At 62.8% G+C, this 57671-nt stretch carries 49 protein-coding genes, 1 tRNA gene and 1 pseudogene (1 of these 51 running past the window's edge); 33 read left to right on the top strand and 18 right to left on the bottom strand.

Going from position 1 to position 57671, the window contains the following annotated elements; translation table 11 throughout:
• The 8 genes from rsmA to J4P02_RS05565 all read left to right on the top strand — a co-directional run.
• A protein-coding gene (gene rsmA / locus J4P02_RS05600; protein ID WP_426188579.1) for a 16S rRNA (adenine(1518)-N(6)/adenine(1519)-N(6))-dimethyltransferase RsmA crosses the window boundary here: on the top strand, nucleotides 1-33 show its 3' portion. Its footprint begins 780 nt before the window's first position; 33 of the gene's 813 nt are visible here — the last part of the coding sequence; its start codon lies off the left edge, out of view; it ends in the stop codon at nucleotides 31-33.
• 123 nt (nucleotides 34-156) lie between these two features.
• Nucleotides 157-537, top strand: a complete 381-nt coding sequence (gene apaG / locus J4P02_RS05595) for a Co2+/Mg2+ efflux protein ApaG (RefSeq protein WP_426188578.1) — start codon at nucleotides 157-159, stop codon at nucleotides 535-537.
• Nucleotides 537-1403 (top strand): symmetrical bis(5'-nucleosyl)-tetraphosphatase, encoded by an 867-nt coding sequence (locus tag J4P02_RS05590; RefSeq protein WP_426188577.1) that lies wholly within the window; start codon nucleotides 537-539, stop codon nucleotides 1401-1403. Before apaG ends, J4P02_RS05590 begins: the two co-directional genes overlap by 1 nt.
• A gap of 23 nt (nucleotides 1404-1426) precedes the next feature.
• The gene (gene glpE, locus J4P02_RS05585; protein ID WP_426188576.1) at nucleotides 1427-1756 is read left to right on the top strand and encodes a thiosulfate sulfurtransferase GlpE; all 330 of its coding nucleotides are present in this window, start codon (nucleotides 1427-1429) and stop codon (nucleotides 1754-1756) included.
• Nucleotides 1757-2056: 300 nt separating this feature from the next.
• On the top strand, nucleotides 2057-3979 hold the full coding sequence (locus J4P02_RS05580; RefSeq protein ID WP_426188575.1) for a PrkA family serine protein kinase: 1923 nt from the start codon (nucleotides 2057-2059) through the stop codon (nucleotides 3977-3979).
• A 121-nt stretch (nucleotides 3980-4100) separates the two neighbouring features.
• The gene (locus J4P02_RS05575) at nucleotides 4101-5375 is read left to right on the top strand and encodes a YeaH/YhbH family protein (RefSeq protein ID WP_426188573.1); all 1275 of its coding nucleotides are present in this window, start codon (nucleotides 4101-4103) and stop codon (nucleotides 5373-5375) included.
• On the top strand, nucleotides 5372-6934 hold the full coding sequence (locus J4P02_RS05570; protein WP_426188571.1) for a SpoVR family protein: 1563 nt from the start codon (nucleotides 5372-5374) through the stop codon (nucleotides 6932-6934). The genes J4P02_RS05575 and J4P02_RS05570 overlap by 4 nt, the downstream gene beginning before the upstream one ends.
• Nucleotides 6935-6999: 65 nt before the next feature.
• Nucleotides 7000-8229, top strand: a complete 1230-nt coding sequence (locus J4P02_RS05565) for a multifunctional CCA addition/repair protein (RefSeq protein WP_426188569.1) — start codon at nucleotides 7000-7002, stop codon at nucleotides 8227-8229.
• Nucleotides 8230-8281: 52 nt separating this feature from the next.
• Here the strand turns inward: J4P02_RS05565 and folK are convergent, their stop codons facing one another.
• Together folK and folB are read right to left on the bottom strand one after the other, a co-directional pair.
• Complete coding sequence (gene folK, locus J4P02_RS05560; RefSeq protein ID WP_426188567.1) at nucleotides 8282-8797, bottom strand: 2-amino-4-hydroxy-6-hydroxymethyldihydropteridine diphosphokinase; 516 nt, start codon at nucleotides 8795-8797, stop codon at nucleotides 8282-8284.
• Nucleotides 8788-9144 (bottom strand): dihydroneopterin aldolase, encoded by a 357-nt coding sequence (gene folB, locus J4P02_RS05555; protein WP_426188565.1) that lies wholly within the window; start codon nucleotides 9142-9144, stop codon nucleotides 8788-8790. The genes folK and folB overlap by 10 nt, the downstream gene beginning before the upstream one ends.
• A 74-nt stretch (nucleotides 9145-9218) precedes the next feature.
• Between folB and plsY the strand changes: the two genes are divergently transcribed.
• Complete coding sequence (gene plsY, locus J4P02_RS05550; RefSeq protein WP_426188563.1) at nucleotides 9219-9788, top strand: glycerol-3-phosphate 1-O-acyltransferase PlsY; 570 nt, start codon at nucleotides 9219-9221, stop codon at nucleotides 9786-9788.
• A 47-nt stretch (nucleotides 9789-9835) separates the two neighbouring features.
• Here the strand turns inward: plsY and tsaD are convergent, their stop codons facing one another.
• Nucleotides 9836-10861 (bottom strand): tRNA (adenosine(37)-N6)-threonylcarbamoyltransferase complex transferase subunit TsaD, encoded by a 1026-nt coding sequence (gene tsaD, locus J4P02_RS05545; protein WP_426188561.1) that lies wholly within the window; start codon nucleotides 10859-10861, stop codon nucleotides 9836-9838.
• Between the two features lie 201 nt (nucleotides 10862-11062).
• Here tsaD and rpsU point away from each other — a divergent pair, with 201 nt between their 5' ends.
• The 15 genes from rpsU (at nucleotide 11063) to J4P02_RS05470 (ending at nucleotide 30724) form a co-directional block, all read left to right on the top strand.
• Nucleotides 11063-11278, top strand: coding sequence for a 30S ribosomal protein S21 (rpsU, locus tag J4P02_RS05540; RefSeq protein ID WP_002551877.1), 216 nt, complete (start codon nucleotides 11063-11065; stop codon nucleotides 11276-11278).
• Nucleotides 11279-11752: 474 nt separating this feature from the next.
• Nucleotides 11753-13723: a DNA primase gene (dnaG, locus tag J4P02_RS05535; RefSeq protein ID WP_426188560.1), complete on the top strand. Its 1971-nt coding sequence runs from the start codon at nucleotides 11753-11755 to the stop codon at nucleotides 13721-13723.
• Between the two features lie 67 nt (nucleotides 13724-13790).
• Nucleotides 13791-15635, top strand: coding sequence for an RNA polymerase sigma factor RpoD (gene rpoD / locus J4P02_RS05530; RefSeq protein WP_426188558.1), 1845 nt, complete (start codon nucleotides 13791-13793; stop codon nucleotides 15633-15635).
• Nucleotides 15636-15745: 110 nt separating this feature from the next.
• A complete protein-coding gene (locus J4P02_RS05525) occupies nucleotides 15746-19489 on the top strand; it encodes an EAL domain-containing protein (protein WP_426188556.1) in 3744 nt (1247 codons plus the stop codon).
• Nucleotides 19490-19504: 15 nt separating this feature from the next.
• Nucleotides 19505-19581 (top strand) — tRNA-Ile (locus tag J4P02_RS05520).
• A gap of 117 nt (nucleotides 19582-19698) precedes the next feature.
• Nucleotides 19699-20160 (top strand): Lrp/AsnC family transcriptional regulator, encoded by a 462-nt coding sequence (locus J4P02_RS05515; RefSeq protein ID WP_426188554.1) that lies wholly within the window; start codon nucleotides 19699-19701, stop codon nucleotides 20158-20160.
• 176 nt (nucleotides 20161-20336) lie between these two features.
• Nucleotides 20337-22019 carry a flavin monoamine oxidase family protein gene (locus J4P02_RS05510; protein WP_426188552.1) on the top strand — a complete coding sequence of 561 codons (1683 nt, stop codon included), beginning with the start codon at nucleotides 20337-20339 and terminating at the stop codon, nucleotides 22017-22019.
• Nucleotides 22020-22117: 98 nt separating this feature from the next.
• Nucleotides 22118-22912, top strand: coding sequence for a carbon-nitrogen hydrolase family protein (locus tag J4P02_RS05505; protein WP_426188550.1), 795 nt, complete (start codon nucleotides 22118-22120; stop codon nucleotides 22910-22912).
• A 48-nt stretch (nucleotides 22913-22960) separates the two neighbouring features.
• Entirely contained in the window at nucleotides 22961-25420 is a 2460-nt protein-coding gene (gene pqqF, locus J4P02_RS05500) for a pyrroloquinoline quinone biosynthesis protein PqqF (RefSeq protein ID WP_426188548.1), read from the top strand.
• Nucleotides 25421-25575: 155 nt separating this feature from the next.
• Nucleotides 25576-25650 carry a pyrroloquinoline quinone precursor peptide PqqA gene (gene pqqA, locus J4P02_RS05495; RefSeq protein WP_003194766.1) on the top strand — a complete coding sequence of 25 codons (75 nt, stop codon included), beginning with the start codon at nucleotides 25576-25578 and terminating at the stop codon, nucleotides 25648-25650.
• A gap of 103 nt (nucleotides 25651-25753) precedes the next feature.
• Nucleotides 25754-26665, top strand: a complete 912-nt coding sequence (gene pqqB / locus J4P02_RS05490) for a pyrroloquinoline quinone biosynthesis protein PqqB (RefSeq protein WP_426188546.1) — start codon at nucleotides 25754-25756, stop codon at nucleotides 26663-26665.
• A gap of 95 nt (nucleotides 26666-26760) precedes the next feature.
• Complete coding sequence (gene pqqC / locus J4P02_RS05485; protein WP_426188544.1) at nucleotides 26761-27513, top strand: pyrroloquinoline-quinone synthase PqqC; 753 nt, start codon at nucleotides 26761-26763, stop codon at nucleotides 27511-27513.
• Entirely contained in the window at nucleotides 27510-27785 is a 276-nt protein-coding gene (gene pqqD, locus J4P02_RS05480; protein WP_022641451.1) for a pyrroloquinoline quinone biosynthesis peptide chaperone PqqD, read from the top strand. The genes pqqC and pqqD overlap by 4 nt, the downstream gene beginning before the upstream one ends.
• Nucleotides 27757-28926: a pyrroloquinoline quinone biosynthesis protein PqqE gene (pqqE, locus tag J4P02_RS05475; RefSeq protein ID WP_426188542.1), complete on the top strand. Its 1170-nt coding sequence runs from the start codon at nucleotides 27757-27759 to the stop codon at nucleotides 28924-28926. The genes pqqD and pqqE overlap by 29 nt, the downstream gene beginning before the upstream one ends.
• Complete coding sequence (locus tag J4P02_RS05470) at nucleotides 28892-30724, top strand: S9 family peptidase (protein ID WP_426188540.1); 1833 nt, start codon at nucleotides 28892-28894, stop codon at nucleotides 30722-30724. Before pqqE ends, J4P02_RS05470 begins: the two co-directional genes overlap by 35 nt.
• 41 nt (nucleotides 30725-30765) lie before the next feature.
• Here the strand turns inward: J4P02_RS05470 and J4P02_RS05465 are convergent, their stop codons facing one another.
• From J4P02_RS05465 to J4P02_RS05455, 3 genes are all read right to left on the bottom strand, one after another.
• Entirely contained in the window at nucleotides 30766-30924 is a 159-nt protein-coding gene (locus tag J4P02_RS05465) for a YqaE/Pmp3 family membrane protein (protein WP_426188538.1), read from the bottom strand.
• Between the two features lie 216 nt (nucleotides 30925-31140).
• A complete protein-coding gene (locus J4P02_RS05460; protein ID WP_426188536.1) occupies nucleotides 31141-32424 on the bottom strand; it encodes an aspartate aminotransferase family protein in 1284 nt (427 codons plus the stop codon).
• Nucleotides 32421-32645, bottom strand: coding sequence for a hypothetical protein (locus tag J4P02_RS05455; protein ID WP_426188534.1), 225 nt, complete (start codon nucleotides 32643-32645; stop codon nucleotides 32421-32423). Before J4P02_RS05455 ends, J4P02_RS05460 begins: the two co-directional genes overlap by 4 nt.
• Before the next feature lie 102 nt (nucleotides 32646-32747).
• Between J4P02_RS05455 and J4P02_RS05450 the strand changes: the two genes are divergently transcribed.
• The gene (locus J4P02_RS05450) at nucleotides 32748-33677 is read left to right on the top strand and encodes a LysR family transcriptional regulator (protein WP_426188532.1); all 930 of its coding nucleotides are present in this window, start codon (nucleotides 32748-32750) and stop codon (nucleotides 33675-33677) included.
• 237 nt (nucleotides 33678-33914) lie between these two features.
• Here the strand turns inward: J4P02_RS05450 and J4P02_RS05445 are convergent, their stop codons facing one another.
• The 10 genes and pseudogenes from J4P02_RS05445 to bioB form a co-directional block, all read right to left on the bottom strand.
• A complete protein-coding gene (locus tag J4P02_RS05445; RefSeq protein WP_426188530.1) occupies nucleotides 33915-35693 on the bottom strand; it encodes an acyl-CoA dehydrogenase C-terminal domain-containing protein in 1779 nt (592 codons plus the stop codon).
• A 179-nt stretch (nucleotides 35694-35872) separates the two neighbouring features.
• Nucleotides 35873-36152 (bottom strand): annotated as a pseudogene (locus tag J4P02_RS05440) (acyl-CoA dehydrogenase); the annotation flags it as partial.
• Between the two features lie 9 nt (nucleotides 36153-36161).
• Complete coding sequence (locus tag J4P02_RS05435; protein WP_426188528.1) at nucleotides 36162-37454, bottom strand: diguanylate cyclase; 1293 nt, start codon at nucleotides 37452-37454, stop codon at nucleotides 36162-36164.
• A gap of 220 nt (nucleotides 37455-37674) precedes the next feature.
• Nucleotides 37675-39480 (bottom strand): phenylacyl-CoA dehydrogenase, encoded by a 1806-nt coding sequence (locus tag J4P02_RS05430; RefSeq protein ID WP_123726522.1) that lies wholly within the window; start codon nucleotides 39478-39480, stop codon nucleotides 37675-37677.
• A 285-nt stretch (nucleotides 39481-39765) separates the two neighbouring features.
• Nucleotides 39766-40062 carry a pyrroloquinoline quinone biosynthesis protein PqqE gene (locus J4P02_RS05425; protein ID WP_426188526.1) on the bottom strand — a complete coding sequence of 99 codons (297 nt, stop codon included), beginning with the start codon at nucleotides 40060-40062 and terminating at the stop codon, nucleotides 39766-39768.
• A 107-nt stretch (nucleotides 40063-40169) separates the two neighbouring features.
• On the bottom strand, nucleotides 40170-40850 hold the full coding sequence (gene bioD / locus J4P02_RS05420) for a dethiobiotin synthase (protein WP_426188524.1): 681 nt from the start codon (nucleotides 40848-40850) through the stop codon (nucleotides 40170-40172).
• Nucleotides 40847-41659, bottom strand: coding sequence for a malonyl-ACP O-methyltransferase BioC (gene bioC / locus J4P02_RS05415; protein ID WP_426188522.1), 813 nt, complete (start codon nucleotides 41657-41659; stop codon nucleotides 40847-40849). Before bioC ends, bioD begins: the two co-directional genes overlap by 4 nt.
• Entirely contained in the window at nucleotides 41652-42383 is a 732-nt protein-coding gene (locus J4P02_RS05410; protein WP_426188520.1) for an alpha/beta fold hydrolase, read from the bottom strand. The genes bioC and J4P02_RS05410 overlap by 8 nt, the downstream gene beginning before the upstream one ends.
• Nucleotides 42376-43554 (bottom strand): 8-amino-7-oxononanoate synthase, encoded by a 1179-nt coding sequence (gene bioF / locus J4P02_RS05405; RefSeq protein WP_426188518.1) that lies wholly within the window; start codon nucleotides 43552-43554, stop codon nucleotides 42376-42378. Before bioF ends, J4P02_RS05410 begins: the two co-directional genes overlap by 8 nt.
• A gap of 123 nt (nucleotides 43555-43677) precedes the next feature.
• A complete protein-coding gene (gene bioB / locus J4P02_RS05400; protein ID WP_426188516.1) occupies nucleotides 43678-44733 on the bottom strand; it encodes a biotin synthase BioB in 1056 nt (351 codons plus the stop codon).
• Between the two features lie 91 nt (nucleotides 44734-44824).
• On the opposite strand from bioB, the gene J4P02_RS05395 reads away from it, so the two are divergent.
• The 5 genes from J4P02_RS05395 to rarD all read left to right on the top strand — a co-directional run bounded on the left by J4P02_RS05395 (nucleotide 44825) and on the right by rarD (nucleotide 50568).
• Complete coding sequence (locus J4P02_RS05395; RefSeq protein ID WP_426188514.1) at nucleotides 44825-45571, top strand: double zinc ribbon domain-containing protein; 747 nt, start codon at nucleotides 44825-44827, stop codon at nucleotides 45569-45571.
• Between the two features lie 64 nt (nucleotides 45572-45635).
• Nucleotides 45636-46400 (top strand): TOBE domain-containing protein, encoded by a 765-nt coding sequence (locus J4P02_RS05390; protein WP_426188512.1) that lies wholly within the window; start codon nucleotides 45636-45638, stop codon nucleotides 46398-46400.
• Between the two features lie 83 nt (nucleotides 46401-46483).
• Nucleotides 46484-48388 (top strand): PhoX family protein, encoded by a 1905-nt coding sequence (locus tag J4P02_RS05385; protein ID WP_426188510.1) that lies wholly within the window; start codon nucleotides 46484-46486, stop codon nucleotides 48386-48388.
• 159 nt (nucleotides 48389-48547) lie between these two features.
• Nucleotides 48548-49522: a serine/threonine protein kinase gene (locus J4P02_RS05380; protein WP_426188508.1), complete on the top strand. Its 975-nt coding sequence runs from the start codon at nucleotides 48548-48550 to the stop codon at nucleotides 49520-49522.
• Nucleotides 49523-49680: 158 nt separating this feature from the next.
• Entirely contained in the window at nucleotides 49681-50568 is an 888-nt protein-coding gene (gene rarD / locus J4P02_RS05375; RefSeq protein ID WP_426188506.1) for an EamA family transporter RarD, read from the top strand.
• 225 nt (nucleotides 50569-50793) lie between these two features.
• Here rarD and J4P02_RS05370 read toward each other — a convergent pair whose 3' ends face one another.
• Nucleotides 50794-51312 (bottom strand): glycine cleavage system protein R, encoded by a 519-nt coding sequence (locus tag J4P02_RS05370; protein ID WP_426188504.1) that lies wholly within the window; start codon nucleotides 51310-51312, stop codon nucleotides 50794-50796.
• A 559-nt stretch (nucleotides 51313-51871) separates the two neighbouring features.
• On the opposite strand from J4P02_RS05370, the gene J4P02_RS05365 reads away from it, so the two are divergent.
• Nucleotides 51872-54049: a malate synthase G gene (locus tag J4P02_RS05365; protein ID WP_426188502.1), complete on the top strand. Its 2178-nt coding sequence runs from the start codon at nucleotides 51872-51874 to the stop codon at nucleotides 54047-54049.
• An 84-nt stretch (nucleotides 54050-54133) separates the two neighbouring features.
• Here the strand turns inward: J4P02_RS05365 and J4P02_RS05360 are convergent, their stop codons facing one another.
• On the bottom strand, nucleotides 54134-54580 hold the full coding sequence (locus J4P02_RS05360) for a response regulator (RefSeq protein ID WP_426188500.1): 447 nt from the start codon (nucleotides 54578-54580) through the stop codon (nucleotides 54134-54136).
• 261 nt (nucleotides 54581-54841) lie between these two features.
• On the opposite strand from J4P02_RS05360, the gene J4P02_RS05355 reads away from it, so the two are divergent.
• The gene (locus J4P02_RS05355; protein ID WP_426188498.1) at nucleotides 54842-56776 is read left to right on the top strand and encodes a putative nucleotidyltransferase substrate binding domain-containing protein; all 1935 of its coding nucleotides are present in this window, start codon (nucleotides 54842-54844) and stop codon (nucleotides 56774-56776) included.
• Nucleotides 56773-57480: a 3'-5' exonuclease gene (locus J4P02_RS05350; protein WP_426188496.1), complete on the top strand. Its 708-nt coding sequence runs from the start codon at nucleotides 56773-56775 to the stop codon at nucleotides 57478-57480. The genes J4P02_RS05355 and J4P02_RS05350 overlap by 4 nt, the downstream gene beginning before the upstream one ends.
• The last annotated feature ends 191 nt before the right edge of the window (nucleotides 57481-57671 follow it).

The raw sequence follows: 57671 nt of genomic DNA, 5'->3' as shown, positions 1-57671 counted from the left end.
CTGGCCGACCAGCCCGCGCCCGCCGCCGACTGAGCCTCGAGCGATTGCCGGGTAGGACGCCAGAACGGATGTCTGGTTTACTACCCGGTACTTGACCTAGACTGACCTGCGTCAACTTAAGTCCCGCGCTCCGCTTCGCTTTAAAGGCCCCCTTGCATGTCCGATCCTCGTTATCAGGTCGACGTCAGCGTCGTTACCCGCTTTCTGGCAGACCAATCGCAACCCGAACACAACCGCTTCGCTTTTGCCTACACCATCACGGTGCAGAACAACGGTTCGCTGCCGGCCAAGCTGCTGTCCCGGCACTGGGTGATCACCGATGGCGACGGTCATGTAGAAGAAGTGCGCGGTGCCGGCGTGGTCGGCCAGCAGCCGCTGATCGCCGCCGGCAAGAGCCACACCTACAGCAGCGGCACGGTGATGACCACCCAGGTCGGCAATATGCAGGGCAGCTACCGGATGCAGGCCGAGGACGGCAAAGAGTTCGACGCCATCATCGCGCCCTTCCGCCTGGCGGTCCCCGGAGCCCTGCACTGATGGCAACCTATGCCGTTGGCGACCTGCAAGGCTGCCTGGAACCCCTGCAGTGCCTACTCGAACGAGTGGCCTTCGACCCTGCCCGGGACCGCCTGTGGCTGGTGGGCGACCTGGTCAACCGTGGCCCGCAGTCGCTGGAAACCCTGCGCTACCTCTATTCGATCCGCGACTCGCTGGTGTGCGTGCTGGGCAATCACGACCTGCACCTGCTGGCGGCCTGGCGCAATATCGAGCGCCTGAAGAAGTCCGACACCCTGCGCGAGATTCTCGCTGCGCCGGATTGCGAGGAACTGCTGCAATGGCTGCGCCAGCAGAAGCTCATGCACTACGACGAAGCCCGCAATATCGCCATGGTGCACGCAGGCATCGCCCCGCAGTGGTCGCTGAAGAAGGCCTTGAAGTGTGCGGCAGAAGTCGAGGACGCATTGCGCGATGACAATCGCTTCGAGCCCTTCCTCGACGGCATGTACGGCAACGACCCGGCGAAATGGGACAGCGAGCTCAAGGGCGTGACCCGGCTGCGGGTCATCACCAACTACTTCACCCGCATGCGGTTCTGCACCAGCGAGGGCAAGCTCGACCTCAAGAGCAAGGAAGGCCTGGAAACCGCACCACCCGGCTACGCGCCCTGGTTCACTCACAAGGAGCGCAAGACCCGGGACCTGAAGATCATCTTCGGCCACTGGGCGGCCCTGGAAGGCCAGTGCAACGAACCCGGCATCTTTGCCCTGGACAGCGGTTGCGTCTGGGGCGGGGCCATGACCCTGCTGAACATCGACAGCAGTGTGCGCCTGACCTGTGACTGCGACGCCCAGGGTCACAGCACACACCCTACTCACAACCCCGTGCCCGACAGTCGGCGCTGACCCTCAAGCTCCAGGAGCCCGCCATGAGCGAATTCAAACGCATCCCCCCAGAACAGGCCCAGGCACTGCGCGAGCAAGGCGCCGTGGTGGTGGATATCCGTGACCCGCAAACCTATGCGCTGAGCCATATCAGCGGCTCGCAGCATCTGGATAACCACTCGATTTCCGACTTCATTCGCGCTGCCGATCTCGACGCACCGCTGGTGGTGGTCTGCTACCACGGCAACTCCAGCCAGAGCGCGGCGGCCTACCTGGTGAGCCAGGGTTTCTCCGACGTCTACAGCCTCGACGGCGGCTTCGAACTGTGGCGTGCCACCTACCCTGGCGAAACAGCCCAGGGCAACGCCGAATAATTTTTTTCTAAAGCTCTAGCCCGCGAGTTACGCGGGCTGACATGGCGCCTGACGAACGGTCAGGTGCAACTTCTTCCGCATCTCGCCTTGACCTCTCCGATTACCAACTATCCTTAGCCACAGGCCATCCAAATCAGGGGAGAGCCGGTACACCGGCGAGCGGGTCATCGGTACTAGCTTTCAAGGTCGATAGCTTTGAAAGTGTTCTGGGGGGTAAACAGCAGCTGGAGTTTTCAGTTGCATGCCAGCACTTGACTGACTGATCCGCCGCCGGCTCCACGTATCGAGCGAGGTGACGTCATGAGTATTTTTAGCCACTTCCAACAGCGTTTCGAATCCACGCGTCAGGAAGAGTTTTCGCTGCAGGAATACCTGGAGCTGTGCAAGAAGGACCGCAGTGCCTATGCCTCGTCCGCCGAGCGCCTGCTACTGGCCATCGGCGAACCCGAGCTGCTGGACACCTCGACCAACTCGAGGCTGTCGCGCATCTTTTCCAACAAGGTGATCCGCCGCTATCCGGCCTTTGAAGACTTCCACGGAATGGAAGAATGCATCGACCAGATCGTCTCCTATTTCCGCCATGCCGCTCAGGGCCTGGAAGAGAAGAAACAGATCCTCTATCTGCTGGGCCCGGTAGGCGGCGGCAAATCGTCCCTGGCCGAAAAGCTCAAGCAACTGATCGAGAAGGTGCCCTTCTACGCCATCAAGGGTTCCCCGGTCTTCGAGTCGCCACTGGGCCTGTTCAACGCCACCGAAGATGGCGCGATCCTCGAAGAGGACTTCGGCATCCCGCGGCGCTACCTCAACACCATCATGTCGCCCTGGGCCACCAAGCGCCTGGCGGAGTTCGGCGGTGATATCAGCCAGTTCCGGGTGGTGAAACTCTACCCCTCGATCCTCAACCAGATCGCCGTGGCCAAGACCGAGCCCGGGGACGAGAACAACCAGGACATCTCGGCCCTGGTGGGCAAGGTGGATATCCGCAAGCTGGAAGAATTCCCGCAGAACGACGCCGACGCCTACAGCTACTCCGGGGCGCTGTGCCGGGCCAACCAGGGCCTGATGGAATTCGTCGAGATGTTCAAGGCACCGATCAAGGTGCTGCACCCATTGCTGACCGCGACCCAGGAAGGCAACTACAACAGCACCGAGGGCCTGGGAGCCATCCCGTTCACCGGCATCCTGCTGGCTCACTCCAACGAATCGGAGTGGCACACCTTCCGCAACAACAAGAACAACGAAGCCTTCATCGACCGTATCTATATCGTCAAGGTGCCGTACTGCCTGCGGGTTACCGACGAGGTGAAGATCTACGACAAGCTGCTGTTCAACAGCTCCCTGGCCAAGGCCCATTGCGCCCCCGACACCCTGAAGATGCTGGCCCAGTTCACCGTGCTCTCGCGCCTCAAGGAGCCGGAAAACTCCAACATCTACTCGAAGATGCGGGTCTATGACGGCGAGAACCTCAAGGACACCGACCCCAAGGCCAAGTCGATCCAGGAATACCGCGACAGCGCCGGCGTCGATGAGGGCATGAACGGCCTGTCGACCCGCTTCGCCTTCAAGATCCTGTCCAAGGTGTTCAACTTCGATCCCCATGAAGTGGCGGCCAACCCCGTGCACCTGCTGTATGTGCTGGAACAGCAGATCGAGCAGGAACAGTTCCAGGCAGAAACCCGCGAGCGCTACCTGCGCTTCCTCAAGGAGTACCTGGCACCGCGCTACATCGAGTTCATCGGCAAGGAAATCCAGACCGCTTACCTGGAATCCTACAGCGAGTACGGCCAGAACATCTTCGATCGCTACGTGCTCTACGCCGACTTCTGGATCCAGGATCAGGAATACCGCGACCCGGAAACCGGCGAAATCCTCAACCGCGTGGCGCTCAACGAGGAACTGGAGAAGATCGAAAAGCCGGCGGGCATCAGCAACCCGAAAGATTTCCGCAACGAGATCGTCAACTTCGTCCTGCGCGCGCGGGCCAACAACAATGGCAAGAACCCCACCTGGCTCAGCTACGAGAAGCTGCGGGTGGTCATCGAGAAGAAAATGTTCTCCAACACCGAGGACCTGTTGCCGGTCATCAGCTTCAATGCCAAGGCCAGCAAGGAGGATCAGCAGAAGCACAACGATTTCGTCACACGCATGGTCGAGCGAGGCTACACCGACAAACAGGTACGGCTGCTGTCCGAATGGTATCTGCGGGTCAGAAAGTCGCAGTAAAGCAGCTGCAAGCTTCTAGCTACAAGTTGCAAGAGAAAGTCGCTGAACCCTGGCTCAGGGAACTGACGGCGCCTTCCCTTGCAGCTTGCAGCTTACGACTTGAAGCTCCCCGGAGGGGCCTATGAGCTATGTGATCGACCGACGTCTCAACGGCAAGAACAAGAGCACGGTGAACCGCCAGCGCTTTCTGCGGCGCTACCGTGATCACATCAAGAAGGCCGTCGAAGAGGCCGTCAGCCGACGCTCCATCACCGATATGGAGCACGGCGAGCAAATCAGCATTCCCGGTCGCGATATCGACGAGCCGGTGCTTCACCATGGCCGCGGCGGCAAGCAGACCGTGGTCCACCCCGGCAACAAGGAATTCACCGCCGGCGAGCATATCGCCAGGCCACAGGGCGGTGGCGGCGGCGGCAGTGGCCGCGGCAAGGCCGGCAACTCCGGCGAGGGCATGGACGAGTTCGTGTTCCAGATCACCCAGGAAGAATTCCTCGAGTTCATGTTCGAGGACCTGGAACTGCCCAACCTGGTCAAGCGCAACCTGACCGGCACCGACACCTTCAAGACCGTGCGCGCCGGCATCAGCAACGAAGGCAACCCGTCGCGGATCAACATCATCCGCACCCTGCGCTCGGCCCATGCCCGGCGCATTGCCCTGTCTGGCAGCAGCCGGGCCAAGCTGCGCGAGGCCAAGGAAGAACTGGAGCGGCTGAAACGAGAAGAACCGGACAACTTCGGTGATATTCAGGAACTTGAAACAGAGATCGAACGCCTGAGCGCGCGCATCCACCGCGTGCCCTTCCTCGACACCTTCGACCTCAAGTACAACCTGCTGATCAAGCAGCCCAACCCCAGTTCCAAGGCGGTGATGTTCTGCCTGATGGACGTTTCCGGCTCCATGACCCAGGCCACCAAGGACATCGCCAAGCGCTTCTTCATTCTGCTGTACCTGTTCCTCAAGCGGAACTACGACAAGATCGAGGTGGTGTTCATCCGCCACCACACCAGCGCCAGGGAAGTGGACGAGGAAGAATTCTTCTACTCCCGGGAAACCGGCGGAACCATTGTGTCCAGCGCCCTGAAGCTGATGCAGGAAATCATGGCCGAACGCTACCCGAGCAATGAGTGGAACATCTATGCCGCACAAGCCTCGGACGGCGACAACTGGAATGACGACTCGCCCATCTGCCGCGATATCCTGATCAACCAGATCATGCCCTTCGTGCAGTACTACACCTATGTGGAAATCACGCCACGAGAGCATCAGGCCCTGTGGTTCGAATACGAACGTATCGCCGAAGCCTTTTCCGACACCTTTGCCCAGCAACAGCTGGTTTCGGCCGGAGACATCTATCCGGTCTTCCGTGAACTCTTCCAGCGCAGGTTAGTGACATGACCGCCAGAGAGCAGAAGCGCCAACCCATCTCCACCGGCTCGGAATGGACCTTCGAGCTGATCCAGGCCTACGACCGCGAGATCAGCCGTATAGCGGCTCGCTATGCCCTGGACACCTATCCCAACCAGATCGAGGTGATCACCGCCGAGCAAATGATGGACGCCTACGCCTCGGTGGGAATGCCCCTGGGCTATCACCATTGGTCCTACGGCAAGCACTTCCTCAGCACCGAAAAGTCCTACAGCCGCGGCCAAATGGGGCTGGCCTACGAGATCGTGATCAACTCCGATCCTTGCATCGCCTACCTGATGGAGGAAAACACCATCTGCATGCAGGCGCTGGTGGTGGCCCACGCCTGCTACGGCCACAACAGTTTCTTCAAGGGCAATTACCTGTTCCGCACCTGGACCGACGCCAGTTCGATCATCGACTACCTGGTCTTCGCCAAGCAGTACATCATGCAATGCGAAGAGCGCCACGGCATCGATGCGGTGGAAGACCTGCTGGACTCCTGCCACGCCCTGATGAACTACGGTGTCGATCGTTACAAACGGCCCTATCCGATCTCCGCGGAAGAAGAGCGGCGGCGGCAGAAGGACCGGGAGGAGCACCTGCAGAAGCAGATCAACGACCTGTGGCGCACCATTCCCAAGGGCGCCGACAAGTACAGCGACAAGGACAACGCACGGTTCCCCGCCGAGCCGCAGGAAAACATCCTGTACTTCATTGAAAAACACGCGCCGCTGCTCGAACCCTGGCAGCGGGAAATCGTGCGCATCGTGCGCAAGATCGCTCAGTACTTCTACCCGCAGCGCCAGACCCAGGTGATGAACGAAGGCTGGGCGACTTTCTGGCACTACACCCTGATGAACGACCTGTACGACGAGGGCCTGGTCACCGACGGCTTCATGATGGAGTTTCTCGCCTCCCATACCAGCGTGGTGTTCCAGCCGGGCTTCGACAGCCCCTACTACAACGGCATCAACCCCTACGCCCTGGGTTTCGCCATGTATCGCGACATCCGCCGCATGTGCGAGGAACCCACCGAGGAGGACCGCCGCTGGTTTCCGGAACTGGCCGGCACCGACTGGCTGTCGAGCATCAAGTTCGCCATGAGCAGCTTCAAGGACGAGAGCTTCATCCTGCAGTACCTGTCACCCAAGGTGATCCGCGACCTCAAGCTGTTCAGCATCATGGATGACGATCAGAAGGACGACCTGCTGGTACCGGCAATCCACGATGAAAGCGGCTACCGGATCATTCGCGAAACCCTGGCCGCGCAGTACAACCTGGGCAACCGCGAACCCAACGTGCAGATCTGGAGCATCGACCGTCGTGGCGACCGCTCGCTGACCCTGCGCCACCAGCAACATGATCGCAAACCCCTGGGAGAATCCACCGACGAGGTGCTCAAGCACCTGCACCGTCTCTGGGGCTTCGATATTCACCTGGAAACCCTGCAGGGCGATCAGGTGATGAAGACCCATCACGTGCCCCCCAGAAGCGATCACAACGACAACGACTACGGCCGACTGGACCTGGCGGTTATCCACCTCTAAAGCCCACGACAAGCCTCCGTTGGCGCGACACAAGGGTTATCCTGTCGCGCTAACGGAGGTTTTCTATGCAGATTTACAAAGTCGGCGGCGCAGTACGCGATCGCCTGCTGGGCCAGCCAGTCACCGATATCGATTGGGTGGTGGTGGGCGCCACCGCGGACGAGATGATCGCCAAGGGGTTTCGACCTGTGGGCGCCGACTTCCCGGTGTTCCTGCATCCCAAGAGCGGCGAGGAATATGCCCTGGCCCGGACCGAGCGCAAGAGCGGGCGGGGTTATGGCGGCTTCACCTTTCACGCCAGCCCGGAAGTCACCCTGGAAGAAGACCTGATCCGCCGCGACCTGACAATCAATGCCATGGCCGAGGACGATCAGGGGCTGATCACTGATCCCTATCACGGTCGAAAGGATCTTGAAGAGCGCCTGTTGCGCCATGTTTCCCCGGCGTTCGCCGAAGATCCCCTACGCGTACTAAGAGTGGCGCGCTTCGCCGCGCGTTACGCCGGACTGGGCTTTCATGTGGCACCGGAAACCCTGGAACTGATGCGTCAACTGAGCGCATCAGGCGAACTCCAGGCCCTGACCGCCGAACGCAGCTGGAAGGAGATTTCCCGGGCCCTGATGGAAGATCAGCCCCAGGTCTTTATTCAGGTCCTGCGCGACTGCGCTGCCCTGGCCGTGCTGATGCCCGAGCTCGACGCGCTGTTCGGTGTACCGCAGCCTGCGGCCCATCATCCGGAAATCGATACCGGCCTGCACACCCTGAGCGTGTTGCAACAAACGGCGCTGCACCAGCAGCCACTCACGGTGCGCTGGGCCTGCCTGTTGCACGACCTGGGCAAGGGCCTGACCCCCGAAGAAGAATGGCCACGGCATATCGGCCACGAATGCGCGGGCCTGGAACTGATCAAGGCGGTCGGCGAGCGCTTCAAGGTACCGCGGGAGTGCCAGGAGCTGGCGCTGCTGGTGGGCCAGTATCACACCCATGGGCACAAGGCCCTGGAATTGAAAGCCTCGACCCTGCTGGAGTTGCTGCAAAGCTTCGATGTATTCCGCCGTCCGCAGCGTTTCGAGGAGTTTATTGCCGCCTGTGAAATGGATGCCCGCGGACGCCTGGGACTGGAGGCGCGGCCCTATCCACAGGCCAACTATCTGCGCGGCGCGGCCAGTGCGACGCGGGCGGTGGCGGTTCAACCCTTGCTGGAGCAGGGTTTCAAAGGACCGCAACTGGGCGAGGCCCTGAGACTGGAACGACTCAAGGCGCTCAAGGCCTACAAGGAACAGCACGCCGCTTGAACACATCGCGGCCAAGGCCCAAGCCTTGTCCGCGATGGCTGCAAGCTCAAGCCTACAAGCCGGGCGGGGTCAGTTGCCTGCCGCGCCATTCGAACGCCACGGGTGCCAGCACCTGCTCGATCTGCGCCTCCTCCCAGAGCTCGGCGTAGCTTTTGCCCGCCAGCGGGTGCAGCCGTTCCGGAGCCATCAGCGATAGCGGCCAGAGCACGAAGGCATTCTTCAGGATTTCGGCACGGGGCAAGATCAGGCCGTCGAAATTGCCGGTCAGGTCACCGTAGAGCAGCACGTCGATATCCAGCGGCAGGCCTTTGCGCTCTGGAGCGTAACGGCCGTTGTCCGCCTCGATAAACTTCAAGCGCCGGTCCAGTTCGGTCAGCGGCAGATCGGTAAAGGCCGCCACTACCAGATTGAAGAACGGGCCGCTCTTGATACCCACCGGCTGGCTTTCGAACACCGCCGAGCAGCGCATGTCCACCAGGAAACCGGCCAGGGCATCGAGCCCGGCCAGCAGATGAACTTCACGCTCGATATTGCTACCGAGCCCCAGAAACACCTGAGTCAGCGACATCCGCGCTCAATCTCCACACCCACGCCGCCCTTCGCGGCAGGAACGGCACCAGGCTTGGTCAGCTTCAAGCGCAACCACGGGATGTGGAACTCACTCATCAGCACCTCGGCAAGGCGCTCGGCAAAGGTTTCCACCAGCTGGAACTGGGACTGCTCGGCGAACGCCTGGATGCGCGCCGAAACGCTGGCGTAATCCAATGCCAGCGTCAGATCGTCACCTGCAGCGGCTGGGCGGTTGTCCCAGGCGAAGCTCAGATCTAGACGCAGGCACTGTCGGATGCCTCGCTCCCAGTCGTAGGCGCCAATCACGGTGTCCACTTCCAGTCCTTCGATAAACACTCTGTCCAAGCACTCTTCTCCGCAGCACGACAAGGGCGCAATGCGCCGTTAGAATCAGGGCATCCTCGCCCGGAATAGTTAGCATGTTTTGGTTACTGGCGACTCTCGCCTACCTGCTCGGCTCTCTGTCCTTTGCCATCTTGCTCAGCCGTCTTAGCGGTAATCCCGACCCACGAATGAGCGGCTCGGGCAATGCCGGCGCCACCAATATGCTGCGCCTGGCCGGCAAGAAACTCGCTGTCCTGACCCTGCTGGGCGACCTGTGCAAAGGCCTGGTGCCAGTACTTATCGCGAGCCTGGCCGGGCTTTCACTGCAACAGCAGGCCTGGGTTGGGCTCTACGCCGTCCTCGGCCACCTGTTCCCGTTGTACTTCCGTTTCCGCGGTGGCAAGGGTGTCGCCACCGCCGCCGGCATGCTGCTGGGGCTCTATCCGCCAGCCGCCCTGCTGGCCATCGCCGCCTGGGCGCTGACCTTCTATCTCACTCGCACCAGCTCCCTGGCCGCGTTGATCGCCACGCCCCTGACCCTGCCACTGCTGGCCTGGCAGGAACCCGAGGCGCTACTGCCGATGAGCGTGCTCACGCTGCTGATCGTCTGGCGCCATCGCGGCAATTTACGCGACCTGTTCGCCGGGCGCGAACGGCATTTTTAGATGCTGCCCGTGAGCAGCATTCAGCTTGAGCCGCGACGGCTCACCCATCAAATCGCCGACAACTGCTCCATCGGCCAGCGCGCCTGTACGCTGATCGCCAGGCTTTCCTGCTGGCCGGCCCGCAAACGCTGGCAACCGGCATAGGCGATCATGGCGCCGTTGTCGGTGCAGAACTCGGGACGGGCATAAAACACATTGCCGTTCATCTGGTCCAGCATGCTCTCCAGGGAGGCACGCAAGGCCTTGTTGGCGCTCACCCCTCCGGCGATCACCAGGCGCTTGAGGCCGGTCTGCTTGAGGGCGCGCTTGCATTTGATGGTCAAAGTGTCCACCACCGCTTGCTGGAACGCGAGAGAGATGTCGCAGCGGGTTTGCTCGCCGTCGTCTCCAGCGCTGACGCACTGCTGCCAGGTGTTCAAGGCGAAGGTTTTCAGGCCACTGAAGCTGAATTCCAACCCCGGGCGATCGGTCATAGGCCGCGGAAAAACAAAACGTCCCGGCACACCCTGGGTCGCCAGGCGGGCAATTTCGGGGCCGCCCGGATAATTCAGGCCCATCAGCTTCGCAGTCTTGTCGAAGGCCTCGCCCGCAGCGTCGTCCAGGGACTCGCCCAACAGTTGGTATTGACCAATGCCATCGACCCGAACCAGCTGGGTATGGCCACCGGACACCAACAAGGCGACGAACGGAAATTCCGGCGGTTGCTCTTCCAGCATCGGCGCCAACAGATGGCCTTCCATATGGTGCACACCCAGGGCCGGAATGCCCCAGGCGAAAGCCAGCGCCTGGGCGCAGGAAGCCCCCACCAGCAAGGCGCCGACCAATCCGGGGCCCGCGGTGTAGGCAATCGCGTCGATCTCGGTAGGCACACAGTCGGCCTCAGCCAGCACCTGGCGAATCAGCGGCAGCATGCGCTTGACGTGATCACGGGAAGCCAGCTCCGGCACCACGCCGCCGTAGGCGCGATGCAGGTCGATCTGGCTGAACAGGGCATCGGCCAGCAGGCCGCGCTCGCTGTCGTAAAGAGCGACGCCGGTTTCGTCGCAGGAAGTTTCTAATCCCAGTACTAGCATGGGTTTGCGCCTTGTAGAGGCTGAATTCGAAGGCGCGCATAATAGTCGCCACTCCGACGCCCGACCAGCGGTTTTCGATCAGAGGCTTTGCATTCCGAGCGTCGAGGGGTTAACATCCGCAACCCTTAAAAACCGACGATCTCAGCCGCGATTTTTTGCGACGAGAACGTTGACCCCGGTAATGAATGAAGGTAGCTCTGGATGCCAGCCGTCAAAGTTAAAGAGAACGAACCCTTCGACGTAGCTCTGCGTCGTTTCAAGCGCTCCTGCGAAAAAGCCGGTGTTCTGGCTGAAGTTCGTAGCCGCGAATTTTACGAGAAGCCGACTTCCGAGCGTAAGCGCAAAGCAGCTGCTGCTGTTAAGCGTCACGCCAAGAAAGTTCAGCGCGAACAGCGCCGCGCCGTACGTCTGTACTAATACACAGACGTTCGCTGCAAGCTTCTGCCCAGCCCGGCCTTCAAGCCGGGCTAATGGCATTTGCGGACAACGCTTGATGCTTTACCGTCGACGCCGCACACGCGACCGAGACGAATCTGCTTCACCACGTCAGACCTGGCTTCCTGCCAGCAGTGCACGTCTCTCCTGACGAGCCTTCCAAGGCTGCCGACGAGCACACCCCTACTGATCCCGCAGACGATCAGCCCAAGGCGCAACTCTCTCGCGCTCGCTTGAATGAGCTGTCTCGCGACCTCCAACGGCCACTGCCGGGCTCAGCGCAACACCTTCTTCAAATAGTCGAATACTGATTGCAACTAACGTCAGTTGACGTTCGGCAGATACACTTCCCGATTGCGATCACGCCGAAAGACACAGTCGAGCCACCCTTGGCCGCACCCGGTCTTTCGACAGCGTCGCCAGGGCTTTTTTTCCCGCAGTGATGACGAGAACGCCATGGCCGGGCTCATTCCCCAGAGCTTTATTGACGACCTTCTGAACCGCACCGACATCGTCGATGTCGTCAGCTCGCGCCTGCAAATCAAGAAAGCCGGCAAGAACTACACCGCCTGCTGCCCCTTCCACAAGGAAAAGACCCCTTCCTTCAGCGTCAGTCCGGACAAGCAGTTCTACTATTGTTTCGGCTGTGGCGCGGGCGGTAACGCCCTCGGCTTCATCATGGACCACGACAACCTGGACTTCCCCCAGGCCGTCGAGGAACTGGCCAAAGCCGCAGGCATGGAGATCCCCCGCGAAGAAAACTCTCGCGGCCAACGCAAGCCCCGGCAGCCCACGGACTCACCGCTGTACCCGCTGCTCACGGCCGCCGCCGACTACTATCGCCAGGCCCTGAAAGGCCATCCGGCCCGCAAGGCTGCGGTGGACTACCTCAAGGGTCGCGGCCTTACCGGTGAAATCGCTCGCGACTTCGGCCTGGGGTTCGCCCCGCCCGGCTGGGACAACCTGTTCAAGCACCTGAGCAGCGACACCCTGCAGCAGAAAGCCATGATCGATGCCGGCCTGCTGATCGAGAACGCCGAGACCGGCAAGCGCTATGACCGCTTCCGCGACCGAGTGATGTTCCCGATCCGCGACAGCCGCGGCCGAATCATCGCCTTCGGTGGCCGAGTGCTGGGCGACGACAAGCCCAAGTACCTGAACTCCCCGGAAACCCCGGTATTCCACAAGGGGCAGGAGCTCTACGGCCTGTTCGAGGCCCGCAAGAACAATCGCAACCTCGACGAAATCATCGTCGTTGAGGGCTATATGGACGTCATCGCCCTGGCCCAGCAGGGCCTGCGCAATGCCGTCGCGACCCTGGGCACCGCCACCAGCGAGGAACACCTCAAGCGCCTGTTCCGCATAGTGCCCAACGTGTTGTTCTGCTTCGACGGCGACCAGGCCGGACGCAAAGCCGCCTGGCGCGCCCTGGAGGCAACCCTGAGCTGCCTACAGGACGGCCGCCGGGCGCGCTTCCTGTTTCTGCCGGAGGGCGAAGACCCGGACAGCCTGGTACGTGCCGAAGGCACCGATGCCTTCCGCGCCCGCATCAACCAGCACGCGCAACCGCTGGCCGACTACTTCTTCCAGCAACTGATCGACGAGGCCGACCCCCGCTCTCTGGAAGGCAAGGCCCACTTGGCGACCCTGGCCGCACCGCTGATCGAAAAGATCCCGGGCGCCAACCTGCGCATCCTGATGCGCCAGCGCCTCCAGGAAATCACCGGCCTGACCCATGAAACGGTCAATCAGCTGGCCCACAACGCGCCCGCAGAAGCGCCGCCTATCTATGACGCCAACATCGACTACGACGGCATCCCGGACTACGCCGACTACCACGAGCCGCAGCAGGAAGCCTATGCCCCGCAACAGGAGTGGACGCCGAAGAAGAATGGCGGCGGCAAGAAGTGGGACAACAAGCCCTGGGACAAGAACGGCAAGGGCAAGCGCGGCGATCGCGACCAGCCTCGCGGCCCGCGCATCCCGGCGGCGGTAGAGCCGCCCACGCTGGCCGCCCTGCGGACCTTGCTGCATCACCCGCAGCTGGCAGAAAAAGTTGAAGATGCCGGACATTTTGCCGATGACGACAACACCAACACTCAGTTGCTGGTGGCCTTGATCGAAGCCGTACAGAAAAATCCTAAGCTACGCTCTATTCATCAGCTGATGGCGCGCTGGCACGGCACTCAGCAAGGGAACCTGCTCACCGCCTTGGCAGAAAAAGAGTGGCTGATCGACGGAGATAACCTTGAACAACAGTTTTTCGACACCATTAATAGCTTATCCGCCCGCCAACGCGAGCGTGTTTTAGAACAACTTCTCAGGAAATCGCGTCAAAGCGAGCTCAACAGCGATGAGAAAAAACAGCTGGTTGAGTTGCTAAAACGCAATGTTCCCGCATCAAACCCGACCTCAACTGGCGCGTGAGGTCATAGCTCGGGTATAATCCTCGGCTTGTTTTTTGCCCGCCAAGACCTTCAGTGGATAGGGTGTTATGTCCGGAAAAGCGCAACAGCAGTCTCGCCTCAAAGAGTTGATCAGCCGTGGACGTGAGCAGGGTTACCTGACTTACGCGGAGGTCAACGACCACCTGCCGGAGGATATTTCAGATCCGGAACAGGTGGAAGACATCATCCGCATGATCAACGACATGGGGATCAACGTATTCGAGAGTGCTCCGGATGCGGATGCCCTTTTGTTGGCCGAAGCCGATACCGACGAAGCAGCAGCTGAAGAAGCCGCTGCAGCGTTGGCGGCTGTGGAAACCGACATTGGTCGCACTACCGACCCAGTGCGCATGTATATGCGTGAAATGGGCACGGTAGAGCTGCTCACACGTGAAGGCGAAATCGAAATCGCCAAGCGTATCGAAGAGGGCATCCGCGAAGTGATGGGCGCAATCGCGCACTTCCCTGGCACCGTGGATCACATCCTCTCCGAGTACGATCGCGTCACCAGCGAAGGTGGCCGCCTGTCCGACGTCCTCAGCGGCTACATCGATCCGGATGACGGCATCACGCCGCCTGCTGCCGAAGTTCCGCCGCCTGTCGACAAGACAGCCAAGGAAGAAGACGACAGCGACGACGAGGAAGCCGAATCTTCCGACGACGAAGAAGAAGCCGAAAGCGGTCCTGATCCGGTCATCGCGGCCCAGCGCTTCGGCGCCGTTGCCGAGCAGATGGAAATCACCCGCAAGGCGCTGAAGAAGCACGGTCGCGATAACAAGACGGCAATCGCCGAAATGCTCGCCCTGGCCGAGCTGTTCATGCCGATCAAGCTGGTGCCCAAGCAATTCGAAGGCCTGGTCGAGCGCGTCCGTAGCGCCCTGGACCGCCTGCGTCAGCAAGAGCGCGCGATCATGCAGCTCTGCGTCCGTGATGCACGCATGCCGCGTGCCGACTTCCTGCGCCAGTTCCCGGGCAACGAAGTGGATGAAAGCTGGACCGAGGCCCTGGGCAAGGGCAAGAGCAAGTACGCCGAGGCCATCGCCCGCCTGCAGCCGGACATCATCCGTTGCCAGCAGAAGCTCAGCGCACTTGAAGCCGAGACCGGCCTGAACATCGCCGAGATCAAGGACATCAACCGTCGCATGTCGATCGGTGAGGCCAAGGCCCGCCGCGCGAAAAAAGAGATGGTTGAAGCCAACTTGCGTCTGGTGATCTCCATCGCCAAGAAGTACACCAACCGTGGCCTGCAGTTCCTCGACCTGATCCAGGAAGGCAACATCGGCTTGATGAAAGCGGTGGACAAGTTCGAATACCGTCGCGGCTACAAGTTCTCGACCTATGCCACCTGGTGGATCCGTCAGGCGATCACTCGCTCGATCGCCGACCAGGCCCGCACCATCCGTATTCCGGTGCACATGATCGAGACGATCAACAAGCTCAACCGCATTTCCCGGCAGATGCTGCAGGAAATGGGTCGCGAACCGACCCCGGAAGAGCTGGGCGAACGCATGGAAATGCCTGAAGACAAGATCCGTAAGGTATTGAAGATCGCTAAAGAGCCGATCTCCATGGAAACCCCGATCGGTGATGACGAAGACTCCCATCTGGGCGACTTCATCGAAGACTCGACCATGCAGTCGCCAATCGATGTAGCCACCGTTGAGAGCCTGAAGGAAGCGACCCGCGAAGTACTCTCCGGCCTCACCGCTCGTGAAGCCAAGGTCCTGCGCATGCGCTTCGGCATCGACATGAATACCGACCACACCCTTGAGGAGGTAGGTAAGCAGTTCGATGTGACCCGTGAGCGGATTCGCCAGATCGAAGCCAAGGCGCTGCGCAAGCTGCGCCACCCGACGCGAAGCGAGCATCTGCGCTCCTTCCTCGACGAGTAAGCCCAAGACCCCCAGCCCTGCTGGGGGTTTTGCTTTTTACCGCTCCCACACACCCCCGCCGCGCAGCCCGTCTACACTCGAAGCATTCTCCTGTGCCATAAGAGACGGTTATGCCCAGACTGTCGGCCATGCTCCTGCTGGCGCTGCTTACCTGGACCGCAACGGCTGGCGCGCTGACTCTTACCGACGAAGAACGTGGCTGGCTCAAGACTCACCCGGAACTGCGCCTGGGTGTGGACGCCTCCTGGCCGCCCTTCGAATATCGGGACGAGGAAGGCCGTTATCAGGGCCTCGCGGCAGACTACATCCACCTGATCCAGCAACGCCTGTCCGTCACCCTCCAGCCCATCGAGCCCGCCAGTTGGACCGCCGTGCTCGACGACGCCAGGCAAGGCAAACTGGATCTGCTACCGGGCATCATGTCGACCCCCGAGCGCCAGAGCTACCTGGCCTTCACCCGCCCCTATCTCGACTTCCCCATCGTCATCCTCGCCCACACCGGCGGCAAGCAGCCCCAGAGCCTGCAGGAACTCTACGGCCTCAAAGTGGCGGTAGTGGAAAACTACGCCCCTCATGAACTGCTGCGCACCCACCATCCGGACCTGAATCTGGTGGCCCTGCCCAACGTCAGCTCGGCACTCCAGGCCCTGGCCACCGACGAGGTGGACGCCGTGGTCGGTGACCTGGCCTCCAGCGTCTGGAGCCTGCGCCAGCTCAAGCTCGATGGCCTGTATGTCAGCGGCGAAACCCCGTACCGCTACCAATTGGCCATGGGGGTACCGCAAAGCAACAAGATCCTGGTGGGCATCCTCGACAAGGTGCTGGCCGACATCAGCCCGGAAGAAATCAGTGCCATCCAGCAACGCTGGGTCGGCAGCGTGCTCGACCACCGGACCTACTGGCAGGACGTGCTGACCTACGGCCTGCCCGGCCTGCTGTTGCTGGTCACGGTGCTGGCAGTGGTGATTCGCATCAACCGCCGCCTGAGCTCGGAAATCTCCCGCAGGGTGGCCCTGGAACAGGAACTGCGCAGCAGCGAGTACCACTACCGCAGCCTGGTGGAAAGCCTATCGGCGATTGCCTGGGAAGCGCGCGTCAGCGACTTCACCTACAGCTATGTATCGCCCCATGCCGAGGCCCTGCTGGGCTATCCGCTGCCGCACTGGCTGATCCCGGGATTCTGGCGCAACATCATCCACCCCGCCGACCTGACCCGCGCCCAGGCCTTCTGCGACCACGAAGTCCAGGCCGGGCGCGACCACAGCCTCGACTACCGGGTCATCACCGCCGATGGTCGTTGCCTCTGGGTGCGAGACATCGTCAGCCTGATCGAGCACGGTCATGAGCCGGTGATGCGCGGCCTGATGATCGATATCAGCGAAACCAAGCACACCGAAGAAGCGCTGCGCCTGTCCGAACAGAAGTTCGCCTCGGTATTCCAGCAATGCCCGGACATCCTGGTCATCGCCCGCCTGGCCGATGGCTGCCTGCTTGAGGTCAACAACGCCTTCGAGGAACAGATCGGCCTCAGCGCCAGCCAGGTCATCGGCCAAACCGCCACCGAACTCAGCATATGGGGCATCGAGGGTGTCGGCCCCAGCCTGCTGCAACGCTTGCAGGCCGGCAGCATTCGCAACCTGGAAATGCCCTTTCGCCGCCACAACGGCCAAGTCTTCACCGGCCTGATCTCGGCCGAGCCCTTTGACCTGGACACCACCCCCGCGCTGGTGGTGGTAGTGCGCGATATCAGCCAGCTCAAGGAAACCCAGCAGCAACTGCAGATTTCCGAGGAAAAGTTCGCCAAGGCCTTCCATGCCTCCCCCGATGGCCTGTTGCTGAGCCGCCAGCACGATGGACTGCTGCTGGAGGTCAACGAAGGCTTCAGCCGCCTCACCGGTTTCAACAGCGCCATGTCCCTGGACCACTCGACCCTGGACCTGGGAATCTGGGTCAACCTCAACGAGCGCAAGCAAATGCTCGACCTGCTGCAACGAGACGGTTTGGTCCGGGATTTCCGCTGCCACATCCGCCGCAGCGACGGCCAGATCCGCCTCTGCGAGCTGTCGAGCCGACCGCTGCCCATTGGCGGCGACGATTGCATGCTGACCATTGCCCGGGACATCACCGAGCGCCAGCAGATGCAGGAAAAACTGCAACAGGCCGCCACGGTATTTGAAAGCACCGCCGAAGGCGTACTGATCACCGACACCCAGCAACGTATCAGTGCGGTCAACCGCGCCTTCAGCGAGATCACCGGCTACAGCGAAAGCGAAGCCCTGGGACACACGCCGCGCCTGCTGGCCTCGGGCCTGCACGACAGCGCCTTCTACGCCGCCATGTGGCATCAACTGACTGTCGAGGGCCACTGGCAGGGCGAGATCACCAACCGCCGCAAGAACGGCGAGCACTACCCCAACTGGCTGACTATCAACGCCGTGCGCAACAAGGATCGGGGCATCACCCACTTTGTCGCGGTGTTCGCCGATATCTCCAGCCTCAAGCATGCCCAGGCCCGACTGGACTACCAGGCCCACCACGACCCCCTGACCGGCCTGCCCAACCGCACCCTGTTCGAAAGCCGCCTGCTGAGCGCACTCAACAACCAGCAAGACAGCGGCGGCCAGGGCGCCGTGCTGTTCCTCGACCTGGATCGCTTCAAGCACATCAACGACAGCCTCGGCCACCCGGTGGGCGACCTGCTGCTCAAGGGCATCGCCGTGCGCCTCAAGGAGCAACTGCGCGATATCGATACCGTCGCCCGCCTGGGCGGCGACGAATTCATCATCCTGCTACCCGGCCTGCACCAGCCCAGCGACGCCGACTACATCGCCGGCAAACTGCTGAACTGCTTCAGTGCACCCTTCCAGGCCGGCGAACACGAGTTCTTCATCAGCGCCAGCATCGGCACCAGCCTCTATCCCAAGGACGGCTGCGACGTCGCCACCCTGATCAAGAACGCCGACGCGGCCATGTACCGTTCCAAGGCCAAGGGCCGCAACCGAGTGGAAAGCTACACCCGCGACCTCACGGCCCAGGCCAGTGAACGAGTGGCCCTGGAACACGAGTTGCGCCGGGCCATAGAGCGCAACGAGCTGTCCCTGTACTTTCAGCCCAAGATCAGCCTCAGCAGCCAGGAACTAGTGGGCGCCGAGGCGCTGATCCGCTGGCGCCACCCCAGCTTTGGCGACGTGCCCCCGGAACACTTCATTCCATTGGCCGAGGAGAACGGCACCATCCTGGTCATCGGCGACTGGGTACTGGAACAGGCCTGCCAACAGCTCAGCAGTTGGAACCGCAGCCATGAGAGTTTCGGCCCACTGTCGGTCAACCTGGCCGGCGCCCAGTTGCGCCATCCGAGCCTGCTGGGGCGCATCGAACAGTTGCTGCGCGACTACGACCTGCAACCGGGGATGCTGCAGCTGGAAATCACCGAGAACTTCATCATGAGCCAGGCCGAGGAAGCCCTGGCGGTACTGCACCAGCTCAAGCAGCTGGGGGTGCAACTGGCCATCGACGACTTCGGCACCGGCTACTCGTCCCTGAGCTACCTCAAGCGCCTGCCCCTGGATTTTCTCAAGATCGACCAATCCTTCGTTCGCGGCCTGCCGGACGATCCCCATGACGCAGCCATAGTCCGCGCCATCATCGCCCTGGGGCGCAGCATGCAATTCACGGTGATTGCCGAAGGCGTGGAAAACCAGGACCAGCAGACCTTCCTCGCCATGGAAGGCTGTGAACAGATCCAGGGCTACATCGTCAGCCTGCCGCTGGAGGCCGAGGAGTTCTGCGCGACCTTCCTGCGAGTCCGGGTTTCCAACTTTTCGGATAGCACTGCCGAGAAACCGTCGCTATAATCCGCGGCCTACTGAGGGCCTATAGCTCAGTTGGTTAGAGCAGAGGACTCATAATCCTTTGGTCCACGGTTCAAGTCCGTGTGGGCCCACCAAATTGAAAGCCGCGCATTGCGCGGCTTTTGCGTTTCTGTGGTTCGCCGGCTAGCAGCGGGACAATCCGCGAGGCTGTAACATGCTCGCTCCCTCGATAGCCGTGCTGGAGCTCCACCTTGTCCGATAGCCGCCCTCCCGTTCTTGACGAAGTCGACCGTCAACTGATCGCTGCCCTGCAGATCAACGCCCGTGAAAGCGTGGCGATGCTGGCCCGGCAGTTGGGCATCGCCCGCACCACCGTGACCTCACGCCTGGCACGCCTGGAGAAGAGCCGAGTCATCACCGGCTACGGCGTGCGCTTGGGGCAGCGGGTGGTCGATGGCGGTTTGCAGGCCTATGTGGGCATCAAGGTCCAGCCCCGCTCCGGCAAGGAAGTGCTGCGCCGCCTGAGCGGCATGGCCCAGGTCCAGCAACTCTGTGCGGTCAGTGGCGAGTTCGACTATGTGGCCTGGCTGCGCACCGAGTCGCCGGAACAGCTGGACCAGTTGCTGGACCAGATCGGCAGCGTCGATGGCGTGGAGAAAACCACCACCTCGATCATCCTCAGCAGCAAGATCGATCGCGGGCATGCGCTATAGAGCTTGACGCGCAGGGATGGGCACCCGTCGATATGCTCTATAATTTCGTCACACTGATAAATAACAACGCATAACGACGACAGATTGCGTCTTATTTACGTGTTTCACCCTCTCTAGAATAGCTGCCATCTTTTCCTATACTCAGCACTTCGCTGAGCCGCCCGCCAAGGTCAGCCATGAACAAGAACAATCGCCATCCTGCAGACGGCAAGAAACCAGTCACTATTTTCGGCCCCGACTTTCCTTTCGCCTTTGACGACTGGATCGAGCACCCCGCCGGCCTGGGCAGCATTCCCAAGGACCAGCACGGCAGCGAAGTGGCGATTGTCGGCGCCGGTATCGCCGGGCTGGTGGCGGCCTACGAGCTGATGAAGCTGGGCCTCAAGCCGGTGGTCTATGAAGCTTCGAAGATGGGCGGTCGCCTGCGCTCCCAGGCCTTCGAAGGCGCCGAGGGAATCATCGCCGAACTGGGCGGCATGCGCTTCCCGGTGTCGTCCACCGCCTTCTATCACTACGTCGACAAGCTCGGCCTTGAGACCAAGCCCTTCCCCAACCCGCTGACCCCAGCGTCGGGCAGCACGGTGATCGACCTCGAAGGCCAGACCCACTACGCCCAGAAACTTGCCGACCTGCCGGCGCTGTTCCAGGAAGTCGCCGACGCCTGGGCCGATGCCCTGGAGGACGGCGCGCGCTTCGGCGAGATCCAGCAGGCCATTCGCGAGCGCGATGTGCCACGCCTCAAGGAACTGTGGAACACCCTGGTGCCGCTGTGGGACGACCGCACCTTCTACGACTTCGTCGCCACCTCCAAGGCCTTCGCCAAGCTGTCCTTCCACCACCGTGAAGTGTTCGGCCAGGTGGGTTTCGGCACCGGCGGCTGGGATTCGGACTTCCCCAATTCGATGCTGGAAATCTTCCGCGTGGTGATGACCAACTGCGACGACCACCAGCACCTGGTGGTGGGCGGTGTCGAGCAGGTGCCCCTGGGCATCTGGCGTCACGTGCCCGAGCGTTGCGCCCACTGGCCGGCCGGCACCAGCCTCAGTTCACTGCACCACGGCGCGCCACGCGCCGGGGTCAAGCGCATTGCTCGGGCCGCCGACGGCCGCTTCAGCGTCACCGACAACTGGGGCGACACCCGGGAATACGCCGCCGTGCTGACCACCTGCCAGAGCTGGCTGCTGACCACCCAGATCGAATGCGAGGAGTCGCTGTTCTCGCAGAAGATGTGGATGGCCTTGGACCGCACCCGCTACATGCAGTCGTCGAAGACCTTCGTCATGGTCGACCGGCCGTTCTGGAAGGACAAGGACCCGGAAACCGGCCGCGACCTGATGAGCATGACCCTCACCGACCGCCTGACCCGCGGCACCTACCTGTTCGATAACGGCGACGACAAGCCGGGGGTGATCTGCCTGTCCTACTCGTGGATGAGCGATGCCCTGAAAATGCTCCCGCAGCCGGTGGAAAAACGCGTGAAGCTGGCCCTGGATGCGCTGAAGAAAATCTACCCGAAAGTGGATATCGCCAGCCGCATCATCGGCGATCCGATCACCGTGTCCTGGGAAGCCGACCCGCACTTCCTCGGCGCCTTCAAGGGCGCGCTGCCGGGCCACTACCGCTACAACCAGCGGATGTACGCGCACTTCATGCAGGACGATATGCCCGCCGAACAGCGCGGCATCTTTATCGCCGGTGACGATGTGTCCTGGACCCCGGCCTGGGTCGAGGGCGCGGTGCAGACTTCGCTCAACGCCGTGTGGGGCATCATGAAACACTTTGGCGGCGCCACCCATTCGGAGAACCCGGGGCCGGGTGATGTGTTCCATGAAATCGGCCCGATCGCCCTGGCCGACTGAAGACCGGGCTGCTACATGCGCGAAGCCCCTTGCGGGGCTTATCCTCGCTTGCGGCAGCCGCTACAGTGGCCAGTCAGCCAGCAAGAGGAGTGAAGACCATGCGCGTCGCCCTGTACCAGTGCCCGCCACAGCCATTGGATGTAGCCGGTAACCTGCAACGCCTGCATCAGGTGGCGATGGAGGCCACCGACGCCGACCTGCTGGTGCTGCCGGAGATGTTCCTCAGCGGCTATAACATCGGCATCGAGGCCGTGGGCGCCCTGGCGGAAGCCCAGGACGGCCCCTCGGCGCAACGCATCGCCGCCATCGCCCAGGCCGCCGGCACGGCCATTCTCTACGGCTACCCGGAACGCAGCAGCGATGGCCGGATCTACAACGCCGTGCAATTGATCGACGCCCACGGCCAGCGCCTGTGCAACTACCGCAAGACCCATCTGTTCGGTGACCTCGATCATTCGATGTTCAGCGCCGGAGCCGATGATTTCCCCCTGGTGGAGCTCAACGGCTGGAAGCTGGGGTTCCTGATCTGCTACGACATCGAGTTCCCGGAAAACGCTCGACGCCTGGCCCTGGCCGGTGCCGAACTGATCCTGGTGCCGACGGCCAACATGATTCCCTACGACTTCGTCGCCGATGTGACCATCCGCGCCCGGGCCTTCGAGAACCAGTGCTACGTGGCCTACGCCAACTACTGCGGCCACGAGGAGCCGATCCGCTACTGCGGCCAGAGCAGCATCGCCGCCCCGGATGGCAGCCGCATTGCCCTGGCCGGGCTGGATGAAGCGCTGATCATCGGCACCCTGGATCGCCAACTGATGGCCGACTCCCGGGCGCTGAACCGCTACCTTGCCGATCGCCGCCCCGAGCTTTACGACGACCTGAGCAAGCGCTGATCTGCGTATATCCGCTAGCATGGGCGCTTCTCTGTTCTGGAAGTGCTCATGCCCGCGCCGAATCACCCCCTGCCCCATCTTGCAACCCTGGCCAACGGCCTGCGGGTTAGCCTGCTGCATGCCCCCCATTTGAAGCGTTGCGCAGCGGCGCTGCGAGTGGCTGCCGGCAGCCACGATGTGCCCCAGGCCTGGCCGGGCATGGCGCATTTTCTTGAACACCTGCTGTTTCTCGGCACCGAACGCTTTCCCGGCGAACAGGGGCTGATGGCCTATGTCCGGGGCCAGGGCGGACAACTGAATGCCAGTACGGGCGAGCGCGCCACCGAGTTCTTTTTCGAACTGCCGGCGAGCGCCTTCGCTGGGGGCCTGGAACGCCTGTGCGACATGCTCGCCCAGCCGCGGCTGGACCTGGCAGAGCAGCGCCGGGAGCGTGAAGTAGTGCACGCGGAATTTATTGCCTGGTCCCGGGATAGCGCTGCGCAACGCCGCTTCGCGCTGTTCGATGGGTTATCCGCCGCTCACCCGCTGCGGGCCTTCCATGCCGGCAACCGCTACAGCCTGAATTTGCCCAACACGGCCTTCCAGCAGGCCTTGCGACAGTTCCACCAGGACTACTACCAGGCCGGACAAATGACCCTGAGCCTCGCCGGCCCGCAGCCTCAGGCAGAACTCCAGGCCCTGGCCGAAGGTTACGGCGCAATGCTTGCGCCGGGCGAACACCTCGACCAACAACTGCCACCGCCCCTGCTGACGAGCCAACCGGCAACTTATCAACAGCTCGCCGCGCAACGCCTGGACCTGCTGTTCAGCCTCGAGCAGTTGCCTGCGGGCGCCGCATCGGCTCTGGATTTTCTCTGCACCTGGCTGCAATCCGCCCAGCCCGGCGGGCTGCTGGCCAAGCTTCAGCAACGTCAACTGGCCCGCAGCCTGAAGGCCGAAACCCTGTATGAGTTCGGCGGGCAGGCCCTGCTGCACCTGGAGCTGGGCCTGACCAGCTCCGATGCAACGGCGGCGCCACAGATCCGCGAGCTGCTGAACGATTGGCTGGCCTTTTTCAGTGCCCAGGCGCAATGGCCGGAACTGCGCGAGGAGTACGCCTTGTTGCAGCAACGCCGGTTGCAAGCCGGCACAGCCCTGGAACTGGCCCGCTGGGGCAGCCGGCCAAGTGCCGCCGGTTTGGATGAACAGGGGCTGGCGGCCCTCAAGTGCCTGCTGGGGCAGTTGCTACCGCAGCCTGTGGACAAGTTTCAGGGCGACTGGCAGCTGCCTGCAGCCAATCCCTTTTTGCGCAGCAACGTCGAGGCGCCCAGGGCTGGATTGATCCGCGGCCAGACCAGCGCCCATCGAGGGCTGCGTACCTTTGCCCAGGACCGCTCCCGCAGCCGCCGGGCCAACCCGGCCCTGGAGTTCAGCCAGGCCCTGCCGGTAGATGTCACCCAAGGCAGCCTGACCCTGCGCTGGCGCCTGGCGGAGCCGGCGCCTAAAGCGTTGCATCGGCGTTTGCGGCATAGCCTGGAACCTTTGCGCAACGATGCCCGGCAAGCCGGCGTGGAACTGAATTTCAGCCTCTGCGGTGCAGACTGGCTACTGCAATTGCGTGGTTTGCACGCCCCCATGCCCGCCGTGCTGCAACAGGCCTTGAAGTGCCTGGAGCATCCCGCGCAATGGTTCTGGCAGAAATCACCAGAAGCTGATCAAGCCCCCGCGATGCCCATCCGCCAACTGCTCGAGGCATTCGGCGAACAGCCTCGGCCCGGCACCCAGATGGCGCTGGAACCCCTGGGCCTGCAAGCACTGTGGGCCGGCGCGCGCTGGGACGGGCTGGCCCTGGCCTTGCCCGCGGCAGTTCAGGAAGCCCTCGGCCGAGTCTTGCAACAGGTACCGGGAACGCCGGACGCCAACCTTTGCCACGGCCCGGAAACCCTTGCCGGCCATCACTGGCAACCGCTACCCGGGGATAGCTCGGAGCAGGCGCTGCTGCTGTTCTGCCCGACACCCAGCGCCAGCCTGGCCGATGAAGCGGCCTGGCGCCTGCTCGAGCGGATCTGCCAGACGCCCTTCTACCAGCGCCTGCGGGTCGAGTTGCAACTGGGCTATGCAGTGTTCAGTGCCATTGGCCAACGCAACGGCCAGAGCGGATTGCTGATGGGCGTGCAGTCCCCCAATACCCCGATCACGGAAATACTCGAGCATCTGGAAGAATGCCTGCAACGAGTGCCCGAACAGTTGCAAAGCCTTGATGAGCACGCCTGGACTGCACAAAGAGAGGCTCTAGCCCAGGGGTTCCAACCCCAGGCCCTGCCTCTGGAGCAGGCCGCCGAACTGCTCTGGCAGGCGAAACTGGCGGGCCGTCCGTCGGACTATCTGCTACAGCTGCAGGCCAGCATCCAAGGCCTCACCCCAGCGGCCGTGAAGCAGGCTGCCGAGCAACTGCGAACCGCGACCGGCGGGCGCCAGGCACTGGCTAACGGGCCCTGTCCGGGCTCGCCCTGGCAAGTGACGGAATGATCATTACCGTTGCTGCAATGAGCTTTCTTCAGAATTGCAGGCAAGCGCCGATGGGAATTTAGTAACATAGCCCCCTAAGCATCTGAACATCTCCGGCCGGAGGTGGACTATATGTATAGGCAATACCCGTCCCACCCACCTCAAGGAGCATCGTCATGACTTGGTCCAAACCTGCTTACACCGACCTGCGCATCGGCTTCGAAGTCACCATGTACTTCGCCAGCCGCTGATTTCTGTCTCAACCCAGAAAACCCAGCGCAACGCCTCGGCCCGTCCGGGGCGTTTTCATTTTCAGTTATCCGTCTTTTCAAGTGGTCATCCCAGGGAGCACCCATGTTTGTCCAGATTCTAGGTTCCGCCGCCGGCGGCGGTTTTCCGCAGTGGAACTGCAACTGCGTGAACTGCGCCGGGTTTCGCGACGGCAGCCTGCGAGCCCAGGCCCGTACCCAATCGTCCATCGCGATTTCCGATGACGGGGTGAACTGGGTCCTGTGCAACGCCTCCCCGGACATTCGCGCCCAACTGCAGGGTTTTGCCCCCATGCAGCCAGGCCGTGCCCTGCGCGACACCGGGATCGGCGCCATCATCCTCATGGACAGCCAGATCGACCACACCACCGGCCTGCTCAGCCTGCGCGAGGGTTGCCCGCATCAGGTCTGGTGCACCGACATGGTCCACGAGGACCTGAGCACCGGCTTCCCTCTGTTCAAGATGCTCAGCCACTGGAGCGGCGGCCTGAACTGGAACCGCATCGAGCTGGACCAGAGCTTCAGCATTCCGGCCTGCCCCAACCTGCGTTTCACCCCGCTGCCCCTGCGCAGCGCCGCGCCACCCTATTCACCGCACCGCTTCGACCCGCATCCCGGGGACAACATCGGCCTGATCGTCGAAGACCTGCGCAGCGGCGGCAAGCTCTTCTACGCCCCGGGCCTGGGCAAGGTCGACGCAGCACTGCTGGAGATCATGGCCGGCAGCGACGTGCTGCTGGTGGACGGCACTCTCTGGGAAGACGATGAAATGCAGCGCCGCGGCGTTGGTACCCGCACTGGCCAGGAAATGGGCCACCTGGCGCAGAACGGCCCCGGCGGCATGCTCGAAGTGCTGGAACAGTTGCCACGCCAGCGCAAGGTGCTGATTCACATCAACAACACCAACCCGATCCTCGACGAGGACTCCGCCGAACGTGCCGAACTGCTAAGCCGAAAGGTGGAAGTGGCCTACGACGGAATGAGTATTGAGCTGTAGGGCAGACCGCCCACAAGCTCGACCTCAGAACCTTGGACCCTTTGCGTAGGAGCGGGCTTGCCCGCGAAATGGCGAAGCCGACCCGGAGAACAAACATGAACGACACCCCGCTGTCTGCCGCCGAATTCGAGCAGGCACTGCGCGCCAAGGGCGCCTACTACCACATCCACCACCCTTATCACGTGGCGATGTATGAAGGCCGGGCAACCCGCGAGCAGATCCAGGGCTGGGTCGCCAACCGCTTCTACTACCAGGTCAACATCCCGATGAAGGATGCGGCGATACTGGCCAACTGCCCGGACCGTGAAGTGCGTCGCGAATGGATCCAGCGCTTGCTGGACCACGATGGCGCCCCGGGAGAAGACGGTGGCATCGAAGCCTGGCTGCGCCTGGGCCAGGCCGTGGGCCTGGACCCGGACCAACTGCGCTCCCAGGAACTGGTGCTGCCCGGGGTGCGTTTTGCCGTGGATGCCTACGTCAATTTCGCCCGCCGGGCCAGTTGGCAGGAAGCCGCCAGCAGCTCGCTGACCGAACTCTTCGCCCCGCAGATCCACCAGTCGCGCCTGGACAGCTGGCCCCAGCACTACCCCTGGATCGATCCGGCCGGCTACGAGTATTTCCGCACCCGCCTGGGCCAGGCCCGGCGTGATGTGGAGCATGGCCTGGCCATCACCCTGCAGCACTACACCAGCCGTACCGGCCAGGAACGCATGCTGGAGATTCTCCAGTTCAAACTGGACATCCTTTGGAGCATGCTCGACGCCATGAGCATGGCCTATGAATTGAACCGCCCGCCCTATCACAGCGTCACCGACCGGCGGGTCTGGCATAAGGGGATCACCCTATGAGTTTCGACCGCAGCAAAACCCCGCGCTGGCGCCCCGGCTACCGCTTCCAGTACGAACCGGCGCAGAAGGGCCATGTACTGCTGTACCCGGAAGGCATGATCAAACTCAATGACAGCGCCGCGCTGATCGGTGGCTTGATCGATGGCGAGCGCGACGTGGCAGCCATCATCGGCGAGCTGCAAGTGCAGTTCCCCGGGGTGGCCGAGCTCGGCGACGATATCGAGCAGTTCATGGAGGTCGCCCGTGCCCAGCACTGGATCGAACTCGGCTGAGTCGCCCACCCTGCCCGCCAAGCCGGAAGTCGGCCTGCCGCTGTGGCTGCTGGCCGAGCTGACCTACCGCTGCCCGCTGCAATGCCCCTACTGCTCCAATCCCCTGGACTTTGCCGAGCAGGGCAAGGAGCTGAGCACCGAGCAATGGCTCAAGGTGTTTCGCGAAGCGCGGGAAATGGGCGCGGCGCAGCTGGGTTTTTCCGGCGGCGAGCCGCTGGTACGCCAGGACCTCGCCGAGCTGATCGGCGAGGCGCGCAAGCTGGGCTTCTACACCAACCTGATCACCTCAGGCATCGGCCTGACCGAGCAGAAGATCAGCGACTTCAAGAAAGCCGGCCTGGACCATATCCAGATCAGCTTCCAGGCCAGCGACGAACAGGTGAACAACCTGCTGGCCGGTTCGAAAAAGGCCTTCGCGCAAAAGCTGGAGATGGCCCGCGCGGTCAAGGCCCACGGCTACCCGATGGTGCTGAACTTCGTCACCCATAGGCACAACATCGACCGAATCGACCGCATCATCGAGTTGTGCATTGCCCTGGAGGCCGACTTCGTCGAACTCGCCACCTGCCAGTTCTATGGCTGGGCCCAGCTCAATCGGGTCGGCCTGTTGCCAACCCGGGAACAGTTGGTGCGGGCCGAACGCATCACCAACGAATACCGCGCCAAGCTCGAAGCCCAGGGCCACCCCTGCAAACTGATCTTCGTCACCCCGGACTACTACGAGGAGCGCCCCAAGGCCTGCATGAACGGCTGGGGCAGTATCTTTCTCACGGTGACGCCGGACGGCACCGCCCTGCCCTGCCATGGCGCACGGCAGCTACCCGTGCAGTTTCCCAATGTGCGCGAGCACAGCATGCAGCACATCTGGTATGACTCCTTCGGTTTCAACCGCTTTCGCGGGTACGATTGGATGCCGGAGCCATGCCGCTCCTGCGATGAAAAAGAAAAGGACTTCGGTGGCTGTCGCTGCCAGGCTTTCATGCTCACGGGGGACGCCAGCAATGCCGACCCGGTATGCAGCAAGTCGGAACACCACGGGATCATTCTCCAGGCCCGCGAAGAGTCCGAGTCCGCTACCCAAACCATCGAGCAATTGGCCTTTCGCAATGAACGAAACTCACGCCTCATCGCCAAGGGATGAACCCTTCAGCGCCAGCCAGGCCACCGCCGCCGGCGTCGACTTCGCCGAGCTGCAACTCACACCCCAGGGCCTGTTCTGGAACCAATACAGCCCACAGGACGCCAGCTGCCGCATCTGGCACTGGCAGCGGGGCCAGGCCCGCTGCCTGACCCCCGCAGCATTCAGCGTCCGCAGCCGGGTCTACGAGTACGGCGGAGGTGCCTTCTGCATCGGCGCCGACAGCCTGCTGTTCGTCAATGATCAAGACCAGCAACTCTATCGCCAGCCCCTCAACGGCAGCGCTCCCGTAGCCCTGACTCAGGGCGAGTGCCGCTACGGCGACCTGCGGCATTACCGCGGCCAGGTGATGGCCGTCGAAGAGTGCGCCAACCAACATCGCCTGGTGGCCATCGATATCGACGGCGGTCACCGGCACCTGCTGGCCGCCGGAGCCGACTTCTATGCAGCCCCGACCCTGAGCCCCAATGGCCAGCGCCTGGCCTGGATCGAATGGGACCGCCCCCATCAACCCTGGACCTGCACCCGGCTGATGCTCGCCGAGCGCCAAGGCGATGGCCGCTGGGGCGAACCCCGCTGCGTAGCCGGAGCGGACGCGGAAGAATCCCTGCAGCAGCCGCGCTTCGATCAGCAGAATCAGCTCTACTGCCTCAGCGACCGCCAGGGCTACTGGCAGCCTTGGGCCGAGTCGGGCTCAAGCCTGCGAGCCTTGCCCTGCGCCGCAGCGGATCATGCCCCGGCGCCCTGGCAGCTTGGCGATCGGACCTGGCTGCCCCTGGGCGATGACGCCTGGCTCGGCAGTTGGACGGTGGAAGGCTTTGGCCGCCTGGGCCTGTATCTGGCCGACGGTTCAGTACAGGACTTCACCGGCGACTACAGCCGCTTTCGCAGCCTGGCACTGGATCAGCAGCACCTGTACTGCATCGCGGCGTCACCGGTAAGCCCCTCGGCGATCATCGCCATCGACCGGGCCACCCACCAGGTACAGGTGCTGGCCGGCGGAGTAGCGCCCTTGCCGGCGGAGCGCATCAGCTGCCCACGGGTGTTGCGCTACCCCAGTGGCGACAGCCAGGCCCACGGTTTCTTCTACCCGGCCATGAACGGCGAGCAGAAGCCACCGCTGGTGGTGTTCGTTCACGGCGGCCCGACCTCGGCCTGCTACCCGATGCTCGACCCGCGTATCCAGTTCTGGACTCAGCGCGGCTTCGCCGTGGCCGACCTGAACTACCGCGGCAGCAGCGGCTATGGCCGCGCCTATCGCCAGGCCCTGCACCTGCGTTGGGGCGAAGTGGATGTGCAAGATGCCTGCGCCGTGGTCGCCCACCTGGACCAGCAAGGCCTGATCGACCCTCGGCAGGCGTTTATCCGTGGCGGCAGTGCCGGGGGCTACACCACCCTCTGCGCCCTGGCCTTCAGCCAAGTGTTCTGTGCCGGCGCCAGCCTGTACGGGGTCAGCGACCCGATTGCCCTGGCGCGCACCACCCACAAGTTCGAAGGTGACTACCTGGACTGGCTGATCGGCGACCCCGAGCAGGACCGCGAGCGCTACCTGGCCCGCACGCCGCTGCTGCATGCCGGCAACATCCAGGTCCCGGTGGTGTTCTTCCAGGGTGAACTGGACGCCGTGGTGGTGCCCGAGCAAACCCGGGTGATGCTCAAGGCCTTGCAGGAACAGGGGATTGCCGCCGAGGCCCACTACTATCCGCAGGAGCGCCACGGCTTTCGCCAGGCCGCCAACCAGGCCCATGCACTGGAACAGGAGTGGCTGTTCTATTGCAAGGTGCTGCAGGCGCAGGGGTAAGCGACTCGGCCCGTTCCATGGGGGACGGGCCGGCCAAAGTATCAGCGTTTGGCGATGATGTAGACCGCGTGCACTATCCCGGGAATGTAGCCGCACAAGGTCAAGAGAATGTTCAGCCAGAAGGCACCGCCAAGCCCCACCTGCAGAAAAACGCCGAGGGGCGGCAAGAGGATGGCGAACAGTATGCGGATCAGATCCATGGGCAACTCCTGATAACAATCGGCTCGGACGAGCCCCACCTGCTGTGGACCCCGGTGCCACTTCAGGGTTCAGAGCAATTGCCTCGGCCATGCAGCCATTACCAGGAAAAAAAACGCCCCGTGCGAAAGATCGGACACGGGGCGATGCGTTATACCGCGAGACGGTTCAGGAATTCGGACAACCCAAGGGGGTAAAGGCTTGGTACTGCACAGGGTTCAGACGGCCACTCCCTTGCGGCATTGCAACTGTGCGGTCCGCACTCGGGAGAACGCCCGGGCCAGGCGCAGGAGCATCTCGTCGATATTGCCCTTGCTGACACTCAAGGCTGGGGTGAAGCGCAAGCAGTCAGGCTGGGGGGCGCTGAGCAGCAACCCCTCGTGCAGCGCAGCCTTGACTACGGCCTGCGCCGAATCGTCCGCCAGGCTCATGCCCCAGAGCAGCCCCTGACCACGAACCTCACCCTGTGCATAACGGTTCGCCAGGCGCGCCAACTCCTGCCCCAGGTACTGGCCGTGCTCGCGCACCTGGGGCAGGAATCCATGCTCTTGCAGAGCGTCCAGCACCGCCAGGCCGGCCGCGGTCATCAGCGCATTGCCGTGATGGGTGCCATCCAGCTCGCCCGCCTCGAAACAGCAGGCCTTGCCCCGCGCCAACAGGGCCGCCAGAGGCACGCCACCACCCAGGCCCTTGCCCAGGGCAATGATGTCGGCGCGCACACCGTACAACTGCTCGGCCAGCAGGGTGCCGCAGCGCCCGATGCCGGTCTGGACCTCATCGAGAATCAACAGGATGCCCAGTTCACGACACAGCCGCTCGACGCCCTTGAGGTAGTGCTCGGTCGCCGGAATGACCCCTGCCTCGCCCTGGATCGGCTCCAGCATGATCGCCACGGTTTGAGCATCCACCGCGGCATGCAAGGCCGGCAGATCATTGAAGGGCACCTGGCTGAAGCCTGGCAGTTGCGGCTCGAAACGGTTGCCCGAAGCGCCTCGCCCCGCCGCCGACAGCGCGGCGAAACCACGGCCATGGCAACTGCGGCTGGCAGTGATGATGCCGGCAGCGCCACCACGGTGCAGTTGGCCCCATTTGCGCGCCAGCTTGATCGCCGCCTCGCAGGCCTCGCTGCCGCTGCTCAGCAGATAGGCCTGGTCGCTGCCAGTACTGCGACACAGGCGATCGACAAGCTTGAGCATGCCGCGGTTATAGAAACCAGAGCCCGGGTTGATCAAGGATTGCGCTTGAGCAGCCATGGCGTTGACCAACATCGACGGGCTGTGACCCAGGCTGTTGGCGGCCCCCGCCTGGGTGAAGTCCAGGTAGGTGCGATCATCGCTGTCCCATAGCCAGGAACCCTGGCCACGTACGAACACCGGCTGCGGGCGCGTCACGCTGGGCATCAGGTAATGGCTGGCGCCAACAGCATCGCTGGTGACTGTATCGGGCTCGGCAGCCAGGTCTTCGAGACTGGGCGGGGTACGCCGCAAGTTGAATAGATTCATGCCCGTATTTCCTCCAGCGACACGCCTTGGAGACGGGCGTATTCAGCGGAGTACTCAACGCCGGTATGAAAGCGCGGATCAGCCTGTTCGCCACTGCCCAGGCCCTGTATCCATAACCAGAAACGATTTGCAACCGGGTCCTGGTCGGTATCGCTGACCAGACCCTGTCCTGGATTTTTTGCCTTGCCTATGCAAACACCATCGACGCAAACGCTATTCATCGCCCTTCGTGGCCCTGTAAGCCCTGTGAATAGGCGCTAGACTAGGCGTCTTGCAGGCGTGCAGCCATTTCGATTTTTAAGCTTTTTCGATAAGTAATACTTATGGATTTTAAACAACTGCGTTATTTCGTCGCGGTGTATGAAGAGGGCCATGTCGGGCGCGCCGCAGAGCGCCTGTCGATCTCCCAACCGGCGCTCTCGCAACAGATCCGCCAGCTGGAACAAAACCTCGACGTCAGCCTGTTCGAACGCAGCAGCAAGCGCCTGCTGCCGACCCTGGCCGCCCACACCCTGTACAACCACGCCCTGCCCCTGCTCGATGGCCTGCAACGGGCTCGCGAAGCCCTGCGCAACTTCAAGGGCCAGGCCCTGCGGACCCTGGCCATTGGCGTACTGCAAACGGTGCACAGCAGCCTGGTACCGCAGATGCTCGAGCGGGTGCGCAAGGCCCAGCCGCATCTGGTGGTGCAGATCTATGAACTGACCGGGCTGGAAATCGAGCGGCGCTTGCTCAATGGTTCGCTGGATATCGGCATCAGCTACCTGCCACCGCGTCAGCCAGGCTTGCATGGCGTACCGCTGTACGAAGACGAACTGACATTGGTCATCCCCGAGCAGCACCCCCTGCGCGAATTCAAGAAAGTGTCCATGAGCCAGGCGGCGGAGCTGCCGATGCTGCTGTTAGGGGAAGAGTTTCAGATTCGCCAGATCTGGCAGGCACAACTGGCCAATCTCGGACGGCGTCCGCAGGTGCAGGCGGAATTGAACAATATGGCCGGGATCCTCGACAGCCTGCCCCATACCCGCCTGGCCACTGTGCTTCCAGGGCGCTCGCAACAGCAACACGGCAACCGGGAGCTGCTGTGGAAACCCTTGAGCGAGCCCAGGGTGCCACTGAAAGTCGGGTTGGTCTGTCGGGATTTGCAGCGTCAGCAAGGGACACTGGAGTTGCTGCGAACCTTGCTGGAGGACTCGATGAATGCCCAGGACGGCCGCCTGGGAGGCCCGGCGCTACCGGAATCTCTGGGTTGAACCAGGCAAAACAAAAAATCGAGGCAAAAGAAAACCCCGCCGAAGCGGGGTTTTGCAGACTGTTTCCCTGACATCCTTTTCACTCCACCATCCTGGCGGAATCCTACGTGTCCGTGTTGTTGCTTTGCGCTTCCTGCGCGACGTCCATGTGAAGTAGATTAGCTTTCGCCGTCATCTACCGATATGGACGATCAGCAGCACGTTATGTAAGAGATGACTTACAAACTTCCCTGTTAATCAAAACTGTTCAGCCGGCAGCAGGAACAGGGATTCACTGCCCGCCTTTACCGAAGCGGTCAGGGAGTGGATACGCGGCAGCAAGCGCGCAAAGTAGAAGCGTGCCGTGCCCAGTTTGCTGGCATAGAACTCCTCTTCCTGCTCTTTGCCCAACGCTGCCTTGGCCATCAGCGCCCACATGTAGGCGTAGGCCGTGTAGCCAAACACCTGCAGGTACTCCACCGAGGCCGCACCGATTTCATTGGGATTGGTGGTGGCACGGTCCAGCAGCCAGGCAGTCAGCTCATCCAGGTTGTCCAGAGCGGCATTCAATGGCCGGATGAATTCACCCAGTTGCGCATCGGCGCTCGCGGTGAAGTGGCGAATTTCTTCAGCGAACAGCTTGTAGAACGCCCCACCACTGCCAACGATCTTGCGCCCTACCAGGTCCAGAGCCTGGATACCGTTGGTGCCTTCATAGATCTGGGTGATGCGTACGTCGCGCACCAGTTGCTCCTGACCCCACTCACGGATGTAACCGTGGCCGCCGAAGATCTGCTGGCCGTGCACCGTGGTTTCCAGGCCCAGGTCGGTCAGGAATGCCTTGGCCACAGGCGTGAGCAACGCTACCAGGCTTTCCGCGCGCTTGCGGGTCTCGGTATCTTCGCTGAACTTGGCGGTATCGAGCTGCATCGCCACATAGGTGGAGAAGGCCCGGCCACCTTCGTTGGCGGCCTTCATGGTCAGCAGCATGCGCCGCACGTCCGGGTGCACGATGATCGGGTCGGCGACCTTGTCCTTGGCTTGCCGGCCGGTAGGCGCACGGCTCTGCAGACGGTCACGAGCGTATTCCACGGCGTTCTGATAGGAACGCTCGCCCGTGGCCAAGCCCTGGATACCCACACCCAGACGCTCGTAGTTCATCATGGTGAACATGGCCGCCAGGCCCTTGTTCGGCTCACCCACCAGGTAACCTATGGCCTGGTCGAAGTTCATCACGCAGGTGGCCGAAGCCTGGATGCCCATCTTGTGTTCGATGGAGCCGCAGCTCACCGGGTTGCGTTGCCCCAGGCTGCCGTCGGCATTGACCATGAACTTGGGCACCAGGAACAGCGAGATGCCCTTGGGCCCGGCCGGCGCGTCCGGCAGCTTGGCCAGCACCAAGTGAATGATGTTCTCGGTCAGGTCGTGCTCACCGCCGGTGATGAAGATCTTGGTCCCGCTGATGGCATAGGAACCGTCCGCCTGAGGCTCGGCCTTGGTGCGGATAATCCCCAGGTCGGTGCCGGCATGGGGTTCGGTCAGGCACATGGAACCGGCCCAGACACCCGCATACATATTCGGCAGGTAGGTGGCTTTCAATTCTTCGCTGGCGTGGGCATTGATCGACAGGCAGGCCCCGGCGGTCAGCATCGGGTACAGGCCGAAAGCCAGGCTGGCGGAGTTGACCATCTCTTCGACCTGGGCCGAAACCGCCTTGGGCATGCCCATGCCACCGAATTCGGGATCACCACCCACGCCCACCCAGCCGCCCTCGGCGTAGGTCTGATAGGCCTGGGGGAAACCTTGCGGAGTGGTCACCGCGGTGTTGTTCCAGTGACAACCTTCCTCGTCGGCGCCACGGCTCAACGGGGCGATGCTCTTGGCGGTGACTTTGCCCGCTTCCTCAAGGATCGCCTCGACGGTTTCGGCATCCACGGTCTCGGCCAACGCCGGCAGTTGGGCCCAGAGGCTGGCGACCTCGAAAACTTCATTGAGGACGAAGCGCATATCGCGCAGGGGCGCTTTGTAGTCAGCCATGGCAAACCTCGCAAGATCTAGACAAGCGGGCCACAACGGACCCATTTACGAAAAGCCGAGTGTACCCGAACAACTTTTGCGACACATAGGGTCAACTACTGACCTTTTTGTTAATTTTGGTCACAAACAAGGATAAACCAGACAAAACCCGCACTAGGCGGGTTCTGTCGGTCGAATGGCGGGCGATGCGGCAGTTTCGCCAGCACCAGGTGAATGTGTTCTCGCTCAGGTCGTGCTCGCCGGCGGAGATGAAGATCTTGTCACCGCATGACTGCCGTCGGCCTAGGGCACGGCGCGGGTCTTGATGATTCCCAGGTCAGTGCCGCATTGGGCTTCGGTCAGGCACATGGTGCCGGTCCACTGCACGGCGGTGAGCTTGCTCAGGTACAGCTGTTTCTGCTCGCTGCTGCCAGGGGCATGGATCGCCGACATGGCGCCATGGGTCAGCCCCGGGCACATGATCATCACTCAAGCCGCAGAGGTTTCCGTGCGCACCGCGCCACGACGATTCTGCCCGAACGCAATCACGCAGTTACGCCCTGCGCCCTTGGCGCTGTAGAGCGCCTGGTCGGCCGCCTTCAGTACTTCCTCGGGCGCGCGATGCTCCGCCAAGCGCTCGGCGACGCCGATACTGATGGTCACCGAAACGCTGGAAGCAGCAGCCACACCTCGCCGCTGGCGGCCTTGCTGATCGTCCTGGGGGCGGGCGTCCTGGTTACGCAACTGGATGTTGTAGGTGGCGATGATCTCGCGAATCATCTCCAGGTGCGGCATGCATTCATCCAGGGTCTTGCCGGCGAACACCACGGCGAACTCTTCGCCACCGTAGCGGTAGGCGCGCCCGCCTCCCGTCACCTTCGACAGCTTGCTGGCCACCAGGCGCAGCACCTGGTCGCCCACATCGTGGCCATGGGTATCGTTGAATTTCTTGAAGTGGTCGACGTCGGTCATCGCCAGCACATAATTGCGCCCCAGGCGTTGCATCCGCTCATTCAGCGCCCGGCGTCCCGGCAAGCCGGTCAGTTCGTCGCGGAACGCCATCTGATAAGCCTCATGGGCCACCGCCGCGGCAATCATCAGCATCACCTGGCTGCACATGATGTTCAGGGTGAACGGCAGGATAAAGGTCTTGGGCAGCATCCAGAACAACCCCAGCAGGCCCACCAGTTGCGCCGCATGCAGCGGTCGCGGGCTGCGCCAGTACTGCACGGCCAGCAGCAGGAACGACGCGAGGAACACCGGGTACGACAGCTGGATCAGGCTCATCCAGTTGCCATGCAGGGCCGGCCAGCGGATCTCCGCCAGCCAGTTGAGCAACGCCTGTGGGTAACTCTGCTCCAGGCCCAAGGCCACGCTGCCAAACGCCAGCAGCACGGCAAAGCGCGCCACCATGTCCTGGAACAGATGGGTGCGCTCCTGCCAGGCGGCGAACAGGCCAAACAGCAAGGGCAGCAACAGGCAGCAGAGGTGGAACACCACGGCCGCATCCTCGCGAACCCGGCCGTTATCCCGGTAATAGTCGGTCTGGGTATCCAGCAGAAAGTAGGCGATATACACCGTGACCATCAGAAACAGTTCGCGCTGGCGACGATACACCGCGCAATAGGCGCCACCGAGCAACAGCACCAGGGTTGGCAGCACATTGAACAGTGAAGTGAAGAAGACGTTGAGGTCCTTGACGTAGGCGGCCGCCAGCCCAGCAAGCAGAAGCAGTAAAGACGGTAGAAAGTGACTGAAACGTACAGCGGAAGAACGCGGCAAGGGTAAAACTCCGACCCAGCTAATCAATAGATGGCATTGTGCCTTTATTTCCAGGGATTAAGCACAGCCTATGTGACAGGCATCACATTGCCATCTCTTTAACGGCAGGAAAGCGCTTCTGCTTAGCGTTTTAGTCGGGAATTTTCATGAAGTTTTTGCGGGCACAAAAAAGCCGCTCAACCCCAGGGTCGAGCGGCTTTGTAGAGGCATCCGGTAAGGCTTAGTAAGCCAGGCCGAAATCCTCTTCCTTCATGTCCATCAGGTTGTTGGCGCCCGACAGCATGGTGGCAACGTGAGTGCGGGTACGCGGCAGGATGCGCTGGAAGTAGAAGCGCGCAGTCTGCAGCTTGGCGGTGTAGAAAGCTTCTTCGGTGGTGCCGGCCGCCAGCTTTTCAGCTGCCAGGCGTGCCATGTCGGCCCAGAAGTAGGCCAGGCAGGCATAACCGGAGTACATCAGGTAGTCCACCGAAGCGGCACCGACTTCTTCACGGTCCTTCATCGCGGCCATGCCCACTTTCATGGTCAGTTCGCCCCACTCCTTGTTCAGTGCCGCCAGCGGCGCAACGAATTCCTTCACGGCTTCGTTGCCTTCGTTGTTCTGGCAGAACTTGTGGACGATCTTGGTGAAGCCCTTCAGCGCCTCGCCTTGAGTCATCAGCACTTTACGACCCAGCAGGTCCAGGGCCTGGATGCCGGTGGTGCCTTCGTACAGCATCGAGATACGGCTGTCGCGAACGTTCTGCTCCATGCCCCACTCGGCGATAAAGCCGTGGCCACCGTAGATCTGCACACCATGGTTAGCAGATTCGAAGCCCACTTCGGTCATGAACGCCTTGGCGATCGGAGTCATGAAAGCCAGCAGTGCGTCGGCTTTCTTCTTCTCTTCCTCGTCCACACCGTACTTGACGATGTCCACCTGCTTGGCGGTGAAGTAGACCATGGCGCGGTTGCCTTCGGCGAAGGCCTTCATGGTCAGCAGCATGCGCCGTACGTCAGGGTGCACGATGATCGGGTCAGCGGCCTTGTCCGGCGCTTTCGGGCCAGTCAGGGAACGCATCTGCAGGCGATCGCGAGCGTATTTCAGGCCGCCCTGGAAGCCGATCTCGGCGTGGGCCAGGCCCTGCAGGGCAGTGCCCAGGCGCGCGGTGTTCATAAAGGTGAACATGCAGTTCAGGCCTTTGTTCGCCGGGCCGATCAGGAAGCCGGTAGCTGCATCGAAGTTCATCACGCAGGTGGCGTTGCCGTGGATACCCATCTTGTGTTCCAGGGAACCACAACTCACGGCGTTGCGCTGACCGACGCTGCCGTCAGCGTTGGGCAGGAACTTGGGCACGATGAACAGCGAGATGCCCTTGGTGCCGGCCGGCGCATCCGGCAGGCGAGCCAGCACGATATGCACGATGTTGTCGGCCATATCGTGTTCACCGGCGGAGATGAAGATCTTGGTGCCGGTCACTTTGTAGGAACCATCGGCCTGTGGCTCGGCCTTGGTGCGCAGCATGCCCAGGTCGGTGCCGCAGTGCGGTTCGGTCAGGCACATGGTGCCGGTCCACTCGCCGGATACCAGCTTGGTCAGGTAGGCCTCTTGCTGCTCGGGAGTGCCGTGCTCGGAAATGGTGTTCATCGCACCATGGGACAGGCCCGGGTACATGCCCCACGACCAGTTGGACTCGCCGACCATTTCACTCACCGCCAGGCCCAGGGACTCAGGCAGGCCCTGACCGCCGTGCTCGACGTCGTGAGCCAGGCTTGGCCAGCCGCCTTCGACGAATTGCTTGTAGGCTTCCTTGAAGCCGGTCGGAGTCTTCACTCCGGATTCACTCCAGGTGCAACCTTCCAGGTCGCCCACGCGGTTCAGCGGCGCCAGTACCTGCTCACAAAACTTCGCACCTTCCTCGAGAATGGCGTCAACCATGTCCGGGGTAGCGTCCTGGCAAGCCGGGAGGCTCTGATAGTGCGCCTCATAGCCGAGCAGCTCGTCACGAACGAAGCGAATATCACGCAAGGGGGCCTTGTAGTCAGGCATAGCGATAAACCTCTGCTGATGTAACCGGGAATGAACAACCGCATTGATTTTTTATAGCGGTCAAACAGTTGTTTGAAACATACGTTTACGCCGAAATCTTGTCAAGCGTCGTGCCCCTGCCTTTCGTCACGGTTACAAAATGCACGCGCAAGCAAACGCCCAGCGCCCCTACCCTGAAGTGTAGGAGCCGGGTCAAAGGTACTCAGTCAAAGTCTTGAATTAAAAACGGACAGGAATGAAAAAGGCCCGGCCTCCACGAGGAAGCCGGGCCTTGAGAAGAGAGGATCAGGCGTAGGTGTCGATCAGCGTGCCCAGGGCTTCATCGGAGGCCTTGGCCACCTTGACTCCCAGTTCCACCTGGAACTTGCCCATGGACATCGCCACCATGCTGCCGGCTACATCCGACTCCTGGCTGCGATCCGCGCCACGCAGGCGATCGATCTGGGCTTGCGAGGACTGGCCGTCAGAGACCCGTTCCACCGCCGAGCTGGCGATCTGGCTGGAGGCTTGATCGACACGATTCTGCCCGGTCTGAATCGCGTTCAGTCCGGCGTAGAAAGTGCTGTTCCCGGAGATTTCCATGGAATGACCCAACCTTGAAAATAAGTGACGGGTGTCATTGAAGCAGAAGCGTCAAGAAAACACCCGTCAAAAACACTAATGGCAATGTGCCTTGTCATAGGCAAAATCTAGTCCAGCAAATCCAGCTGCAGGTGCTCGGCCACCGCCTCGGCACTGGCTGGCTTGAGTCTTGGCACCCTTCCCAGGCAGGGCGCAGGCAAGCGCTCGGCCAAGGTCGCCAGGTTCTCTTCCAGACGAGAGGTCTTGGGCTCGACGATATTGGCCACCCAGCCCGCCAGTTGCAGGCCGTCTCGGGCAATTGCCTCGGCGCTGAGCAAGGCGTGATTGATGCAGCCCAGGCGCACGCCCACCACCAGAATCACCGGCAAGCCCAGGGCCTTGGCCAGATCCGACAGATTGTCCTGATCCGCCAGGGGCACGCGCCAGCCGCCCGCGCCTTCGATCAGGGTGAAATCCGCCCCCTTGGCCAGCAGCTCGCGCATGGGGGTCAACAGCGACTGCACCGTCAACCCCACGCCCGCTTCCCGCGCCGCCAGATGGGGGGCGATGGCCGGCTCGAAGGCAAACGGATTGACCTCGGCATAGTTCAGCGGCAGCGATGACTGTGCCTGCAACGCCAGTGCATCGGCGTTGCGCAGGCCCTTGGGCGTCACCTCGCAACCGGAAGCCACCGGCTTGCCCGCCGCGGTGCTCAGGCCGGCCAGGCGCGCCGCATGCAACAAACCAGCGGCGATGGTGGTTTTGCCCACATCGGTGTCGGTGCCAGTGATGAAATAGGCCGGGCTCATTGCGGTTTCTCCAATACGCCATAGACCACCTGATAGGTCGCCGGCAGCCCCTTGGTTTGCCGAAACCCTTCATAGGCCTCAATCAACCCGGCAATCCGCGCCCGCCCGGTCAAGCCGCCGGGGCGCCCGGGATTCAGATTGTGCGCCCCCAGGGCTTTCAGTTCATGGGTCAGGCTGCGCACATCCGGGTAGTGCAAAACATGCGCAACCTTTTCCAGGCCGCGCACCTGCAAGCCACTGGCAGCGCACAGCTGCCGATAGCGTTCGAACTCGCGAAAGCGATTGACGTGCACCTGGCCATCGACCTGGCCCCAGCTGTCACGCAGCTCATGCAGGGTGCCTACGCACAGGCTGGCAAAGGCCAGCACACCACCCGGCTGCAGTACCCGCCGGGCTTCGCCGAGCACCGCAGCAAAATCGCCGCACCATTGCACCGCCAGGCTGGAAAACACCAACTCGCAACTGGCCGCCTGCAACGGCAGGCGCTCGGCATCCCCGGCGATGAAATACTCGGCGCCACCCAGCGGCCGGGCGTGTTCCAGCATGCCCTGGGCAATATCCAGGGCCAGGCCCTGGCTGCCAGCGAAACGCTGGCCCAGTACCCGGCTGAAATGCCCGGTGCCACAACCCAGGTCCAGCCAGCGGGACGGGCCCCAGCCTTCAGGCAAACGGCTGAGCAACTGCTGGCCAACTGCACGCTGCAACTCGGCAACGCTGTCGTAGCTGGCCGCAGCACGGGAAAACGACGCCGCCACCTGACGCTTGTCTGGCAGGCCGCCGGGTAACACAGGAACAGACAGATCAGTCATCACCGGACTCATGCAAGAAAGCCTGGATCGCCCCGGCCACTCCGTGGGGGTCCTCCAGTAGAAAACCGTGGCTGGCCTGTTCGATCAGGCCCACCTCTACATCCGGCAACAACGCCAGTAACTCGCCCGCCGCCTCGGCAGGCACCAGGCCATCGAGCCCGGCGAACAGGTGCAATTGCGGCCCGCGAAAGGCCTGCAACGCATCCCGAGTATCCAGCTGCGCCAAGAGTTCCAGGCCCGCCATCAGCACCGGCCCCGGCGTGGCCGGAGCGCCCCCCAGTAACAGCCGCGACAGGCCACGGGGATCAGCGGCGCCTTGGGCACAGAGCAGGGAAAAGCGCTTGAGTGTGGTGCGTGGATCAACCGCGCAACTCGCCAGGAAGGCGTCGAAGGTCTCGCCGCTCATGGCGCTGGACCACTGCTCATGGGCAACAAAACTGGGATTGCTGGCCAGGCTCAACAGACCGCAGCAACGCTCGCCGCGGCGCGCCGCCAGCTCGGCAGCGAGCATGCCGCCAAGGGACCAGCCGCCCAGCCAGGTGTCTTGCGCCAGTGTGTCGTCGAGTTCATCCAGCCAGTCGCGGGGATCGCTGGAGGTCAGCTCCGGCAAGGGCTCGATCTCCACCCGCAGGTGTTCATCCAACCCATGCAAGGCCGCCGCCAGGGGTTCCAGAGGCGACACCCCCAGGCCCCAGCCCGGCAACAGAATCAGTCGATCACGCATGGCTCGACCCCGCTTGCAGTTCGCTGAAACAATCTGCCAACGCATTTAACAATAGCTGCACCTGAGCCTCGCTGTGGGCCGCGGACAAGGTCACCCGCAACCGCGCGCTGCCGGCCGGCACCGTGGGCGGACGGATCGCGCTCACCAGGATTCCCCGCTCACGCAGCATTTGCGACAGCTGCACCGCACGCGCGCTGTCGCCGATCAGGATCGGCTGGATCGGAGTGAAACTGTCCATCAGCTCCAGGCCGATCTGTTCCGCGCCCCGGCGAAACTGACCAATCAGGGTTGCCAGGTGCTCGCGCCGCCAGTGCTCAGTGCGCAGCAGCTCCAGGCTTTTCAACGTGGCGCAAGCCAGGGCCGGTGGCTGGCTGGTGGTGTAGATATAAGGTCGGGCGAACTGGATCAGGGTTTCCACCAGTTCTTCACTGCCGGCAACAAAGGCCCCGGCCGTACCGAATGCCTTGCCCAGGGTACCCACCAGTACCGGCACCTCTTCCAGCCCCAGGCCGAAATGCTCCACCAGCCCGGCCCCCGTTGCCCCCAGCGGGCCGAAACCATGGGCGTCATCCACCATCAGCCAGGCGCCCCGAGCCTTGGTTTCCCGGGCCAGGGCCGGCAAGTCGGCGACATCACCGTCCATGCTGAATACCCCATCGGTGACCACCAGGGTATTGCCCGTGGCTTTTTCCAGGCGTGTGGCCAGGCTCGCCGGATCGTTGTGCAGATAGCGATTGAAACGCGCCCCGCTGAGCAGGCCGGCATCCAGCAGCGATGCATGATTGAGACGATCCTCCAGCACCGTGTCGCCCTGGCCGACCAGGGCCGTGACCGCCCCGAGATTGGCCATGTAGCCGGTGCTGAACAGCAGCGCCCGAGGGCGTCCGGTCAAGTCCGCCAGAGCCTCCTCCAGCGCGTGATGGGGGCCGCTATGACCAATCACCAGATGGGAAGCGCCGCCACCTACGCCCCAACGACTGGCACCGGCGCGCCAGGCTTCAATTACCTGCGGATGATTGGCCAGGCCCAGGTAGTCGTTGTTGCAGAAGGCCAGCAACGGCTGGCCATCCACCAGCACTTCTGGCCCCTGGGGACTTTGCAGCAGCGGACGCTGACGGTAGAGATGTTCGGCACGGCGGGCAGCGAGGCGCGCGGCGAGATCAAAAGACATGCTGGCCTCGATATCGGCTTACAGACAATTCACCCATCGCAGCGGGCTTGCCAGCGAACCGGGCGCCACTCGATCCATGGCGCTCACAGGATTCGCCGGCATGCCGGCTGCTGCAACAACGGGTCAGACGGCGGCGTTGTAGAACTGCTCGCTGCTCTTGTGCTCCACCAGGGCCTGCTCGATCGCCGCCTGGTGCACTTCGTCGGCGTGCTCTTCACGGGCTTCGGGCTGGATGCCCAGGCGGGAGAACAGTTGCATGTCCTTGTCGGCCTGGGGGTTGGCGGTGGTCAGCAGCTTTTCGCCGTAGAAAATCGAGTTGGCACCGGCGAAGAACGCCAGGGCCTGCATCTGCTCGTTCATCGCCTCACGGCCGGCGGACAGGCGCACATGGGATTGCGGCATGAGGATGCGCGCCACCGCGAGCATACGGATAAAGTCGAACGGGTCCACTTCCTCGGCGTTTTCCAGCGGCGTACCAGCCACCTTCACCAGCATGTTGATCGGCACCGACTCCGGATGCTCCGGCAAGTTGGCCAGCTGGATCAGCAGCCCGGCGCGATCGTCCAGGGACTCGCCCATGCCGAGAATGCCGCCGGAGCAGATCTTCATCCCGGCATCGCGCACATAGGCCAGGGTCTGCAGGCGCTCGCTGTAGGTACGGGTGGTGATGATACTGCCGTAGAACTCCGGCGAGGTATCGAGGTTGTGGTTGTAGTAGTCCAGGCCGGCCTGGGCCAGGGCTTCGGTCTGCTCCTGGTCGAGACGGCCCAGGGTCATGCAGGTTTCCAGGCCCATGGCTTTCACGCCCTTGACCATCTCCAGCACGTAGGGCATGTCCTTGGCCGAAGGGTGCTTCCAGGCCGCGCCCATGCAGAAGCGCGTGGAACCAATGGCCTTGGCCCGGGCGGCCTCTTCCAGGACCTTTTGCACTTCCAACAGCTTTTCCTTTTCCAGCCCGGTGTTGTAGTGACCGGACTGCGGACAATATTTGCAATCCTCCGGGCAGGCGCCGGTCTTGATCGACAGCAGGGTGGAAACCTGGACCCGATTGGCATCGAAATGCGCGCGGTGCACCGTCTGCGCCTGGAACAGCAAGTCGTTGAACGGCTGGGTGAACAGAGCTTTGACTTCAGCCAAAGACCAGTCGTGACGCAGGGTGGCGGTGGTGCTGGCGCTCATGGGCGATTCCTTGATTATGCTTGGCAAGCGGCACGGGACAGGAGAGGTCCACAGCCGCGACACGGATGTCCGGCATATTTAAGGAAGCGCCATGCACTGTCAACCGCATTACAAAGGACAGGTTTACATCTGGTTAAAAAACAAACAAAACTGTTTGCTCTGCGATGAGCCCAGCGACAGCCCACTGCCCCTCTGCGACCCCTGCGCGGATGAGCTGCCCTGGCTCGGAGCCCAGTGCATGCACTGTGCCTTGCCCTTGCCGACAGCCGGCCTGACCTGCGGCCAATGCCTGCTTCATCCGCCCGCGTTCCAGCAAGTGATTGCCGCCTGGCGTTACGACTTCCCGCTGGACGCCCTGATCAGTCGCTTCAAGCATCAGGCAAAGTGGCCTTTTGGCCGGTTGATGGCCGAACTTCTCGCGCAATTCCTGCACTATCGCTTCAATGAGGGCCTGCCGCGGCCGGACAGCCTGCTGCCGGTGCCCCTGTCCCGACAACGCCTGCGCCAACGCGGGTTCAACCAGGCTGAAATGCTCGCCCGCTGGCTGGGAAAGGAGCTGCAACTGAAGGTTGCAGGCGATCTGCTGAGGCGCAGGCTCGACACCCCGGCCCAGCAGGGCCTCGACGCCCGAGCCCGCCGGCGCAACCTGCGCCAGGCCTTCAGCCTGACCGGCGAGGTCGAGGTCGAAGTCGCCGGGCGCCACCTGGCGCTGGTGGACGACGTGCTCACCACTGGCGCCACGGCCCAGGCCCTGGCCCGCTTGCTGATGGATGCCGGAGCCCGACGGGTGGATGTCTATTGCCTGGCCAGGACGCCAAGGCCGGAAACCCGCGACTGACTTGACTCTCGGCGCTCAAGTCGCACACTCCCTGTCCATCTTCCGTGCTCAAAGCGTCCCTGCCATGTCCCTGCCCACCCTGTTGACCCAGCACATAGTCCGCCGCCCGCAGCGTATCGCCCTGCTGCAACACATTGCCGAACAGGGCTCCATCACCCGCGCGGCGAAAAGCGCCGGCCTGAGCTACAAGGCCGCCTGGGACGCCATCGATGAGTTGAACAATCTGGCCCAGAGCCCGCTGGTGGAGCGCAGCGTCGGTGGCAAGGGCGGTGGCGGCGCCAAGCTCTCGGCCGAAGGTGAGCGGGTACTGCGCCTCTATCAGCGCTTGCAGGCGCTGCAGGCCCAGGTGCTGGAAGCCGCGGAAGACGCCAGCGATCTCGACCTGCTGGGTCGCCTGATGCTGCGCACCAGCGCGCGCAATCAACTGCACGGCACCATTCGCGCGATCGAACCCCAGGGCTGCAACGACCTGATCAGCCTCGAGCTTCCGGAAGGCCTGCTGCTCAAGGCGCAGATCACCCACGACAGCACCCAACGCCTGGAATTGCAGCCCGGCACCCAGGTCGTGGCCCTGATCAAGGCCGGCTGGCTGGAGGTGCAGGCACCCGGAGCCCCGGTAACAACTGGACACAATTGCCTGAACGGTAAGATCGAGCAGATTCTCGACCCTGAAAACGGCCCCTGCGAGGTCAGAATCGCCCTGCCCAACAGTCAGATCCTCTGCGCCCTGGCCGAGCCATTGCTACTGAGAACCCTGCAATTGCAGGAAACGGCGGAAGTCCAAGTGCAGTTCTCGCCCTCTCACGTACTGATCGGAACCCCGCTCTAACCCCGGCATCACGCCATTTCCCTGCAACAAATTCGTCATCGGCGCTCATTAAGGTGGCTGCAAAAACCCGCAGGGAGCCTGATATGAGCCTGTTATTAGAAGAAGACCAACCCACCGACCTGGAACAGATGGTCGGTTTGAGCCGTCGCGGTTTCATCGGTGCCGGCGCCCTGTGCGGTGCGGCCCTGTTCCTTGGCGGCGGCCTGCTGAGCCGCAGCGCCCTGGCCGCCAGTGTCAGTGCCGGCAACAGCCAGCTACTGGGCTTTAGCGGCATTGCCGCCGCCACCAGCGACAGCATCACCCTGCCACCGGGCTACAAGTCCTCGGTATTGATCAGCTGGGGCCAGCCCCTGGCCAAGAACGGCCCGGCCTTCGACCCCAGCGGCAACGGCACCGCCCGGGCCCAGGAAGTGCAGTTCGGCGACAACAACGACGGCATGAGCCTGTTCGCCTTCCCGGACGACAAGCACCGGGCGCTGATGGCCATCAACAACGAATACACCAACTACCGCTACCTCTACCCCCACGGCGGCCAGCCGCAATCCGCCGAGGACGTGCGCAAGGCCCAGGCCAGCGAAGGCGTGTCGGTGATCGAAGTGCAACGCAAGAACGGCCAATGGCAGTTCGTCCAGGGCTCGCGCTACAACCGGCGCATCCACGGCAACACGCCGATCCGCCTGAGCGGCCCCGCTGCCGGCCACGATCTGCTGAAGACCGCCGCCGACCCCAAGGGCAAGAAAGTCCTGGGCACCTTCCAGAACTGCGCCAATGGCAAGACCCCCTGGGGCACCTACCTGACCTGTGAAGAAAACTTCACCGACTGCTTTGGCAGCAGCAACGCCGAGCAGAAGTTCGACGCCGCGCAGAAGCGCTACGGTGCCACCGTCGCCAGCCGCGAAATCAACTGGCACCCCCACGACCCGCGTTTCGACCTGGCGAAGAACCCCAACGAACTCAACCGTCACGGCTGGGTGGTGGAAATCGACCCCTTCGACCCGCAATCGACCCCGGTCAAACGCACCGCCCTGGGCCGCTTCAAGCATGAAAACGCCGCCCTGGCAGAAACCCGCGACGGCCGCGCCGTGGTCTACATGGGCGACGACGAGCGTGGCGAGTTCATCTACAAGTTCATCAGCCGCGACAAGATCAACCATCGCAACCCCAGGGCCAACCGCGACCTGCTGGATCACGGCACCCTCTACGTGGCGCGTTTCGACGCCGGCGACAACAACCCCGACCGGCCCAAGGGCCAGGGCCAGTGGATCGAGCTGAGCCACGGCAAGAACGGCATCGACGCCAGCAGCGGTTTCGCCGACCAGGCCCAGGTGCTGATCCAGGCTCGCCTGGCCGCCAGCGTGGTGCAGGCCACCCGCATGGACCGCCCGGAATGGATAGTGGTGAGCCCCAAGGACGGCCAGGTGTATTGCACCCTGACCAACAACTCCAAGCGCGGCGAGGACGGCATGCCAGTGGGCGGTCCCAACCCGCGGGAGAAGAACGTCTACGGGCAGATCCTGCGCTGGCGCACCGGCGGCGACGATCATGGCGCCATGAGCTTTTCCTGGGACCTGTTCGTGGTCGCCGGCAACCCCGGGGTGCACGCCGGCAAGCCCAAGGGCGGCTCGGCCAATATCACCCCGCAGAACATGTTCAACAGCCCCGATGGCCTGGGTTTCGACAAGGCCGGCCGACTGTGGATCCTCACCGACGGCGACTACAGCAACAGTGGCGACTTCGCCGGCATGGGCAACAACCAGATGCTCTGCGCCGACCCGGACAGCGGCGAGATCCGCCGTTTCATGGTGGGGCCGGTAGGCTGCGAAGTCACCGGGATCGCCTTCGCCCCGGACCAGAAAACCCTGTTCGTGGGCATCCAGCACCCGGGTGAAAACGGCGGCTCGACCTTCCCCGAGCACCTGCCCAATGGCAAGCCGCGCTCCTCGGTGATGGCCATCACCCGGGAAGACGGCGGCATCATCGGCGCCTGACCCAACCCCAGGCCACGCCGGCTCCTGCACGGGTAGGAGCCGGCGTTCCGGCGTACCCCGCGCCCGGCAAGAACCGCCGGCAAACCCTCGCCCGTTGGCCCGCCGTCTGCGTTACCATGCTTGGCCGGACGCGGCAGCCTGCTGCGCGCAGGAGTAAGCATGTCGCACCCGTTTGAAACACTGACCCCCGACCTGGTACTGGACGCCGTAGAAAGCCTCGGTTTTCTCAGCGACGCCCGCGTACTGGCCCTCAACAGCTATGAGAATCGCGTCTATCAGGTGGGCATCGACGAAAGCGAACCCCTGATCGCCAAGTTCTACCGGCCGCAACGCTGGAGCAACGAAGCAATTCTCGAAGAGCACCGCTTCACCTTCGAACTCGCCGAATGCGAAGTGCCGGTGGTGGCACCGATCATCCACGACGGCGCCAGCCTGTTCGAACACGCGGGTTTTCGTTTTGCCCTGTTTCCTCGCCGTGGTGGCCGCGCCCCCGAGCCCGGCAACCTCGACCAACTGTATCGCCTCGGCCAGTTGCTGGGCCGCCTGCACGCAGTAGGCGCCACCCGCCCGTTCGAACACCGCGAAGCCCTGGGGGTGCAGAACTTCGGCCACGACTCCCTGGCCACCCTGTTGCAAGGCGGCTTTATCCCCAAGAGCCTGCTGCCGGCCTACGAGTCCGTGGCGCGCGACCTGCTCAAGCGGGTGGAAGAGGTCTACCAGGCCACGCCGCAACAGAACATCCGCCTGCATGGCGATTGCCACCCGGGCAACATGATGTGCCGCGACGAGGTGATGCATATCGTCGACCTGGACGACTGCCGCATGGGCCCTGCGGTGCAGGACCTGTGGATGATGCTCGCCGGCACTCGCCAGGAATGCCTCGGCCAGCTCTCGGAACTGATGGACGGCTACAGCGAGTTCCATGATTTCGACCCCCGTGAACTGGCGCTGATCGAACCGCTGCGCGCCCTGCGCCTGATGCACTACAGCGCCTGGCTGGCTCGACGCTGGGACGACCCGGCATTCCCCCGCAGCTTTCCCTGGTTCGGCAGCGAACGCTACTGGGGCGACCAGGTACTGGCCTTGCGCGAACAACTGGCGGCCCTCGACGAAGAACCTCTTAAGCTGTTCTGACTCAACCTGCAGGCGCTGGCTTGCCAGCGAAGCGGCCAGTGAGCTCGCCTTCGCCAGCAAGCCAGCTGCAACAGAAACGGCCGGGGAAAAGTCAGGACAGGTCTAGACATTTGTCCTTACAATCACGCTTTTGTTAGCTGCCTAAGCAAGGACTCCCCATGCAAGCCGCCAACCCGCGTCGCGGGTACATCCTGGGCCTGAGCGCCTACATCATCTGGGGCCTGTTTCCGCTCTATTTCAAAGCCATCGCCAGCGTTCCGGCCATCGAGATCATCATCCATCGGGTGCTCTGGTCAGCACTGTTCGGCGCCCTGTTGCTGATGGTCTGGAAACACCCCGGCTGGTGGCGCGAACTGCGTGAAAACCCCAAGCGCCTGGCAATCCTGGCCCTGAGCGGCACCCTGATCGCCGCCAACTGGCTGACCTACGTCTGGGCGGTGAACAACGGGCGCATGCTCGAAGCCAGCCTGGGCTACTACATCAACCCGCTGATCAACGTCTTGCTGGGCATGCTGATTCTCGGCGAACGCCTGCGGCGCATGCAGTGGCTGGCGGTGCTGCTGGCGACACTGGGCGTGGCCCAGCAAGTGTGGCAAGTGGGCAGCCTGCCCTGGATCTCGCTGATGCTGGCGCTGAGCTTCGGTTTCTATGGCCTGATCCGTAAGCAGGCACCGGTCCGCGCCCTGCCCGGGCTGGTGGTGGAAACCTGGATGCTGGTGCCCATCGCCCTGGGCTGGCTGCTATTGCACCCGGATGCCAGCAGCGCCCATGCGGCGTTCTGGAGCAGCTCCCAGGCCTGGTGGCTGGTGGCTGCCGGCCCGGTCACCCTGGTACCGCTGGTGTGCTTCAACGCCGCCGCCAGAGACCTGCCCTACACCACCCTGGGTTTCCTCCAGTACCTGGCGCCGACCCTGGTGCTGCTGCAGGCCGTGTTGCTGTTCGGCGAACAGCTGTCTTCCAGCACCCTGGTGGCCTTTATGTTCATCTGGGTCGGCCTGGCGGTGTACAGCGTCGATGCCTGGCTGAGCCTGCGCCGTCGCCGCTGATCAAAAAACACACAACCCCCTGCAGGCCACGCCGGTATTGGCCTGCAGCGGTTGCTCCCAAGGTTATCCACAGGCTGATCCCCGCCATTTGTGCACAAGCCCTTGAAATTGCCGGTTTTTTGATCAAAACAGGCAAAGCCGCGGTGGCACTGGGCTGGCGGCGAGTCTCTACAGGTTATCCACAGGCGCATGCAGGTTTTACTGGGATAACCCGCAAAACAGCCTTCAAGCCTCGCTGCGCAGCACCAACTCCACCATCAGGTCATCTGCCAGGGTTTCCAGGCGGGCCTGCAGCACATCCAGTGACAGGGTCAGTGGCACCGCCAGAATCGCCTCGGCATGGAACAGCGGCTCGCTGCTCATGGGCGCCGGGCGCACCTCGGTCACCAGGCGCTCGAGGTTGACCCCCTGCTCCGCCAGCAAGCGGGTGATATCCCGGACAATGCCCGGACGATCATTGCCCACCAACTCCATGGCGATGGGTTTCCAGGTACAGGCCTGTTCAATGCCGCTTTCGGCGATCAACACCCGAATGCCCTGGGCCGAGAGCCCCTGCAAGGCATCCACCAGTTCGTCGTAGGCCTCGGCCGGCACCGCCACCCGGAGGATGCCGGCGAACTGCCCAGCCATTCGCGACAGGCGACTTTCCAGCCAGTTGCCGCCATGCTCGGCGATGCACTGGGCAATGCGCTCCACCTGTCCGGCCTTGTCCGGGGCGAATACCGTGAGAACGAGATGGTCCATGGCGCAGCCCTCTTCTTGTGCAGGATGGAAGAGCAATTATAGGCAGCCACGCTCGCCGCGCCTTCCAGCTCATATCACAGCAGCTTGCGTAGGAGCTGGCTTGCCAGCGAATGCGCCCGCAAGGCCGGCGCAAACCCCGAAGGTCCATTCGCCGGCAAGCCGGCTCCTACGAGGGCAGCGCAGGGCAAAATACAAATCGTGTACAACTTTTTGTATTTATATGGAACAATCCACCGACTTTTTGCGAACAGCCAGCGCCTAGGCGTGACCAGAACTCACTCTTTGGTCGCAGAACGACGTATTTAGTCTAATTTTCACAAGCGCAATTCATCATGTAGTATGCCGCAGCGCGCACTACATAACGTTGGAACGATGTCCGCCAAAGCCTGACCACAGCCCCCGCAACCGCCCATCAGCAAGGCTCCGCCGTTGATTGGAAGGACCCAGCCGCCCGTAATGGCATGTACTGGTGAACAGGGTTGTGCTTTAAATGGCCGCCGGCTTCATTGTTAATTTGAAGAGCTGAAAAGCGAAATAGCTGAGCAGAGTGAGGCAAGCAATGACTGAACACGTTCAAGTCGGTGGCCTGCAGGTCGCCAGAGTCCTGTTCGACTTCGTGAACAACGAAGCCATTCCCGGTACCGGCCTCACCGCCGAATCGTTCTGGGCCGGTGCCGACAAGGTCATCCACGACCTGGCACCGAAGAACCGAGCCCTACTCGCCAAACGCGATGATTTCCAGGCGCGAATCGATGCCTGGCACCAGTCCCGCGCCGGTCAGGCCCACGATGCAGTGGCCTACAAAGCTTTCCTCCAGGACATCGGCTACCTGCTGCCAGAAGCGGCGGATTTCCAGGCCACGACGCAGAACGTCGATGAAGAAATCGCCCACATGGCCGGCCCGCAGCTGGTGGTGCCGGTGATGAACGCGCGCTTCGCCCTCAACGCTTCCAACGCCCGCTGGGGCTCGCTGTACGACGCCCTGTACGGCACCGACGCCATCAGCGAAGCCGATGGCGCACAAAAGGGCAAAGGCTACAACAAGGTCCGCGGCGACAAGGTCATCGCCTTCGCCCGCGCCTTCCTCGATGAATCGGCGCCGCTGAGCGCGGGCTCCCACGTCGACGCCGTGAACTACAGCATTGCAGGCGGCAAGCTGCTGGTGGCCCTGAAGAATGGCGACAACACCGGCCTGCGCGACACCGCGCAACTGATCGGCTACCAGGGCGCTGCCGCGGCACCCACCGCGATCCTGCTCAAGCACAACGACCTGCACTTCGAAATCCAGATCGACGCCACAAGCCCGGTCGGCCAGACCGACGCCGCCGGGGTCAAGGACCTGCTGATGGAAGCGGCCCTGACCACCATCATGGACTGCGAAGACTCGGTCGCCGCCGTCGACGCCGATGACAAGGTAGTGATCTACCGCAACTGGCTCGGCCTGATGAAAGGCGACCTGGCGGAAGAAGTCGCCAAGGGCGGCAAATCCTTCACCCGCACCATGAATGCCGACCGCGAATACACCGGGGTCAACGGCGAGACGGTAAAACTGCACGGCCGCTCGCTGCTGTTCGTGCGCAACGTCGGTCACCTGATGACCATCGACGCGATCCTCGACAAGGATGGCAATGAAGTGCCGGAAGGCATCCTCGACGGCCTGGTCACCAGCCTGGCGTCGATCCACAACCTCAACGGCAACACCTCGCGCAAGAACAGCCGCACCGGTTCGATGTACATCGTCAAGCCGAAGATGCACGGCCCTGAAGAAGCGGCCTTCACCAACGAGCTGTTCGGCCGTATCGAAGAGGTGCTGAACCTTGCCCGCAATACCCTGAAAGTCGGGATCATGGACGAGGAACGCCGCACCACGGTCAACCTCAAGGCCTGTATCAAGGCGGCCAGCGAGCGCGTGGTGTTCATCAACACCGGCTTCCTCGACCGCACCGGCGACGAGATCCACACCTCTATGGAAGCCGGCGCCATGGTGCGCAAGGCCGATATGAAGGCCGAGAAATGGATCGGCGCCTACGAGAACTGGAACGTCGATATCGGCCTGTCCACCGGCCTGCAAGGCCGCGCGCAGATCGGCAAGGGCATGTGGGCCATGCCCGACCTGATGGCCGCCATGCTCGAACAGAAGATCGCCCACCCGCTGGCCGGTGCCAACACCGCCTGGGTGCCGTCGCCCACCGCCGCCGCGCTGCACGCGCTGCACTACCACAAGGTCGACGTGTTCGCCCGCCAGGCCGAACTGGCCAAGCGCACCCGCGCCTCGGTGGACGACATCCTGACCATCCCCCTGGCCAGCAACACCCACTGGTCGGCCGAGCAGATCAAGAACGAACTGGACAACAACGCCCAGGGCATTCTCGGTTACGTGGTGCGCTGGATCGACCAGGGCGTGGGCTGCTCCAAGGTGCCGGACATCAACGATGTGGGCCTGATGGAAGACCGCGCCACCCTGCGCATCTCCAGCCAGCACATCGCCAACTGGCTGCGCCATGGCGTGGTGACCCAGGAACAGGTGCTGGAAAGCCTCAAGCGCATGGCCCCGGTGGTTGACCGGCAGAACGCCGCCGACCCGCTGTACCGTCCGCTGGCGCCCAACTTCGACAGCAACATCGCCTTCCAGGCCGCTCTGGAACTGGTGATCGAAGGCACCAAGCAACCCAACGGCTACACCGAGCCGGTGCTGCACCGTCGCCGACGCGAGTTCAAGGCCAAGAACGGCCTGTAAGCATCCCTGGCAACACCCAAAAAAGCCCCGGTCCGCCGGGGCTTTTTAGTGTGTCGTTCGGGCTCGGCGCTTACCGCTTGCCGCTCAGTGAATGACACCCAGCTCGTGCTTGACCAGGGCCAGCAACTTGCTGGTGTCGATGGGCTTGAGCAGGAAGTCCACCACGCTCAGGTGCATGGCGGCGATGGCGTCGCGCACATCGGCGTCGCCGGAAACGATGATGATCGGCAGCGCCGCGCGCTCCGACTGGCGCACCTGGCGAATCAGCTCCAGGCCGCTGCAGGGCGCCATGCGCAGGTCGGTGATCAGCAAGCCAATCGACTTGTTCGACTCAAGCAGCTCCAGGGCCGCCTTGCCACTGGCCGCGGTCATGCAACGAATGCCATCCAGGCCGAGAATCTCCGCCAGCAACTCCCGGGCATCCTTGTCGTCATCGGCGATCAGCACTCGCTGGGGCGGCAGGTCGGGCTCCAGCATGACCGCACTCAGCGCCTCACGCTCGGCGTCACTCAAAATATCGTGGTCGGTCATACGCATCTCTTACATGGACAGGTCGATCCCCAAGCACAGTGGTCAGACATCGTTGAACAGGCCTTAAATGTGCACTTCGTCGGAAAAATTTCCAAGCGTCTTGATCAGAGCTTTTTTGCATTGATCAACCGCGCCTGAAAGCCAAATCACCGGGGCCCCTGGCACTACCTAGACTTACGTCCAATGGGCACCCCGGGCCCTGGGGGCCGAACATTGCCGTGATCCGACCACAACAAATCCAAAAAGACTGCGGTAATAGTTATGAGTAAAGCGGATGCCTTCATCCAGGCAGGGAAAACCGCGGTGTTGCAAAACATCCAGGGCACCGTGCAGTTCCTGCAGCGCTTCCCGCCGTTCAACCAAATGGAACAGTTGCACCTGGCCTATCTGGTGGAACAGTGCCAACTGCGTTTCTACGGCCCCGGCGACAGCATCATCAAGCCCGCCGATGGCCCGGTCGAGCACTTCTACATCGTCAAGCAGGGTCGGGTGGTGGGCGAACGTACCCACGCCGCCAAGGGCAGCACCGAAACCACGTTCGAAATCACCAGTGGCGAATGCTTCCCGCTCGCCGCCCTGCTGGGGGAACGGGCGACCCGTACCGAGCACCGGGCGGCCGAAGACACCTTCTGCCTGCAACTGAACAAAGACGCCTTTATCAAGCTGTTCGCCCTGTCTGCGGAGTTTCGCGACTTCGCCCTGCGCGGGGTCAGCAGCCTGCTGGACCAGGTCAACCAGCAGGTCAAGCAGAAGGCCGTGGAAACCCTCGGCACTCAGTATTCGCTGAACACCCGCCTGGGCGAGCTGGCCATGCGGCACCCGGTATCCTGCACCCCGCAAACGCCCCTGCGCGAAGCCGTGGCGCTGATGCACGAGCAGCAGGTGGGCAGCATCGTGGTGGTGGACGAGCACAAAGCGCCCCTGGGCATCTTCACCCTGCGCGACCTGCGCCAGGTGGTGGCCGACAGCAGCCAGGACCTCAACCAGCCCATCGACCAGCACATGACCCAGGCGCCGTTCTTCCTCAGCCCGGACCACAGCGCCTTCGACGCCGCCATCGCCATGACCGAACGGCATATCGCCCACGTCTGCCTGGTGAAGGACCAGCGCCTGTGCGGCGTGGTCTCCGAGCGCGACCTGTTCTCCCTGCAGCGGGTCGATCTGGTGCACCTGGCACGCACCATCCGCAATGCGCCGCGGGTCGAGCACCTGGTGGCGCTGCGCGGCGAGATCGGCCAGCTGGTGGAACGCATGCTGGCCCACGGTGCCTCGTCCACCCAGATCACTCACATCATCACCCTGCTCAACGACCACACCGTGTGCCGGGTCATCGAACTGACCCTGGCCGACAAGGGCGACCCCGGCGTGCCCTTCAGCTGGCTGTGCTTCGGCAGCGAAGGCCGACGCGAGCAGACCCTGCACACCGACCAGGACAACGGCATCCTGTTCGAAGCCCGGGACGCGGCCCACGCCGCACAAATCCGCGGCAAGCTGCTGCCCATCGCCCAGCAGATCAACCAGAGCCTGGCCCTGTGCGGCTTCACCCTGTGCAAGGGCAATATCATGGCCGGCAACCCCGAGCTGTGCCTGTCCCGCGCCGAATGGGCCCGGCGCTTCGCGGCCTTCATCCGCGAAGCGACCCCGGAGAATCTCCTGGCGTCGAGCATCTATTTCGACCTGCGGGTGGTCTGGGGCGATGAGCAGAGCGCCGAGCAACTGCGCCGCGGCATTCTCGACCAAGTGGCCGACAACCGACTGTTCCAGCGCATGCTGGCGGAAAACGCCCTGCGCCAACGCCCGCCCGTAGGGCGCTTTCGCGAGTTCGTGCTGGCAAAGAAAAACGGTGAAAAGGCCACCCTCGACCTCAAGGTCCAGGGCCTTACGCCCTTCGTCGACGGCGCCCGGCTGCTGGCCCTGGCCAACGGCATCGGTGCCATCAACACCCTGGAGCGCCTGCGCCAGCTGGTGTCCAAACAGGTGATCGAACCCCTGGACGGCGCGGCCTATGAAGAGGCCTACCACTTCATCCAGCAGACCCGCATGCAGCAGCACCAGCGCCAGACCCGGGACAACCAGCCCTACTCCAACCGCCTCGACCCCGACAGCCTCAACCACCTGGACCGGCGCATCCTGCGCGAGTCCCTGCGCCAGGCCCAGCGCCTGCAAAGCAGTCTGGCCCTGCGGTATCAGTTATGAGCCTGTTCGCCTGGCTACGACCCGCCGTCAGCCTGCTGACCGCGGAGCAGCAACAACGCCGCGACCGCCTGCCAGCCTTCAGCCAGCTGGGCGAAGACAGCCTGCGAGAGCAACGCTGGGTGGTGGTGGATGTGGAAACCACAGGCTTGAACCTCAATCGCGACCAGGTGCTGTCCATCGGCGCGGTGGTGATCGAGGACGGTGCCATCGACTTCAGCCAGCAGTTCGAGCGCACCCTGCATCGCGAAGGCCACAAACTCAGCCCCAGTGTGCTGATCCACGGCCTGGGGCCCAGCGCCATCGCCGCCGGCAGCGACCCGGTAGAAGCCCTGCTGGACTTTATGGAATTCGTCGGCGACAGCCCGCTGCTGGCCTTCCACGCGCCCTTCGACCAGCACATGCTCGGCCGGGCCCTGAAGGACAGCCTGGGCTATCGCCTGCAACACCCCTTCCTCGACGTGGCGGACCTGGCGCCCCTGCTCTGCCCCCAGGCGCCATTGCGTGAAGCCGGGCTGGACGACTGGGTCAACTGGTTCAAGCTGCACGTGGTGGAACGCCACCACGCGGCAGCCGACGCCCTGGCCACCGCCGAGCTGGCGCTGATCCTGTTCAACCGCGCGCGCCAGCAGCAGATCCACAGCCCCCTGAACCTGCAACAGCGCCTCAACCAGTGGAAGCGCCGCCAGCAAGCTCCCTCCTTCTAATCCCCGTGGCGTGGGAGCTTGCTCCCGCTCGGCGGCGCAGCAGTCGTAAAACCTGAGTCCCGGGTTCCAACTGACACCGGGCCTTGGGCGCGCTGCGCACGCCAGCGGGAACAAGCTCCCTCGCCACAATGGGCTCGCCCTTCAGCAACCAAGCAGCCGACCGACGTCAATTGCGCCACTGTTTCGCCTCT

This window comes from Pseudomonas sp. NFXW11 (assembly GCF_049887815.1).
GTDB lineage: Bacteria > Pseudomonadota > Gammaproteobacteria > Pseudomonadales > Pseudomonadaceae > Aquipseudomonas.
Note: the sequence above shows the minus strand (reverse complement) of the source record. Positions and strands in the feature narration are given on the sequence as shown.

Excerpts from the sequence above, each read along its gene's own strand:
- apaG (WP_426188578.1), top strand. The coding sequence starts at position 157 with ATGTCCGATCCTCGTTATCAGGTCGACGTCAGCGTCGTTACCCGCTTT.
- J4P02_RS05590 (WP_426188577.1), top strand. The coding sequence starts at position 537 with ATGGCAACCTATGCCGTTGGCGACCTGCAAGGCTGCCTGGAACCCCTG.
- glpE (WP_426188576.1), top strand. The coding sequence starts at position 1,427 with ATGAGCGAATTCAAACGCATCCCCCCAGAACAGGCCCAGGCACTGCGC.
- J4P02_RS05580 (WP_426188575.1), top strand. The coding sequence starts at position 2,057 with ATGAGTATTTTTAGCCACTTCCAACAGCGTTTCGAATCCACGCGTCAG.
- J4P02_RS05575 (WP_426188573.1), top strand. The coding sequence starts at position 4,101 with ATGAGCTATGTGATCGACCGACGTCTCAACGGCAAGAACAAGAGCACG.
- J4P02_RS05570 (WP_426188571.1), top strand. The coding sequence starts at position 5,372 with ATGACCGCCAGAGAGCAGAAGCGCCAACCCATCTCCACCGGCTCGGAA.
- J4P02_RS05565 (WP_426188569.1), top strand. The coding sequence starts at position 7,000 with ATGCAGATTTACAAAGTCGGCGGCGCAGTACGCGATCGCCTGCTGGGC.
- folK (WP_426188567.1), bottom strand. The coding sequence starts at position 8,797 with ATGTCGCTGACTCAGGTGTTTCTGGGGCTCGGTAGCAATATCGAGCGT.
- plsY (WP_426188563.1), top strand. The coding sequence starts at position 9,219 with ATGTTTTGGTTACTGGCGACTCTCGCCTACCTGCTCGGCTCTCTGTCC.
- tsaD (WP_426188561.1), bottom strand. The coding sequence starts at position 10,861 with ATGCTAGTACTGGGATTAGAAACTTCCTGCGACGAAACCGGCGTCGCT.
- rpsU (WP_002551877.1), top strand. The coding sequence starts at position 11,063 with ATGCCAGCCGTCAAAGTTAAAGAGAACGAACCCTTCGACGTAGCTCTG.
- dnaG (WP_426188560.1), top strand. The coding sequence starts at position 11,753 with ATGGCCGGGCTCATTCCCCAGAGCTTTATTGACGACCTTCTGAACCGC.
- rpoD (WP_426188558.1), top strand. The coding sequence starts at position 13,791 with ATGTCCGGAAAAGCGCAACAGCAGTCTCGCCTCAAAGAGTTGATCAGC.
- J4P02_RS05525 (WP_426188556.1), top strand. The coding sequence starts at position 15,746 with ATGCCCAGACTGTCGGCCATGCTCCTGCTGGCGCTGCTTACCTGGACC.
- J4P02_RS05510 (WP_426188552.1), top strand. The coding sequence starts at position 20,337 with ATGAACAAGAACAATCGCCATCCTGCAGACGGCAAGAAACCAGTCACT.
- J4P02_RS05505 (WP_426188550.1), top strand. The coding sequence starts at position 22,118 with ATGCGCGTCGCCCTGTACCAGTGCCCGCCACAGCCATTGGATGTAGCC.
- pqqF (WP_426188548.1), top strand. The coding sequence starts at position 22,961 with ATGCCCGCGCCGAATCACCCCCTGCCCCATCTTGCAACCCTGGCCAAC.
- pqqB (WP_426188546.1), top strand. The coding sequence starts at position 25,754 with ATGTTTGTCCAGATTCTAGGTTCCGCCGCCGGCGGCGGTTTTCCGCAG.
- pqqC (WP_426188544.1), top strand. The coding sequence starts at position 26,761 with ATGAACGACACCCCGCTGTCTGCCGCCGAATTCGAGCAGGCACTGCGC.
- pqqD (WP_022641451.1), top strand. The coding sequence starts at position 27,510 with ATGAGTTTCGACCGCAGCAAAACCCCGCGCTGGCGCCCCGGCTACCGC.
- J4P02_RS05470 (WP_426188540.1), top strand. The coding sequence starts at position 28,892 with ATGAACGAAACTCACGCCTCATCGCCAAGGGATGAACCCTTCAGCGCC.
- J4P02_RS05465 (WP_426188538.1), bottom strand. The coding sequence starts at position 30,924 with ATGGATCTGATCCGCATACTGTTCGCCATCCTCTTGCCGCCCCTCGGC.
- J4P02_RS05460 (WP_426188536.1), bottom strand. The coding sequence starts at position 32,424 with ATGAATCTATTCAACTTGCGGCGTACCCCGCCCAGTCTCGAAGACCTG.
- J4P02_RS05455 (WP_426188534.1), bottom strand. The coding sequence starts at position 32,645 with ATGAATAGCGTTTGCGTCGATGGTGTTTGCATAGGCAAGGCAAAAAAT.
- J4P02_RS05450 (WP_426188532.1), top strand. The coding sequence starts at position 32,748 with ATGGATTTTAAACAACTGCGTTATTTCGTCGCGGTGTATGAAGAGGGC.
- J4P02_RS05445 (WP_426188530.1), bottom strand. The coding sequence starts at position 35,693 with ATGGCTGACTACAAAGCGCCCCTGCGCGATATGCGCTTCGTCCTCAAT.
- J4P02_RS05430 (WP_123726522.1), bottom strand. The coding sequence starts at position 39,480 with ATGCCTGACTACAAGGCCCCCTTGCGTGATATTCGCTTCGTTCGTGAC.
- J4P02_RS05425 (WP_426188526.1), bottom strand. The coding sequence starts at position 40,062 with ATGGAAATCTCCGGGAACAGCACTTTCTACGCCGGACTGAACGCGATT.
- bioD (WP_426188524.1), bottom strand. The coding sequence starts at position 40,850 with ATGAGCCCGGCCTATTTCATCACTGGCACCGACACCGATGTGGGCAAA.
- bioC (WP_426188522.1), bottom strand. The coding sequence starts at position 41,659 with ATGACTGATCTGTCTGTTCCTGTGTTACCCGGCGGCCTGCCAGACAAG.
- J4P02_RS05410 (WP_426188520.1), bottom strand. The coding sequence starts at position 42,383 with ATGCGTGATCGACTGATTCTGTTGCCGGGCTGGGGCCTGGGGGTGTCG.
- bioF (WP_426188518.1), bottom strand. The coding sequence starts at position 43,554 with ATGTCTTTTGATCTCGCCGCGCGCCTCGCTGCCCGCCGTGCCGAACAT.
- bioB (WP_426188516.1), bottom strand. The coding sequence starts at position 44,733 with ATGAGCGCCAGCACCACCGCCACCCTGCGTCACGACTGGTCTTTGGCT.
- J4P02_RS05395 (WP_426188514.1), top strand. The coding sequence starts at position 44,825 with ATGCACTGTCAACCGCATTACAAAGGACAGGTTTACATCTGGTTAAAA.
- J4P02_RS05390 (WP_426188512.1), top strand. The coding sequence starts at position 45,636 with ATGTCCCTGCCCACCCTGTTGACCCAGCACATAGTCCGCCGCCCGCAG.
- J4P02_RS05385 (WP_426188510.1), top strand. The coding sequence starts at position 46,484 with ATGAGCCTGTTATTAGAAGAAGACCAACCCACCGACCTGGAACAGATG.
- J4P02_RS05380 (WP_426188508.1), top strand. The coding sequence starts at position 48,548 with ATGTCGCACCCGTTTGAAACACTGACCCCCGACCTGGTACTGGACGCC.
- rarD (WP_426188506.1), top strand. The coding sequence starts at position 49,681 with ATGCAAGCCGCCAACCCGCGTCGCGGGTACATCCTGGGCCTGAGCGCC.
- J4P02_RS05370 (WP_426188504.1), bottom strand. The coding sequence starts at position 51,312 with ATGGACCATCTCGTTCTCACGGTATTCGCCCCGGACAAGGCCGGACAG.
- J4P02_RS05365 (WP_426188502.1), top strand. The coding sequence starts at position 51,872 with ATGACTGAACACGTTCAAGTCGGTGGCCTGCAGGTCGCCAGAGTCCTG.
- J4P02_RS05360 (WP_426188500.1), bottom strand. The coding sequence starts at position 54,580 with ATGACCGACCACGATATTTTGAGTGACGCCGAGCGTGAGGCGCTGAGT.
- J4P02_RS05355 (WP_426188498.1), top strand. The coding sequence starts at position 54,842 with ATGAGTAAAGCGGATGCCTTCATCCAGGCAGGGAAAACCGCGGTGTTG.
- J4P02_RS05350 (WP_426188496.1), top strand. The coding sequence starts at position 56,773 with ATGAGCCTGTTCGCCTGGCTACGACCCGCCGTCAGCCTGCTGACCGCG.